The 54,856-nt window shown below is 69.4% G+C and carries 57 protein-coding genes and 1 tRNA gene (2 of these 58 cut by a window edge); 19 read left to right on the top strand and 39 right to left on the bottom strand.

The window, feature by feature from the left end; genetic code table 11:
• Positions 1–925, top strand: the final stretch of a protein-coding gene (locus FHT38_RS14490) for a radical SAM protein (protein ID WP_183492189.1). It extends 998 nt beyond the left edge of the window; 925 of the gene's 1,923 nt are visible here — the last part of the coding sequence; its start codon lies beyond the left edge, outside the window; its stop codon occupies positions 923–925.
• 24 nt (positions 926–949) lie between these two features.
• Here the strand turns inward: FHT38_RS14490 and FHT38_RS14495 are convergent, their stop codons facing one another.
• The 3 genes from FHT38_RS14495 to FHT38_RS14505 all read right to left on the bottom strand — a co-directional run bounded on the left by FHT38_RS14495 (position 950) and on the right by FHT38_RS14505 (position 3,667).
• Positions 950–2,257 carry a cyanophycinase gene (locus FHT38_RS14495; protein ID WP_183492190.1) on the bottom strand — a complete coding sequence of 436 codons (1,308 nt, stop codon included), beginning with the start codon at positions 2,255–2,257 and terminating at the stop codon, positions 950–952.
• A gap of 125 nt (positions 2,258–2,382) precedes the next feature.
• The gene (locus tag FHT38_RS14500) at positions 2,383–2,622 is read right to left on the bottom strand and encodes a hypothetical protein (protein WP_091732360.1); all 240 of its coding nucleotides are present in this window, start codon (positions 2,620–2,622) and stop codon (positions 2,383–2,385) included.
• A gap of 13 nt (positions 2,623–2,635) precedes the next feature.
• Positions 2,636–3,667, bottom strand: coding sequence for a hypothetical protein (locus FHT38_RS14505; protein WP_183492191.1), 1,032 nt, complete (start codon positions 3,665–3,667; stop codon positions 2,636–2,638).
• 272 nt (positions 3,668–3,939) lie between these two features.
• Between FHT38_RS14505 and FHT38_RS14510 the strand changes: the two genes are divergently transcribed.
• The gene (locus FHT38_RS14510) at positions 3,940–5,325 is read left to right on the top strand and encodes a hypothetical protein (protein ID WP_183492192.1); all 1,386 of its coding nucleotides are present in this window, start codon (positions 3,940–3,942) and stop codon (positions 5,323–5,325) included.
• Positions 5,326–5,361: 36 nt separating this feature from the next.
• On the opposite strand, the gene FHT38_RS14515 is transcribed toward FHT38_RS14510, so the two are convergent.
• The 3 genes from FHT38_RS14515 to FHT38_RS14525 all read right to left on the bottom strand — a co-directional run bounded on the left by FHT38_RS14515 (position 5,362) and on the right by FHT38_RS14525 (position 7,327).
• Entirely contained in the window at positions 5,362–6,012 is a 651-nt protein-coding gene (locus FHT38_RS14515) for a YceH family protein (RefSeq protein ID WP_147240199.1), read from the bottom strand.
• Positions 6,013–6,062: 50 nt separating this feature from the next.
• Positions 6,063–6,845, bottom strand: coding sequence for an SDR family oxidoreductase (locus FHT38_RS14520; protein ID WP_091732344.1), 783 nt, complete (start codon positions 6,843–6,845; stop codon positions 6,063–6,065).
• Between the two features lie 80 nt (positions 6,846–6,925).
• Positions 6,926–7,327, bottom strand: coding sequence for an OsmC family protein (locus tag FHT38_RS14525; protein WP_091732340.1), 402 nt, complete (start codon positions 7,325–7,327; stop codon positions 6,926–6,928).
• Positions 7,328–7,581: 254 nt separating this feature from the next.
• Here FHT38_RS14525 and FHT38_RS14530 point away from each other — a divergent pair, with 254 nt between their 5' ends.
• A complete protein-coding gene (locus tag FHT38_RS14530) occupies positions 7,582–9,264 on the top strand; it encodes an electron transfer flavoprotein-ubiquinone oxidoreductase (protein ID WP_183492503.1) in 1,683 nt (560 codons plus the stop codon).
• Positions 9,265–9,274: 10 nt separating this feature from the next.
• Here FHT38_RS14530 and FHT38_RS14535 read toward each other — a convergent pair whose 3' ends face one another.
• From FHT38_RS14535 to cysS, 7 genes are all read right to left on the bottom strand, one after another.
• Positions 9,275–9,940, bottom strand: a complete 666-nt coding sequence (locus tag FHT38_RS14535; protein WP_183492193.1) for an FMN-binding negative transcriptional regulator — start codon at positions 9,938–9,940, stop codon at positions 9,275–9,277.
• 90 nt (positions 9,941–10,030) lie between these two features.
• A tRNA-Ser gene (locus FHT38_RS14540) sits at positions 10,031–10,123 on the bottom strand.
• Positions 10,124–10,202: 79 nt separating this feature from the next.
• Entirely contained in the window at positions 10,203–11,474 is a 1,272-nt protein-coding gene (locus tag FHT38_RS14545) for an aspartate kinase (protein WP_183480728.1), read from the bottom strand.
• Positions 11,475–11,561: 87 nt separating this feature from the next.
• Positions 11,562–13,037 (bottom strand): tRNA lysidine(34) synthetase TilS, encoded by a 1,476-nt coding sequence (gene tilS / locus FHT38_RS14550; RefSeq protein WP_183492194.1) that lies wholly within the window; start codon positions 13,035–13,037, stop codon positions 11,562–11,564.
• On the bottom strand, positions 13,006–13,977 hold the full coding sequence (locus FHT38_RS14555; protein ID WP_091732330.1) for an acetyl-CoA carboxylase carboxyltransferase subunit alpha: 972 nt from the start codon (positions 13,975–13,977) through the stop codon (positions 13,006–13,008). The genes tilS and FHT38_RS14555 overlap by 32 nt, the downstream gene beginning before the upstream one ends.
• A 2-nt stretch (positions 13,978–13,979) precedes the next feature.
• A complete protein-coding gene (locus FHT38_RS14560; protein WP_091732327.1) occupies positions 13,980–14,633 on the bottom strand; it encodes a DNA-3-methyladenine glycosylase in 654 nt (217 codons plus the stop codon).
• Positions 14,633–16,030 carry a cysteine--tRNA ligase gene (gene cysS, locus FHT38_RS14565; protein ID WP_183480732.1) on the bottom strand — a complete coding sequence of 466 codons (1,398 nt, stop codon included), beginning with the start codon at positions 16,028–16,030 and terminating at the stop codon, positions 14,633–14,635. Before cysS ends, FHT38_RS14560 begins: the two co-directional genes overlap by 1 nt.
• A gap of 193 nt (positions 16,031–16,223) precedes the next feature.
• Here cysS and FHT38_RS14570 point away from each other — a divergent pair, with 193 nt between their 5' ends.
• The 5 genes from FHT38_RS14570 to FHT38_RS14590 all read left to right on the top strand — a co-directional run bounded on the left by FHT38_RS14570 (position 16,224) and on the right by FHT38_RS14590 (position 19,538).
• Entirely contained in the window at positions 16,224–16,709 is a 486-nt protein-coding gene (locus FHT38_RS14570) for a tetratricopeptide repeat protein (RefSeq protein WP_183480734.1), read from the top strand.
• A 101-nt stretch (positions 16,710–16,810) separates the two neighbouring features.
• The gene (locus tag FHT38_RS14575) at positions 16,811–17,386 is read left to right on the top strand and encodes a peptidylprolyl isomerase (RefSeq protein ID WP_091732320.1); all 576 of its coding nucleotides are present in this window, start codon (positions 16,811–16,813) and stop codon (positions 17,384–17,386) included.
• Positions 17,387–17,398: 12 nt separating this feature from the next.
• Positions 17,399–17,902 (top strand): peptidylprolyl isomerase, encoded by a 504-nt coding sequence (locus FHT38_RS14580; protein WP_091732316.1) that lies wholly within the window; start codon positions 17,399–17,401, stop codon positions 17,900–17,902.
• Between the two features lie 23 nt (positions 17,903–17,925).
• A complete protein-coding gene (locus FHT38_RS14585; RefSeq protein ID WP_310737381.1) occupies positions 17,926–18,750 on the top strand; it encodes a UDP-2,3-diacylglucosamine diphosphatase in 825 nt (274 codons plus the stop codon).
• Positions 18,747–19,538: a zinc-dependent peptidase gene (locus FHT38_RS14590; protein ID WP_183492195.1), complete on the top strand. Its 792-nt coding sequence runs from the start codon at positions 18,747–18,749 to the stop codon at positions 19,536–19,538. The genes FHT38_RS14585 and FHT38_RS14590 overlap by 4 nt, the downstream gene beginning before the upstream one ends.
• 175 nt (positions 19,539–19,713) lie before the next feature.
• Here FHT38_RS14590 and clpA read toward each other — a convergent pair whose 3' ends face one another.
• Both clpA and clpS read right to left on the bottom strand, forming a co-directional pair.
• Positions 19,714–22,035, bottom strand: a complete 2,322-nt coding sequence (gene clpA, locus FHT38_RS14595) for an ATP-dependent Clp protease ATP-binding subunit ClpA (protein WP_091732310.1) — start codon at positions 22,033–22,035, stop codon at positions 19,714–19,716.
• Positions 22,032–22,400: an ATP-dependent Clp protease adapter ClpS gene (clpS, locus tag FHT38_RS14600; protein ID WP_091732307.1), complete on the bottom strand. Its 369-nt coding sequence runs from the start codon at positions 22,398–22,400 to the stop codon at positions 22,032–22,034. The genes clpA and clpS overlap by 4 nt, the downstream gene beginning before the upstream one ends.
• 178 nt (positions 22,401–22,578) lie before the next feature.
• Here clpS and FHT38_RS14605 point away from each other — a divergent pair, with 178 nt between their 5' ends.
• Positions 22,579–22,863, top strand: coding sequence for a cold-shock protein (locus FHT38_RS14605; protein ID WP_091732303.1), 285 nt, complete (start codon positions 22,579–22,581; stop codon positions 22,861–22,863).
• Between the two features lie 168 nt (positions 22,864–23,031).
• Here FHT38_RS14605 and icd read toward each other — a convergent pair whose 3' ends face one another.
• The 3 genes from icd to hemN all read right to left on the bottom strand — a co-directional run bounded on the left by icd (position 23,032) and on the right by hemN (position 26,595).
• Positions 23,032–24,285 carry an NADP-dependent isocitrate dehydrogenase gene (icd, locus tag FHT38_RS14610; protein WP_091732300.1) on the bottom strand — a complete coding sequence of 418 codons (1,254 nt, stop codon included), beginning with the start codon at positions 24,283–24,285 and terminating at the stop codon, positions 23,032–23,034.
• 107 nt (positions 24,286–24,392) lie between these two features.
• Positions 24,393–25,112: a sulfite exporter TauE/SafE family protein gene (locus FHT38_RS14615; protein WP_255488691.1), complete on the bottom strand. Its 720-nt coding sequence runs from the start codon at positions 25,110–25,112 to the stop codon at positions 24,393–24,395.
• Positions 25,113–25,131: 19 nt separating this feature from the next.
• The gene (hemN, locus tag FHT38_RS14620) at positions 25,132–26,595 is read right to left on the bottom strand and encodes an oxygen-independent coproporphyrinogen III oxidase (protein WP_183492196.1); all 1,464 of its coding nucleotides are present in this window, start codon (positions 26,593–26,595) and stop codon (positions 25,132–25,134) included.
• A 108-nt stretch (positions 26,596–26,703) separates the two neighbouring features.
• Between hemN and FHT38_RS14625 the strand changes: the two genes are divergently transcribed.
• Positions 26,704–27,453, top strand: coding sequence for a cyclic nucleotide-binding domain-containing protein (locus tag FHT38_RS14625; protein ID WP_183492506.1), 750 nt, complete (start codon positions 26,704–26,706; stop codon positions 27,451–27,453).
• Positions 27,454–27,478: 25 nt separating this feature from the next.
• On the opposite strand, the gene FHT38_RS14630 is transcribed toward FHT38_RS14625, so the two are convergent.
• The 8 genes from FHT38_RS14630 to FHT38_RS14665 all read right to left on the bottom strand — a co-directional run bounded on the left by FHT38_RS14630 (position 27,479) and on the right by FHT38_RS14665 (position 35,042).
• Positions 27,479–27,751 carry a hypothetical protein gene (locus tag FHT38_RS14630; protein WP_091732289.1) on the bottom strand — a complete coding sequence of 91 codons (273 nt, stop codon included), beginning with the start codon at positions 27,749–27,751 and terminating at the stop codon, positions 27,479–27,481.
• Positions 27,752–27,806: 55 nt separating this feature from the next.
• The gene (gene ccoG, locus FHT38_RS14635) at positions 27,807–29,234 is read right to left on the bottom strand and encodes a cytochrome c oxidase accessory protein CcoG (protein ID WP_255488692.1); all 1,428 of its coding nucleotides are present in this window, start codon (positions 29,232–29,234) and stop codon (positions 27,807–27,809) included.
• On the bottom strand, positions 29,221–30,123 hold the full coding sequence (gene ccoP / locus FHT38_RS14640; protein WP_183492198.1) for a cytochrome-c oxidase, cbb3-type subunit III: 903 nt from the start codon (positions 30,121–30,123) through the stop codon (positions 29,221–29,223). The genes ccoG and ccoP overlap by 14 nt, the downstream gene beginning before the upstream one ends.
• The gene (locus FHT38_RS14645) at positions 30,116–30,292 is read right to left on the bottom strand and encodes a cbb3-type cytochrome c oxidase subunit 3 (RefSeq protein WP_091732277.1); all 177 of its coding nucleotides are present in this window, start codon (positions 30,290–30,292) and stop codon (positions 30,116–30,118) included. The genes ccoP and FHT38_RS14645 overlap by 8 nt, the downstream gene beginning before the upstream one ends.
• 13 nt (positions 30,293–30,305) lie before the next feature.
• Entirely contained in the window at positions 30,306–30,932 is a 627-nt protein-coding gene (gene ccoO / locus FHT38_RS14650; RefSeq protein ID WP_091732274.1) for a cytochrome-c oxidase, cbb3-type subunit II, read from the bottom strand.
• Positions 30,933–30,957: 25 nt separating this feature from the next.
• The gene (gene ccoN / locus FHT38_RS14655) at positions 30,958–32,418 is read right to left on the bottom strand and encodes a cytochrome-c oxidase, cbb3-type subunit I (protein ID WP_183492199.1); all 1,461 of its coding nucleotides are present in this window, start codon (positions 32,416–32,418) and stop codon (positions 30,958–30,960) included.
• Positions 32,419–32,494: 76 nt separating this feature from the next.
• Positions 32,495–32,641, bottom strand: a complete 147-nt coding sequence (ccoS, locus tag FHT38_RS14660; RefSeq protein ID WP_091732264.1) for a cbb3-type cytochrome oxidase assembly protein CcoS — start codon at positions 32,639–32,641, stop codon at positions 32,495–32,497.
• 40 nt (positions 32,642–32,681) lie between these two features.
• Positions 32,682–35,042 carry a cation-translocating P-type ATPase gene (locus FHT38_RS14665; RefSeq protein WP_183492200.1) on the bottom strand — a complete coding sequence of 787 codons (2,361 nt, stop codon included), beginning with the start codon at positions 35,040–35,042 and terminating at the stop codon, positions 32,682–32,684.
• Between the two features lie 35 nt (positions 35,043–35,077).
• On the opposite strand from FHT38_RS14665, the gene FHT38_RS14670 reads away from it, so the two are divergent.
• A complete protein-coding gene (locus FHT38_RS14670) occupies positions 35,078–35,554 on the top strand; it encodes a DUF192 domain-containing protein (protein ID WP_183492201.1) in 477 nt (158 codons plus the stop codon).
• A gap of 102 nt (positions 35,555–35,656) precedes the next feature.
• Here the strand turns inward: FHT38_RS14670 and FHT38_RS14675 are convergent, their stop codons facing one another.
• The 3 genes from FHT38_RS14675 to FHT38_RS25090 all read right to left on the bottom strand — a co-directional run bounded on the left by FHT38_RS14675 (position 35,657) and on the right by FHT38_RS25090 (position 37,854).
• The gene (locus FHT38_RS14675) at positions 35,657–36,241 is read right to left on the bottom strand and encodes a superoxide dismutase (RefSeq protein WP_091732254.1); all 585 of its coding nucleotides are present in this window, start codon (positions 36,239–36,241) and stop codon (positions 35,657–35,659) included.
• 115 nt (positions 36,242–36,356) lie between these two features.
• The gene (gene xseA / locus FHT38_RS14680) at positions 36,357–37,721 is read right to left on the bottom strand and encodes an exodeoxyribonuclease VII large subunit (protein WP_183492202.1); all 1,365 of its coding nucleotides are present in this window, start codon (positions 37,719–37,721) and stop codon (positions 36,357–36,359) included.
• Complete coding sequence (locus tag FHT38_RS25090) at positions 37,714–37,854, bottom strand: hypothetical protein (protein ID WP_221213992.1); 141 nt, start codon at positions 37,852–37,854, stop codon at positions 37,714–37,716. Before FHT38_RS25090 ends, xseA begins: the two co-directional genes overlap by 8 nt.
• A 195-nt stretch (positions 37,855–38,049) precedes the next feature.
• Here FHT38_RS25090 and FHT38_RS14685 point away from each other — a divergent pair, with 195 nt between their 5' ends.
• From FHT38_RS14685 to FHT38_RS14715, 7 genes are all read left to right on the top strand, one after another.
• A complete protein-coding gene (locus FHT38_RS14685) occupies positions 38,050–38,751 on the top strand; it encodes a MotA/TolQ/ExbB proton channel family protein (RefSeq protein WP_091732246.1) in 702 nt (233 codons plus the stop codon).
• Positions 38,748–39,161, top strand: coding sequence for a biopolymer transporter ExbD (locus tag FHT38_RS14690; protein WP_091732241.1), 414 nt, complete (start codon positions 38,748–38,750; stop codon positions 39,159–39,161). The genes FHT38_RS14685 and FHT38_RS14690 overlap by 4 nt, the downstream gene beginning before the upstream one ends.
• Positions 39,162–39,195: 34 nt before the next feature.
• Positions 39,196–40,251 carry a tetraacyldisaccharide 4'-kinase gene (lpxK, locus tag FHT38_RS14695; protein WP_183492203.1) on the top strand — a complete coding sequence of 352 codons (1,056 nt, stop codon included), beginning with the start codon at positions 39,196–39,198 and terminating at the stop codon, positions 40,249–40,251.
• A complete protein-coding gene (locus tag FHT38_RS14700) occupies positions 40,232–40,435 on the top strand; it encodes a Trm112 family protein (RefSeq protein WP_091732234.1) in 204 nt (67 codons plus the stop codon). The genes lpxK and FHT38_RS14700 overlap by 20 nt, the downstream gene beginning before the upstream one ends.
• Positions 40,432–41,190 carry a 3-deoxy-manno-octulosonate cytidylyltransferase gene (gene kdsB, locus FHT38_RS14705; RefSeq protein ID WP_183480759.1) on the top strand — a complete coding sequence of 253 codons (759 nt, stop codon included), beginning with the start codon at positions 40,432–40,434 and terminating at the stop codon, positions 41,188–41,190. Before FHT38_RS14700 ends, kdsB begins: the two co-directional genes overlap by 4 nt.
• A gap of 148 nt (positions 41,191–41,338) precedes the next feature.
• Positions 41,339–41,992: an adenylate kinase gene (gene adk / locus FHT38_RS14710; protein ID WP_091732226.1), complete on the top strand. Its 654-nt coding sequence runs from the start codon at positions 41,339–41,341 to the stop codon at positions 41,990–41,992.
• Between the two features lie 162 nt (positions 41,993–42,154).
• Positions 42,155–42,913: a 3-hydroxyacyl-CoA dehydrogenase gene (locus tag FHT38_RS14715; protein ID WP_091732222.1), complete on the top strand. Its 759-nt coding sequence runs from the start codon at positions 42,155–42,157 to the stop codon at positions 42,911–42,913.
• A 45-nt stretch (positions 42,914–42,958) separates the two neighbouring features.
• On the opposite strand, the gene FHT38_RS14720 is transcribed toward FHT38_RS14715, so the two are convergent.
• The 6 genes from FHT38_RS14720 to FHT38_RS14745 form a co-directional block, all read right to left on the bottom strand.
• Positions 42,959–44,302 (bottom strand): patatin-like phospholipase family protein, encoded by a 1,344-nt coding sequence (locus FHT38_RS14720; RefSeq protein ID WP_221213776.1) that lies wholly within the window; start codon positions 44,300–44,302, stop codon positions 42,959–42,961.
• A gap of 201 nt (positions 44,303–44,503) precedes the next feature.
• Positions 44,504–44,923: a succinate dehydrogenase, cytochrome b556 subunit gene (sdhC, locus tag FHT38_RS14725; protein ID WP_183492204.1), complete on the bottom strand. Its 420-nt coding sequence runs from the start codon at positions 44,921–44,923 to the stop codon at positions 44,504–44,506.
• An 87-nt stretch (positions 44,924–45,010) separates the two neighbouring features.
• A complete protein-coding gene (locus tag FHT38_RS14730; protein ID WP_091732215.1) occupies positions 45,011–45,634 on the bottom strand; it encodes a TetR/AcrR family transcriptional regulator in 624 nt (207 codons plus the stop codon).
• Between the two features lie 79 nt (positions 45,635–45,713).
• Positions 45,714–47,150, bottom strand: a complete 1,437-nt coding sequence (gene adeC, locus FHT38_RS14735; protein WP_183492205.1) for an AdeC/AdeK/OprM family multidrug efflux complex outer membrane factor — start codon at positions 47,148–47,150, stop codon at positions 45,714–45,716.
• 1 nt (position 47,151) lies between these two features.
• A complete protein-coding gene (locus FHT38_RS14740; protein WP_183492206.1) occupies positions 47,152–50,325 on the bottom strand; it encodes an efflux RND transporter permease subunit in 3,174 nt (1,057 codons plus the stop codon).
• A 19-nt stretch (positions 50,326–50,344) separates the two neighbouring features.
• Positions 50,345–51,535, bottom strand: coding sequence for an efflux RND transporter periplasmic adaptor subunit (locus FHT38_RS14745; protein WP_404935728.1), 1,191 nt, complete (start codon positions 51,533–51,535; stop codon positions 50,345–50,347).
• Between the two features lie 141 nt (positions 51,536–51,676).
• Here FHT38_RS14745 and FHT38_RS14750 point away from each other — a divergent pair, with 141 nt between their 5' ends.
• Entirely contained in the window at positions 51,677–52,330 is a 654-nt protein-coding gene (locus FHT38_RS14750) for a TetR/AcrR family transcriptional regulator (protein WP_091732200.1), read from the top strand.
• Positions 52,331–52,435: 105 nt separating this feature from the next.
• Here the strand turns inward: FHT38_RS14750 and FHT38_RS14755 are convergent, their stop codons facing one another.
• The 4 genes from FHT38_RS14755 to FHT38_RS14770 form a co-directional block, all read right to left on the bottom strand.
• A complete protein-coding gene (locus tag FHT38_RS14755) occupies positions 52,436–53,686 on the bottom strand; it encodes a hypothetical protein (RefSeq protein ID WP_091732195.1) in 1,251 nt (416 codons plus the stop codon).
• 84 nt (positions 53,687–53,770) lie between these two features.
• Positions 53,771–54,202 (bottom strand): biopolymer transporter ExbD, encoded by a 432-nt coding sequence (locus FHT38_RS14760; protein ID WP_175538449.1) that lies wholly within the window; start codon positions 54,200–54,202, stop codon positions 53,771–53,773.
• 12 nt (positions 54,203–54,214) lie between these two features.
• Positions 54,215–54,643 (bottom strand): biopolymer transporter ExbD, encoded by a 429-nt coding sequence (locus tag FHT38_RS14765; protein WP_091732187.1) that lies wholly within the window; start codon positions 54,641–54,643, stop codon positions 54,215–54,217.
• A gap of 25 nt (positions 54,644–54,668) precedes the next feature.
• A protein-coding gene (locus tag FHT38_RS14770; protein WP_091732184.1) for a MotA/TolQ/ExbB proton channel family protein crosses the window boundary here: on the bottom strand, positions 54,669–54,856 show its 3' portion. Its footprint extends 664 nt past the window's final position; only the last 188 of its 852 coding nucleotides appear in the window; the start codon falls outside the window, past its right edge — the gene reads right to left on this strand; it ends in the stop codon at positions 54,669–54,671.

Consider the following 54,856-nt stretch of genomic DNA (forward strand, 5'->3'; position numbering starts at 1 on the left):
GGACGTGGGCACGCCGACCTGGGACGGCCTGCCGCTGCACGACTACCTGTCGCTGCTGGACATGCTCAACCCGATGAACCGGCTGTGGAGCGACGGCCGCTGGAACAAGCTGACCATCGCGCATGGCTGCTACTGGAAGAAGTGCAGCTTCTGCGACATCACGCTGGACTACATCTCCCGCTACGAGGCGGCCTCGGCCAAGACGCTGGTGGACCGCATCGAGGCGATCGTGGCGGAGACCGGCCAGACCGGCTTCCACTTCGTCGACGAGGCCGCGCCGCCCAAGGTGCTCAAGGCGCTGGCGCAGGAGCTCATCGCGCGCCAGGTGTCCATCAGCTGGTGGGGCAACGTGCGCTTCGAGAAGACCTTCACCCCCGAGCTCTGCCAGCTGCTCGCCGACAGCGGCTGCATCGCGATCAGCGGCGGGCTGGAGGTGGCCTCGGACCGGCTGCTGCAGCTGATGCAGAAGGGCGTGTCGGTCGAGCAGGTGGCGCGGGTGACGCGCGCCTTCACCGAGTCCGGCATCCTCGTGCACGCCTACCTGATGTACGGCTTCCCGACGCAGACGGTGCAGGACACCGTCGATGCGCTCGAGTACGTGCGCCAGCTCTTCGAGAACGGCTGTATCCAGAGCGGCTTCTTCCACCGCTTCGCCTGCACCGTGCATTCGCCGGTGGGCCAGGACCCGGCCGCATTCGGCGTGCGGCTGCTGCCGCTGCCGCCCTCCCCGTTCGCGAAGAACGACGTCGGCTTCGTCGATCCCACCGGCACCGACCACGACGCGATGGGCGACGCGCTGAAGAAGGCGCTCTACAACTTCATGCACGGCCTCGGGCTGGAGCAGGACGTGCGGCGCTGGTTCAGCGTGCGCGTGCCCAAGCCCAAGGTGCCGAAGCACTTCATCGCGCAGGCGCTGGGCACCTGACCGGCCGCCGCGATCGCCGCCGCGCTAGCGCAGGCCCGTGGGCGCGACCAGCGTCGCGCCGGGCAGCGTCGAGGCCGGCGCCGCCGCGTTGGGATCGGGCAGGCGCACCGGGCGGACGTCCAGCCGGACGTCGAGCAGCGTGACGTCGTGCGCGTTGCCGTCGGCATCGATCCAGCCCTGCGTGTCCGCGCCGCGATAGAGCCGGAAGACGAAGCCGGTGCGGTCGCGCGGCTCGGTGGCGCCGGGCCGGATGCGCGCCGCCATCGCGCGCACCTCGTTGGCCGGCGACTGCAGCAGCTCGCTCATCGCCTGCACGATGCGGTTGTCGCCGAGGATGTCCGGCTGGAAGGTATCGACCGGGCCGCGCGACGGCATCGGCTGCCCCAGCGCCGACGCGCGGATCGGCACCGGTGCGCCGGCGGCGGTCTTGCGGGCTGCCGGGCTGGTGACGCCGCTGCGCAGGTCGTGGCGGTCGCCGTTGTCGAGGTAGCTGAGCCGCGCGCCGCGGAGGTTGAACATGCCCAGCGTCGGATCACTGCGCGCGTCGCGCAGGTCCACCAGCAGCGCGCCGCGTCCCCCGATGACGTCGATGCGGTCGCCGCGCACGACGGCGGCGCTGTTCTCCTCCACGCCCAGCCCGAAGCGGTAGCCCTTGGCCATCATCAGCGGCAGCATGCGGCCGATGCGACCGCGCTTGAGGAAGTGCTGGTCGACGAAAAGCTCGTCGCCGACGAAGCCCAGGCCGCGGTCGATCTCCTGGCCCTCGCGCAGCGTACCGCGCATCACCTCCATGACGTTGAGCGCGTCGCGGAACATCACGCGGCTCATGATCGCCGCGCCGGCGCTGGTGCCGGCCACGACGCCGCCACGGCGGTAGACCTCCCAGATCGCGTCGAGCATCTCGGTGCGGCGGCCGCCGGGCTGCAGCGTGTCGACGATGAAGCCCTGCGCACCGCCGGAGAAGAACACGGCATTGGAGGCGCGGATCTTGCCGATCAGGGCCGGGTCGTTGAGGTTGCGCTGCAGGTCGACGCCCTCGAGCCGCGGCGCGACGGGGATGTGCTCGGCCTGCGCGCCATGGCGCTTGAGCGCGTCGATGATCAGGCGGGCCGAGAGTTCCGGATTGGCCGCGGCGGTGGCGAGCACGGCGAAGCGCGCCTGGCCGGGGCCGCCGGCCTCGTCGACGATGCGCTGCCAGACGGCGTCGTTGTCCATGCGCAGCGCGCCGCCGATGACGATGGCGGTCTGGGCCGGGGCGGCACCGGCGCCGAGCAGCGCCGCCAGGGCGAACAGCGCGCGCAGCCGGATCGAGATCAGGCGGAAGGCATCCATGCCGCCCATCTTCCATATCGCTCGCCGGATGGGAAGCAGGCTGGACCTTCAACCTGGGGGGACGCGGGGATGTTTCACGGACGCGTCAGGTGGCGGCCGCCGCGATTCGCGCGGGACGCCGCGCGTCAGCGGGCGGCGTCGCGCCGGGCCGCGCGTGACCGGCGCGCCTTGCGCAGGCGGTAGATCAGCAGCGGCACGAACACCGCCAGGCCGATGACGAGCAGCGGCATGGCGCCGCCGCCCTGGCCAGGCTGCCGGAGTTCCCGCAGCAGGCCCATCAACTGGCCGAAGCCGCGCGTGATCAGCCAGAGGAAGAAGAGCGTGACCAGCGCCGAGAGCACGAGGCCGAAGAGGGTGCGTTTCATGGAACCCGCGATGCTACGCGCTCCCGGCGGCGCCGGCGGTGGGCGGCGTCGCGTCGGTCGGAGCGCCAAGCCGCACGTCGCGCAGGATCAGCGTGCCGAGCGAGAGGTCGATGGCCAGGCCGTCGTCGCGCACCTGGACGCGCAGCCGCAGCCGCGCACTGCCGCGGCCGGCGCGCAGTTCGCGCTCCCCGATCCGGAGCCGCAGGTCCGCCAGGGCGACATCGTCGAGCGACAGGCTCAGGCCGCGGCCCACGGCGGCGCTGTCCAGCAGCGCGGTGTTGCGGCCTTCGGCGCGGCCGACCAGGCGGAGCTGCAAAGGCCCCAGGTCGATCACGCCGTCGCCCGGACGCAGCTCGCCGCGCATCGCGGTGCGGGCGAACAGGGCGCGCGCCTGGGCGGTGAAACCACCGCCGGCGCGTGGTCCGGTCCGCGCCATCTGCGCCAGCATCGCCTCCAGGAAGGGCCGCAGCGAGAGCTGCCCGCGGTCGGTGGTCCAGTGGCCCAGCAGCGCACTGCGCTGCTCGTAGCGGACGCCGGCCTGGGCCGGCGTCGCGAATTGCAGCAGATACGTCCGCCCGCCGGGCGCATCGACGTACAGCCCCATCCGGCTGATGCCCATGCGGGAGTCCGGACCGATGTGCTCGACGCTGGCCTGGTTGAAGTCGACCTCGCCGGCGGAGACCGGCACCGTGACGCGGGCGTCGAACAGCAAGGCGGCATCGGTGATCACCGCATGCACCGCGCCGTCCAGGTGCTCGAGGGGCTCCAGCCGCCAGCGTTCCGCGCGCCCGGCCGACGCCACCGCCTGCTGCACCTCGGCCGGCGCCTCGGGAAGCGGCAGGTGGGCCTGGAGGCTCAGCGTCGACAGCTCGAGCTCCGCGGCGGTGCCGCTGGGCAGGCTGCCGTCACCCGGCCACGCCAGGACGGCATCGCGGAGCCGGAGCCGCGCGATGTCGACGCTCCCTCCGGGCCATTCCAGCCGGGCGGGACCGAATTCGGCGGACGGGAGCCGCCAGGGCATCGGCGTGGAGGGACGGTCCTGCATGGGGTCGATGCGTGGGGGTCGATGGGTCGGCGCGCGCCCGCGCCACATCGACCCACGGAGCAAGGCTGATGCCCGGGCCTGCGCGGGTCGGCGATTCCCAGCCCAGGCGTGCAAATGCACCGCCCCGCACCGTCTTGTTGCGCGCGTGTGAACTTCCACGCCACACCGTCACGGATTCCTCACGTGGCCCCTTCCTATACTCGCCGCCCACAACACCGCGGAGGCCGTGGCCTCGGACCTCCGCCTGCGCATTGCTTTCGAGGGAGGATCCCATGGTCTCGACGAGACACCAGAACGCCGCCATCCTGGCGGCCGTTGCCATCCTGGTCGCCGCTTGCGGCGGTGGCGGCGGCGAGGCCGGCACCCCACTGACCGGCACCAACAACCCGCCGACGGCCGGCACGCCCAGTACACCGAGTACGCCCAGCACGCCGACCGGCGGGACCGCCACCGCGCCCACGTTTCAGACGCAGCCGGCCAATGCCAGCGTGCTGACCGACGCCACCGCCAGCTTCACGGTGACCGCATCCGGCAGCGACCTCGTCTACCAATGGAAGCGCAACGGCGCCGACATCGCCGGCGCGACCTCCACGAGCTACACGACGCCGCCGGCCACCTACGCCAACCACGGCGACCGCTACACGGTGGTGGTGTCCAACAAGGGCGGCAGCGTCACCAGCAACGCCGCGCAGCTGACGCTCAAGCTCAGCGCCAACCAGCAGGCCTTCGAAAGCACCATCCTCAGCCCGCAGCCGGGCAACTTCAACCTGCTGTGGTCGCTGCGGCTCAGCGGCCCGCAGGTGAAGGGCTCAAGCTTCCTGATCTCCGATTTCGGCCAGCTCGCGCTGTCGCCGCTGACGAACGGCCCGCAGACCTATCGCCAGAGCGATCCGACCTCGCTCGCCGCCAACCTCACGCTGCTCACGCCGGCGGACACGCGGGTGCTCAAGGACGGCGCCGTGCGGGTGGTGCCGTCCACCGGCGGCGCCCAGCGCGCGAGTTATGTCGGCAGCGACGTGCGCATGGACATCCTGGCCAGCGACAACACGACGGTGGCGTACTCGACGATCCGCAGCGAGTACCAGGCCGTGGCGCTGACCGGCGCACTGGGCAGCGCGCCGGACGAGTTCAAGCACTTCTACAACGCGGTGTTCGCCAACTCCGGCGTGCTCGACAGCACCGCCACCTTCGCCGCCGGCGCCGGCTACCTGAAGTACACGCAGAAGGCCGCTGGCGACCGCTACGACGTCTTCGACTGCCGCGGCATCACGGCCGGGCCGGCCGTGTCCTCCTGCGTCGACGGCAGCACGCTGACGGACGTGTTGAGCGCGGGCTTCACCTCCAACAGCGATGGCCGCACCTACCACCTGGCCGACGGCGAGATCCGGACCGTCGGCGGCGTGCCGATCTGGGTCGCGTCGTCGCCGCGTCCGCAGTCGAGCACGCTGAGCGCGACGGTCCAGTACCGCATCTACTTCGAACTGGGTGGCAACGTCTACACCGGCTCGATGATCAAGGACGGCACGCTGCTGGGCGCCGGCTCGTGGGTGTCGAACCCCGCGGGCGCCACGCTCGTCGACCAGTTGACCTTCCTCACGTACCAGGTCCGCCTCAACCAGGCCGCGCGCGACAGCCTGAAGGCCGCGGTGAAGATCTGACGAAGGATCCGGCGCGCGGGCCGGACTAGGCCGGCCTCAGCCGAGGCCGAGCTCGGTCTGGATGCGCGCCACCGCCGCCTTGAGCTGCTCGACCTCGGCGCGCAGCGCGGCGAGTTCCTCGTCGCGCGCGCCGCCGGACGACCACGATGACGACGACGCGCCCGACGATGCAACGCCGCCCACCGGGATCTCCGGCGCTCCGCTGAGCAGGTGGGCCCAGCGCGCCTCGCGCGCGCCGGGGGCCTTGGGCAGCTTCAGCGCCAGCGCCGGCTCGCGCGTCGCAAGCTCCTCCAGGAAACCCTCCACCGACGAGACGTCGGCGAAGCGGTGCAGCCGCTCGCAGTTGATCCGCAGCTCCGCCGAGGTCTGCGGCCCGCGCAGCATCAGCACCGCCAGCAGCGCCTCGGCCTGGCCCGGGATGCCGTACACCCGCTTCATGTTGTGCTCGAAGCGCGCCACGCGGCTGCCGCTCACGCTGTTCACCAGGCTCATCGCCTTGAGCTCGTCCAGGGCCGCGGCCACGTCGGACTCGCCCGCGTTCATCACCGGATCGCGCGCCGTCTTCTGGTTCACGCCCAGCGTCAGGCTGTTCAGCGACATCGGATAGCTGTCCGGTACCGTGGACGCCTTCTCCACCAGCACCGCCAGCACGCGCGCCTCGAGCGCGCTCAGTTCTCTCACCGCCATCGGCTCGCTTCTTTCAGTTCTCTCGGTCTTGTCGGTCCGGCCCGTCCGGCTCAGACGCCGAAGCCGTCGTCGGCCTGGATGATCGCGCCATTGATGAAGCGACTCTCCTTGGCGCACAGCATCAGCAGCGTCGTGTCCAGGTCTTGCGGCGTGCCCACGCGCTTGCGGGGCAGCAGCTCCACCAGCTTGCGGCCCTGCTCGGTCTGCCAATGGTGGTGGTTGATCTCGGTGTCGATGTAGCCGGGGCAGATCGCGTTGACGTTGATGTCGAACTTGCCCCACTCCAGCGCCATCGCGCGCGTCATGTGCACCACCGCCGCCTTGCTCATCGCATACACGCCGATCTGCGACAGCACCCGCAGGCCCGCCATCGACGCGATGTTGACGATGCGGCCGCCGGTGTAGGTGCCCGGCGCGGCGCCGCGCGCGCGGGCCAGCATCCGCTTGCCGACCTCCTGCGCGACGAAGAACGCGCCGCGCACGTTGGTGTCCATCACGAAGTCGTAGTCCTCCGGCGTCACGTCCACCAGCTTCTGGGTCGTGCTCACGCCGGAGTTGTTGATCAGGATGTCGAGCGTGCCGACCTCGGTCTCCGCGCGGGCGACCGCGGCCTTGATGCTGTCGATGTCGGTGACGTCCAGCTGCACCACGTGCGCGTCGCCGCCGCCGGCCTCGATCTCGGCGCGCAGCGCCTTGAGCCGCTCCACGCGCCGCGCCGCCAGCACCACGCAGGCGCCCGACTTGGCCAAGGTTCTCGCGAACTGCGCGCCCAAGCCGCTGGACGCGCCCGTGACGAGGGCCACGCGGCCCTCCAGATCGATGCTGTAGCTCATGGCAAGGTCTCTCGCAAAACTTCTCGTGTGACCGGACAAGGTGCCGGGCACGATAGCACGCGGGCCGCGCCGCGCCGACCTCAGCCCGCCATCACGGTCTGGATCTCGGTCGTCACCTGCGTCATCAGCTTGTGGACCGGGCACTTCTCGGCGACGGCGAGCAGCTGCTGGCGCTGCTCGTCCGTCAGGTCGCCGACGAAGGTGAGCGTGGCCTTGAGCTTGTACAGCCCCTGCCGCTCCTGGGAGCCGTCGCGCTCGACCTCCACCAGCACGTCCTCCAGCGGCAGGCCCTTGCGCTGCGCATACCAGAGCACCGTCAGCGCCTTGCAGGTGCCCAGCGCCGAGTCGTAGAGCTCATGCGGGTCCGGGCCGGCGTCCTCGCCGCCGCCGGACACCGGCTGGTCGGCGGTGAACTGGTGGTCGCGGATGCGCACCGTCTGCCGCATCGGGCCGGTCCTGTCGCGTTGGATGTGGATGGTCATGAGGTCCTCTGCTCACCATGGAGGCAGGCATGGTACGGCGCCCGCCTCGCGCGCAGCACCCCCATTCGGGTCGGCGCGACCGGACATCGCGCTGTCGACGTCCCTCTCTAGTTCACAAAAAGCACGACCGTTCTTTTTTTTGATCGCGCGGCTAGAATGCGCCGCAACCCGCCCCAGCCAGACCGCGAGCCGGCCCCCGCCCGCCGACCGCGCGGTCGCGGCCAGGCCTCTTACTAGAACGAGCAAGGATGACCATGACCTCCGAAGAACTTGTTGCCCAGTACGGTCCCCGCGACAGCATGGACTACGACGTGGTGGTCGTCGGCGGTGGTCCCGCGGGCCTGGCCACGGCGATCCGGCTCAAGCAGATCGCGGCCGAAAAGGGCCAGGAGATCTCGGTCGTCGTGCTGGAGAAGGGCTCGGAGGCCGGCGCCCACATCCTGTCGGGCGCGGTCATGGACCCCAAGGCCCTCACCGAGCTGTTCCCCAACTGGAAGGAACTGGGCGCCCCGCTGAACCAGCCCGTCACCGGCGACCAGGTGCTGTTCCTGAGCGAGTCCGGCCACACCGACACGCCGCAGTTCCTGATCCCGGGCTGCTTCCACAACGGGGGCAACTACGTCATCTCGCTGGGCAACGTCACCAAGTGGCTGGCGCAGCAGGCCGAGGCGCTGGGCGTGGAGATCTTCGCCGGCTTCGCCGCCGCCGAGGTCGTCTACGACGAGCAGGGTCGCGTCAAGGGCGTGGCCACCGGCAACGTCGGCCTGGGCAAGGACGGCGAGCCGCATGAGGGCTTCCAGCTCGGCATGGAGCTGCACGGCAAGTACACGATCTTCGCGGAGGGTGCGCGCGGCCACCTGGGCAAGCAGCTGATCGCGAAGTTCCAGCTCGACGCCGGCAAGGATCCGCAGACCTACGGCATCGGCATCAAGGAGCTGTGGGAAGTGCCGGCCGACAAGGCGCAGCCGGGCCTGGTGGTGCACACCGCCGGCTGGCCGATGGACAGCGAGACCTACGGCGGCGGCTTCCTGTACCACCTCGAGGGCAACAAGGTGACGCTGGGCTTCGTGGTCGGACTCGACTACAAGAATCCGTGGCTGTCGCCCTTCGAGGAAATGCAGCGCTGGAAGACGCACCCCGCGATCCGCAAGCACATCGAAGGCGGCAAGCGCCTGGGTTATGGCGCGCGCGCGATCACCGCGGGCGGCCTGCTGAGCCTGCCCAAGCAGGTCTTCCCCGGCGGCGCGCTGGTGGGCGACGACGCCGGCTACCTGAACGCCGCGCGCATCAAGGGCAGCCATGCCGCGATCAAGTCCGGGATGATGTGCGCCGACGCGATCGCCGAGGCGATCGCCGCGGGCCGTCAACTCGACGAGCTCAGCGCCTACCCCGCCGCCTTCGAGCGCAGCTGGCTGCGCGAGGAACTCGATCAATCGCGCAACTTCAAGACCTGGTTCAAGAAGGGCAACACCGTCGGCACGCTGATGACCGGCATCGAGCAGTGGCTGCTGCCCAAGATCGGCATCAAGAGCCCGCCGTGGACGCTGCATCGCGACAAGCCTGATCACGCCTACCTGCGCCCGGCGTCGGAGATGCCGAAGATCGAGTATCCGAAGCCCGACGGCAAGCTGACCTTCGACCGGCTGTCGTCGGTGTTCGTGTCCAACACGAACCATGAGGAGAACCAGCCGGCGCACCTGACGCTGAAGAACGACAGCGTGCCGGTGGACGTCAACCTGGCGAAGTACGCCGGCCCGGAAAGCCGCTACTGCCCGGCCGGTGTGTACGAGTTCGTCGGCGACGCCGGCGCGCAGCGCCTGCAGATCAACGCGCAGAACTGCGTGCACTGCAAGACCTGCGACATCAAGGACCCGACGCAGAACATCGTCTGGGTCACGCCGGAAGGTGGCGGCGGTCCGAACTACGTGAGCATGTGAGCGCAGGCGATCAGCGCGGCGCGAGCTCGCGCACCCAGCGCGCCAGCATCTGCTCCTCGAGCGAGCCATGGTGCTCCTGGTGCGCGAGGATCCGCGCCCGTTCGTCGGCGGTGCGGTTCTGGCTGAGCTTGGCCTTCATCGTCCAGCGCTCGACCGGGATGCGGAAACCCACGATCGCGCCCAGCAGCTTGCGCTGGAAGTCCGCCGGCAGACCGCGCCATTGCGCGGCGTAATCGGGCTCCTGCGTCGCGATCAGGCGCTTGAGCAGCGCATCCTTGCCGGCCTCGTCGTCGATGACCTGCACGCCGCCATGGACCTGCAGGGTCAGGTAGTTCCAGGTCGGCACCGACAGCGGCGTGTCGTAGTGGCTGGGCGAGATGTACGCGCCAGGCCCGTTGAACTGCACCAGCACCTCGCCGATCTCGCCGGACATCAGCGCCGCCACATGCGGGTTCGCGCGCGCGAGGTGGCCCTCGAGCCACCAGCCCTCGCCGGTCGACGCCTGGCCCGTCGCGCTGCTCGACGCCTCGCTCGGCGCGCCCCAGATCATCGGCACCGGTGTCGCCGACAGGCCGTGCGTGGGATCGATCAGCATCAGCGTGGCCAACGGATGCTCCTGGATCATCAACCGCGCGTGCGAGAGATCCGGCAGGTCGAAATGCTTGGGCGTGTACATGCGACCCACTGTAGGCCACATCGGGCCAAGCATGCCGGCCCTGAATGCGAAAACCCCCGCAACTTGCGCTGCGGGGGTTTCACATCTGGTTGGCGGAGACGGAGGGATTCGAACCCTCGATGCAGGTTTTGCCCGCATACTCCCTTAGCAGGGGAGCACCTTCGGCCACTCGGTCACGTCTCCAACCGGAGAAGCAGCGACTATAGCATGGCTTTCCAGGCCCTCAACCGAAACTCCGGTTGAATCGCCGTGCGACCGGCGCTCAGGCCTCGATTTCCTGGTCCAGATCGAACGCGCGATGCAGCGCGCGCACGGCCAGTTCCATGTACTTCTCGTCGATGACGACGGAGGTCTTGATCTCGCTGGTCGTGATCATCTGGATGTTGATGCCCTCTTCCGACAGCGAGCGGAACATCTTCGACGCCACGCCCACATGCGAGCGCATGCCGATGCCGACGATGGACACCTTGCAGATGCGCTGGTCGCCGATCACCTTGGCGGCCTGCACCGCCGGGCCGACGGTCTTCTCCAGCAGCTCCATCGCGCGCTGGTAGTCGTTGCGGTGCACGGTGAAGGAGAAGTCGGTCTTCCCGTCCTGCGACACGTTCTGGATGATGACGTCGACATCGATGTTGGCGTCGGCCACCGGGCCCAGGATCTGGAACGCGATGCCGGGCTTGTCCGGCACGCCCAGCAGCGTCACCTTGGCCTCGTCGCGGTTGAATGCAATGCCGGAGACGACGGCTTGTTCCATTTGTTCGTCCTCTTCAAAAGTGATCAGGGTGCCGGACTTGGCTTCCTCGTTGATGTCGATGTCCCACGGCGTGAAGCTGCTCAGCACGCGCATCGGCACGCGGTACTTGCCGGCGAATTCCACCGAGCGGATCTGCAGCACCTTGGAGCCGAGCGACGCCATCTCCAGCATCTCCTCGAAGCTGATGGTGCTCATGCGCCGGGCTTCCGGCACGACGCGCGGATCGGTGGTGTAGACGCCGTCGACGTCGGTGTAGATCAGGCATTCGTCGGCCTTGATCGCCGCGGCGATCGCCACCGCCGACGTGTCGGAGCCGCCGCGACCCAGCGTCGTGATGTTGCGGTCCTCGTCCACGCCCTGGAAGCCGGTGATCACGACGACCTTGCCGGCATCCAGGTCGGCCTTGACCTTCGCGTCGTCGATGCTTTCGATGCGGGCCTTGGTGTACGAGTTGTCGGTCGACACGCCGACCTGCCAGCCGGTGTAGCTGACCGCGTCCATGCCCTCGGCCTGCAGCGCGATGGCCAGCAGGCCCACCGAGACCTGCTCGCCGGTGGAGGCGATCATGTCGAGTTCGCGCATCAGCGACGGCGAAGAACTGCCGGGCGACAGTTCCTTGGCCAGGCCGAGCAGGCGGTTGGTCTCGCCGCTCATCGCCGAGGGGACCACCACCATCTGGTGGCCGGCCCGCGCCCATTTGGCGACGCGCTTGGCGACATTGCGGATACGGTCGGTCGACCCCATCGAGGTGCCGCCGTACTTGTGAACGATCAATGCCATGGGAGTGTCAGAGACTGCTGGTGGGACGCCCTGGCGGCGTCCGCGTTAGCGCGGGAAGGAGGTGCACCGCGACCACAGCGGGCGATTCTAAGACGCGCCCTTGCCCGCAACGTCGCTGCCCATGCGTGATCCGCATGCATCCGGCACCCATCGCAGCGTCATTTGTGCTTCTCCGGCGTCCGAACGCCAGCGCGCATCCAGGCCCAGGCCGGGCACGAAGAGCAGGCGTCCGTCGACGTAGACCAGGGGCCCTTCCCTCTGGACAGCGGGGATTCCCGCGCTCTGCCAGCATTTCTTCAGCGCCCGCGCGAGGCCCTTGGGATGCGACTGGAACTGCTCGCCGCCTTCGCGCCGGCGCAACTCGACATTGCTGAGCGCAGAAAGCGCGACGCCCCCCGTGGTCACGGGTTCGACATCGAATGCACCACCCCACGACGGGATCGGGTGGTGGCCGGCGCGCGCGAGGTCGAGGCGCTCGCGCGGCGCGGAGGGACTCATGGCGATGCCCAGTCCGATGAGCGACGCCGGCAACGCCTCCGCGCGCGCGAGAGGCGGCGTCTTCGAGCGGGCCTGCACGAAGAAGCGGCCGCGATAGAGGTGCAGTTCAGCATCGCCCATCGAGCTCGGAGCGCCCAGCGGCCATCGCGCCACCGTGGCAGCGGGCGCTTCGTCGAGGAGCCGTCGGATCAGCGTGGCCGGTGCCGCCCGTCCGGTGACGCGATGCAGCCAGGCCCGCAGCGCGTTGGTCGCGCGCGCCGGGCTGAGGGACGTCAGCATCGCCTGCGCGAGGCCGCTCGCATCGGCCCATCGCGCGAGATCATCCTCGGCCACCTCGCGCTGGAGTTCAACCGCTTCCTGCGCCCATCCAGCCGCGCGCACCAATGCGGTTTCCGCGCCCGCGCCCTGCGCCATCAGCGCCGGCCAGAGGGTCTGGCGCAGCCGGTTGCGCGCGAAGCGTGGATCGTCATTGCTGTTGTCGTCGACGAAGCGCAGCTGGTGCTCGTGGACATAAGCCTCGATCGCTTCCCGCGGATGGTCCAGCCAGGGGCGAGCCCAGCAGACACCGTCGCGCCACTGCGCGCGCGGCATCGAGGACAGGCCCGCGACACCGGCGCCCCGCAGGGCCTGCAACAGGAAGGTCTCGGCCTGGTCGCGGCGGTGGTGCGCCAGCAGCAGCAAGTCGGCGCCGGCGGCCAGAGCCAGGCGTTGCAGCGCCTCATAGCGGCCGGCACGGGCCCACGCCTCGGTGCTGTCGCCAGACGCCGGCGCGTCCGTCAGGCGTTCATGAACGAACTCCACCGGCAGCCCTTGCGCGGCCCACTCGGTCACCTGCTCGCGCAGCTGCGCGAGCCACGCGTCCGCGTGGGCGCTCAAGCCGTGATGGATGTGCAGCGCCACCACCCGGGCACCGAATGAACGGGCCGCGCTGGCGGTGGCATGGAGGAGCGCCGTCGAGTCGCGGCCGCCGCTGCAGGCGACCGCGATCACGCGGCGTGGTGCCGGATCGCCGAGGGTGGCGGATTCGGCGGGATCAGCGGCTCTTGGTGTCGCTGAATCGACCATAGGCCTGCAGGCGCTCGTAGCGGCGCTCCAGCAGATCCTTGGTCTTCAGGTCGGAGACCTGGCGCAGCGCATCACCAAGGGCGCGCTTCAGGTTCGAAGCCATCTGCTTCGGATCGCGGTGCGCGCCGCCGACCGGCTCGTTGACGATCTTGTCGATCAGGCCCAGGGCCTTGAGGCGATGCGCGGTGATGCCCAGGGCCTCGGCGGCCTCGGACGCGCGCGCGGCGGTCTTCCAGAGGATGGACGCGCAGCCTTCGGGCGAGATCACCGAGTAGGCGGAGAACTGCAGCATCAGCACCTGGTCGGCCACGCCGATGGCCAGCGCGCCGCCGGAGCCGCCCTCGCCGATCACCGTCGCGACGATGGGCACTTCCAGCTGGGCCATCTCGAAGATGTTGCGACCGATCGCCTCGGACTGCCCGCGTTCCTCGGCACCGATGCCGGGGTATGCGCCCATCGTGTCGATGAAGGTGAAGACCGGCAGGCCGAACTTCTCGGCCAGCTTCATCAGGCGCAGCGCCTTGCGATAGCCCTCCGGGCGCGGCATGCCGAAGTTGCGCAGCGTGCGCTCCTTGGCGTCGGCGCCGCGCTGGTGGCCGATGACCATGCAGGCCTGGCCATTGAAGCGTGCCAGGCCGCCGACGATCGCGGCGTCATCCGCGAAATGGCGGTCGCCGTGCAGCTCCTGGAATTCGGTGAAGACTTCGGCGCAGTAGTCCAGCGTCTGCGGACGTTGCGGATGGCGAGCCACTTGATAGACCTGCCACGGCAGGACATTCGCGTAGATGTCCTTCGTCAGCTGGTGGCTCTTCTTGCCCAGGCGGTCGATCTCCTCGGAGATGTCCACCGCGGACTCGCTCTGCACGTAGCGGAGTTCGTCGATCTTGGTTTCGAGCTCGGCGATGGGCTGCTCGAATTCGAGGAAGTGTTTCTTGCTCATTCTCAGTAATCCACGGGTAGCGGATCGAGGCTCCGCCAAATGTACCATGTGGCCACCGAGCGATACGGGGCCCAACCTTCGCCCAGTTCACGGGCCTCGGCCCGCGACACCGGCTCGTCACTGAAGTAGTGCTGGCTGATGCCTTTCAGCAATCCCAGGTCGTCCAGCGGCAGCACGTTCGGGCGCATCAGGTGGAAGATCAGGAACATCTCGGCCGTCCAGCGGCCGATGCCGCGGATCGCGACCAGTTCCTCGATGATGGCTTCGTCCTCCATCTGCGCCCATTGGCGCACATGGACCTGGCCCGACTCGAAATGCTGCGCCAGGTCGCTGAGGTACTCGACCTTGCGCACCGACAGGCCGACCTCGCGCAGCGCCGCCTTCTCCAGGCCCAGCACCTCGGTCGGCTTGATGCGGTTGGACGGCCCCGAGGTCAGCTCGGCGAACTTGTCCCACACGCTCTGCGCGGCCTTCACCGAAATCTGCTGACCGACGATCGAACGCGCCAGCGTGGTGAACGCGTCGCCGCGGCTCTGCAGCCGCGCTTCGCCGAATTGCGGGATCAGCTTCTTCATCACCCGGTCGCGCTTGACCAGGTGTCTGCAGGCCTCGTCCCAGTAGTCCGGGGTCACCCCGGCGGTCGCCACACGCGCCATCAGGCCTGCTCTCCCACCTTCGACGCGCGAACCCAGGTCGTGCCGGTGGCGGAATCCTTCAGCTCGATGCCCTGATCGAGCAGCGCCTTGCGGATGCGGTCGGCCTCGGCGAAGTCACGGCCCGCCTTGGCCGCGGCGCGCGCGGCGATCTGCGCCTCGATCGCGCCTTCGTCCAGACCGGCGCCGGCCTGCAGGAAGGCCTTGGGCGACTGCTGCAGCACGCCCAGCACGCCACCGAGCGCCTTGAGCAGCCCGGCATCCTGCACGGAGCGGTCGCGATTGACCTGGTTGGCCAACTCGAACAGCACGGCCAGCGCGCCCGGCGTGTTGAAGTCGTCGTCCATCGCGGCCTTGAAGGCGGCGGCCGGGCCCTGCGCCCAGTCGATGGCCACCTCCGCCGGCGTCACCGCGTCCAGCGCGGTGTAGAGCCGACGCAGCGCGGTGCGCGCGTCGTCCAGGCTGACGTCGCTGAAGTTGAACGGGCTGCGATATTGGGTGCGCAGCATGAAGAAGCGGATCGACTCGCCGTCGAACTTCTCCAGCACTTCCTGGATGGTGAAGAAGTTGCCCAGGCTCTTGGACATCTTCTCGCCGTCGATGTTCAGGAAGCCGTTGTGCATCCAGAGGTTGACGAAGGGATGGCCGAAGGCGCCCTCGCTCTGCGCGATCTCGTTCTCATGGTGCGGGAACTGCAGGTCCATGCCGCCGCCGTGGATGTCGAAGCGCTCGCCCAGCAGCGCGCAGCTCATCGCCGAGCACTCGATGTGCCAGCCGGGACGGCCTTCGCCCCAGGGGCTGGCCCACTTGGCCTCGGCCGGCTCGTCGGGCTTGGCCGACTTCCAGAGCACGAAGTCCAGCGGGTCGCGCTTGCCGTCGTCGACCGCGACGCGCTCGCCGGCGCGCAGCTGGTCCGGCGACTTGCCGCTGAGCTTGCCGTAGCCCTCGAACTTGCGCACCGCGTAGTTCACGTCGCCGCCGTCGGCGTGGTAGGCCAGGCCCTTGGCCTCGAGCTTGCCGATGATGTCCAGCATCTGCGGGACGTAGTCGGTGGCGCGCGGCTCGTGCGTCGGCGTGGCGATGCCCAGCGCCGCGAAGTCGCGGTGCATGGCCGCGATCATCTCGTCGGTCAGCTGGCGGATCGTGATGCCGCGCTCCAGCGCGCGGCGGATGATCTTGTCCTCGATGTCGGTGATGTTGCGCACGAAGGTGACGTCGTAGCCGCTGGCGGACAGCCAGCGATAGACGACGTCGAAGGCGAGGTTCATCCGCGCATGCCCCATGTGGCACAGGTCGTAGACGGTGATACCGCAGACGTACAGGCGGACCTTGCCCGGCTCGATCGGTTGGAAGGGCTGCAGCTGGCGGGTCAGCGTGTTGTAGATGCGCAAGGAAGACATACGTATGTCGCGCCGGGCCAGCGACGGGTCGCTGGGCGTCGGCGCATTCGACGGTGCGGTGCGGGTGGGGCGGAGGGCCGGCCGGGGGACGAGCGGGAGACGAAAGCTCGCTCTAGAATGCCCGGCAGTATAGCGGCCCGACTTTATGCCAAGACTCCCCGCCCTGTTCCGAGCCTGCTGCGTCGCCCTGGCGATGACCGGCGCGACCCTGACGCACGCCGCCGTGCTCGACGAGGCCCAGGCCCAGTGGGCCGCCGGCAAACGCGAGCAGGCCATCCAGACCGCCGAAGCCGGCCTCAAGACCACGCCCGACGACCCCCGCCTGCGCTTCGCGCTCGGCACCATGCTGCTGGAGACCCAGCAACTCGAGCGGGCCCGCGTGGTCTTCACCCGGCTGACCGAGGACTTCCCCGACCTCGCCGATCCCTACAACAACCTGGCCGTCATCCATGCGGCGCGCGGTGAATACGAGGCGGCGCGCCAGGCGCTGACCCGCGCGCTGGACCTGCAGCCGGACCATGCGCAGGCGCAGGAGAACATGGGCGACGTGCTCATGCGCCTGGCCCAGCAATCGTATGAACGCGCGCTCAAGCAGGCGCTGGGCGACGACACCGCGCTGAAGGTCAAGCTGCAGCGCGTCACCGCGTTCAACAACGCCAAGGGCGCCCAGCAGCGATGATCAGCGAGGGCGCGCCGACCGCGCGCCACGGCCCGCAAACCGCCGTACAGCGCCGCCCATCACCGCCCGCCCCTTCCGCCACCCCCACCGACACGAGGACCATGAGGACATCCCCACTCCTGCTCGCCGCCGGCGCCGCCGTGCTGAGCCTGGCGGCATCGCTCGCCCAGGCGCAGGTCGTCAAGCTGAACACCAGCGTCGGCGACATCAAGATCACGCTGGACGCCGAGAAGGCGCCCAAGACCGTCGCCAATTTCCTCGCCTACGTGAAGGCCGGCCATTACAACGGCGTGATCTTCCATCGCGTCATCGGCGACTTCATGATCCAGACCGGCGGCTACACGCCCGACCTGAAGCAGCGCCCGACCAAGGCGCCGATTCCGCTGGAGGCCGGCAACGGCCTGATGAACATCCGCGGCAGCGTCGCGATGGCGCGGACCAACGATCCGAACTCCGCGACCTCGCAGTTCTTCATCAACGTCGTCGACAACCCGGCCCTGGACCCCGGCTTCGCCGCCGACGGCCGCGGCTATGCGGTCTTCGGCTACGTGTCCGAGGGCATGGAGGTCGTCGACAAGATCCGGGCCGTGCCGACCGCGCCATCGCCCAAGAATCCGGCGTTCCAGAACCTGCCCGGCACGCCCATCCTCATCCACAAGGCCACCGTCGAGAAATAAGGAGTCACCGACATGAGCAAGAAAGTCGAACTGCACACCAACCAGGGTCTGATCACCCTCGAGCTGGATGACGCCAAGGCCCCCAAGACCGTCGAGAACTTCCTGGCCTACGTGGCCAAGGGCCATTACGACGGCACCATCTTCCATCGCGTCATCAAGGGCTTCATGGCCCAGGGCGGCGGCTTCGAGGAAGGCATGAAGCAGAAGCCCACCGACGCCCCGATCCAGAACGAGGCCAACAACGGCCTGAAGAACGACAAGTACACCGTGGCGATGGCGCGCACCAATGCGCCGCACTCGGCCAGCGCGCAGTTCTTCATCAACACCGTCGACAACGACTTCCTGAACTTCAAGAGCGAAAGCCCGTCGGGCTGGGGCTACGCGGTGTTCGGCAAGGTCGTCGGCGGCCAGGACGTCGTGGACAAGATCGAGAAGGTCAAGACCAGCCGTTCAGGCTTCCACGACGACGTGCCGGTCGACGCGGTCATCATCGAGCGCGCCGTCGCGGTCGAGTGAGTCGCGGTTCCGCCGCCCGCCCCGTGTCGCCCGCGCCCCGACTGCCGTCGCCCCTGGCGACGCTGCGGGCCGGGCCCGGCTGGCGGCGGATCGACCTGATCTCCGACCTGCACCTGTCGCCGGACATGCCGGCGACGCTGGCGCGACTGCGCGCCCACCTGTCGGCCACGCCCGCGGATGCGATCTTCCTGCTGGGCGACATCTTCGAGGCCTGGATCGGCGACGACGCGCGCTGGCAGGCCGGCACCTTCGAGCAATTCGCGCTCGAACTGCTGCGCGGGGTCTCCGCGCGCAAACCCCTCTTCTTCATGCACGGCAACCGGGACTTCGCGCTCGGCGAGCCGATGGCCGAGGACGCCGGCATGCGGCTGCTGCCGGACCCGGCGCGGCTGGAAGCCTTCGGACGCGGCTGGCTGCTGAGCCATGGCGATCAGCTCTGCCTGGGCGACGTCGGCTACCTGCGCGCCCGCGCGGTGGTGCGGCGCCCCGGGGTGCTGGCGGCGCTGCGCGCGATGCCGCTCTTCGCGCGACGCGCTCTGGCGCGACATCTGCGTGCGAAGAGCCGCATGCACCAGAGCGATCCCTCGACCTGGGCGGATGTCGACGACGACGCGGCCCGGGCCTGGCTGCGCGATGCCGGTTGCGACACGCTGATCCACGGCCACACGCATCGCCCGGCGCTCCACGACCTCGGCGATGGCCTCGCACGCGCGGTGCTGTCCGATTGGGACTACGACCACGGCCCCGGCCGCGGGGATGTGCTGGTGATGGACGCCCGGGGCCTGCATCGCATCGCGCCGTTGCACGCGGCCGCGCCGGACCCGCATGCAGGAGGCGGCTCGCCGTGATCGGCGACCTGCTCCAGCGCTGGCGCGCACGCCGCGAGCGCCAGCTGCTTGACCAGTACGCGATTCCCGACGAGCTCTGGACGCTGACGCTGTCGCAATACCCGTTCATCGCCCGGCGCTCCGAGGCGGACCGGACCGAGCTGCGCCGGCTCTGCTCGCTGTTCCTGGCGTCCAAGGAGTTCCACGGCGCCGGCGGCTTCGAGGTCACCGACGAGGTGGCCGTCGCCGTCGCCGCGCAGGCCTGCCTGCCGGTGCTGAAGCTGGGACTGTCCTGGTACGACGGCTTCGTCGGCATCGTCATGCACGAGGGCGAAGTGGTCGCCGCCCGCGAGACGATGGACGAGGACGGCGTGGTGCACGCGTACGACGAAACCCTGGCCGGCGAGGCGATGGAAGGCGGCCCGCTGATGCTCGCCTGGAGCGAGATCGCGCCCGAGGCGACCGAGCGCGTGGAAGGCCACGACTCGGTCTACAACGTCGTCATCCATGAGTTCGCGCATGTGCTCGACATGCGCGATGGAGAGCCCGACGGCGCGCCGCCCATCGACGACCCTGCCCTGCGGCAGCAATGGGGCGCGACGATGGAAGCCGAATGGCACTGGTTCTGCGACCAGGTCGATGCGGGGCATGCAACGCTCATCGATCCCTACGGCGCCGAGGCGCCCGAGGAATTCTTCGCCGTCGCCGTCGAGGCCTTCTTCGTCGCGCCGCGTGAGCTGCTCGCCGAGCAGCCGCGGCTGTATCGGCTCCTCGTCGGCTTCTTCAGGCAGGACCCGGCACGCGATTGAGCACCATCAAGGGAACCCGGGCCCCGTCTCCTCCGTCTCCCTCCTTTGGCGGCCGCCACGGCCGCCAAATTCCCTCCTTAAGCTGCGGAGACGGGGCCCGGGTTCCCTTGATGCGATACACCGAGCAGGCATGAAAAAGCCCGCGTGAGCGGGCTTTCGGTGGAGGGGGCGGGCGTCAGTCGGCCGTCGCCGGCTCCGCCTTGGGCTTGTTGTCCTTCTTGTTGGGCGTGATGTCGAGCTGGACCTCGCCCTTGTCGTCCACGTCCACGCTCAGGCGACCACCGTCGACCAGGCGACCGAACAGCAGCTCGTCCGCCAGCGCGCGCCGGATGGTGTCCTGGATCAGGCGCTGCATCGGACGTGCGCCCATCTGCGGATCGAAGCCCTTGGCCGCCAGGTGCTTGCGCAGCGCGTCGCTGAAGGTGACCTCGACCTTCTTCTCGGCCAGTTGGCTCTCGAGCTGCAGCAGGAACTTGTCCACCACGCGCAGGATGATGTCCTCGTTCAGCGCGCCGAAGTTGACGATGGCGTCCAGGCGGTTGCGGAACTCCGGCGTGAACAGCCGCTTGATGTCGGCCATCTCGTCGCCCTGCTCGCGCTTGGTCGTGAAGCCGATCGTCGACTTGGTCATCGCCTCCGCGCCCGCGTTCGTGGTCATGATGATGATCACGTTGCGGAAGTCGGCCTTGCGCCCGTTGTTGTCGGTCAGCGTGCCATGGTCCATCACCTGCAGCAGCACGTTGAAGACGTCCGGATGCGCCTTCTCGATTTCGTCGAGCAGCAGCACCGCGTGCGGCTTCTTGGTGATCGCCTCGGTCAGCAGGCCGCCCTGGTCGAAGCCGACATAACCCGGAGGCGCGCCGATCAGGCGGCTGACGGCGTGGCGCTCCATGTACTCGGACATGTCGAAGCGGATCAGCTCGATGCCCAGGATGTAGGCGAGCTGCTTGGCAACCTCGGTCTTGCCCACGCCCGTCGGACCGCTGAACAGGAAGGAGCCGATCGGCTTGTCCGGCTTGCCCAGGCCCGAGCGCGCCATCTTGATGGCCGCGGACAGCGCATCGATGGACGGATCCTGGCCGAAGACCACGCTCTTCAGGTCGCGGTCCAGGCTCTTGAGCTTGCCGCGGTCGTCCGACGACACCGAGGCCGGCGGAATGCGCGCGATCTTGGCGACGATGTCCTCGACCTCGGCGCGGGTGATGGTCTTCTTCTGCTTGCTCTTGGGCAGCACGCGCTGCGCGGCGCCAGCCTCGTCGATGACGTCGATCGCCTTGTCGGGCAGGTGACGGTCATTGATGTACTTGGCCGACAGCTCCGCCGCGGCCTGCAGCGCACCCAGCGCGTACTTGACGCTGTGGTGCTCCTCGAAGCGCGACTTCAGGCCCTTGAGGATCTCGACGGTCTGGTCCACGGTCGGCTCGACCACGTCGATCTTCTGGAAGCGCCGCGACAGTGCCGCGTCCTTCTCGAAGATGCCGCGGTACTCGCTGAAGGTGGTCGCGCCGATGCACTTGAGCTGGCCCGAGGACAGCGCCGGCTTGAGCAGGTTGCTCGCGTCCAGCGTGCCGCCCGAGGCCGCGCCGGCGCCGATCAGCGTGTGGATCTCGTCGATGAACAGGATCGCGCCGGGCTGGTCCTTGAGCTGCTTGATCACCGCCTTGAGGCGCTGCTCGAAGTCGCCGCGGTACTTGGTGCCCGCCAGCAACGCGCCCATGTCCAGCGAATAGACCACCGCCTCGGCCAGCACGTCGGGCACCTGCCCCTCGGTGATGCGCCAGGCCAGGCCTTCGGCGATCGCGGTCTTGCCCACGCCGGCTTCGCCCACCAGCAGCGGGTTGTTCTTGCGGCGGCGGCACAGCACCTGCACCACGCGCTCGACCTCGAGCTCGCGGCCGATCAACGGATCGATCTTGCCGTCGCGGGCGTGCTGGTTGAGGTTCTGGGTGAACTGCTCGAGCGGGCTGCCCTTGCCGCCGCCCTGGCCCTGGCCCTCGCCTTCCTCGCGTTCGGACTCGGCGCCATTGCCTTCCGGGCCCTTCGGGGGCTCGGGCGGCTCGCTCTTCTTGATGCCGTGGGCGATGAAGTTGACGACGTCCAGGCGGGTGACGCCCTGCTGGTGCAGGTAGTAGACCGCGTGGGAGTCCTTCTCGCCGAAGATCGCGACCAGCACGTTGGCACCGGTCACTTCCTTCTTGCCGTTGCCGGTGGACTGCACATGCATGATCGCGCGCTGGATCACGCGCTGGAATCCCAGCGTGGGCTGCGTGTCGACCTCGTCCGTGCCACCGACGGTGGGGGTGTTTTCCTTGATGAACTGCGCAAGCGACTTGCGCAGGTCCTCGATATTCGCTGCGCAGGCGCGCAGCACCTCGGCCGCGGACGGGTTGTCCAGCAGCGCCATCAGCAGGTGTTCCACGGTGATGAACTCGTGGCGCTGCTGGCGTGCCTCGACAAACGCCATGTGCAGGCTGACTTCAAGCTCTTGCGCAATCATGCGGCCTCCATAATGCACTGCAGGGGGTGACCGGCGCGCCGTGCGGCCGCCGACACCATTTCGACCTTGGTGGCCGCCACGTCCTTGGTGAATACACCGCAGACGCCGCGGCCTTCGTGATGGATCTTCAACATGATCTGGGTGGCCGTATCCAGGTCATGGCGGAAATACTCCTGCAAGACCATCACCACAAACTCCATCGGCGTGAAGTCGTCATTGAGCATCAGCACCTGATACAGGCGCGGAGGCTCCGTCTTCTGAGCGACACGCTCCAGCGTGGTGGAATTCCCACCCTCCTCCGTGCCCGGCGGCGGCGCGCCGCCAGGGGGACCCGCCGGGGGGAACTGTTGAGCAAACAAAGGCATGAGCCGATTCTATAAACAGCGGGAGCACCCTACATGGGGACGGGCCAACGCCCGTCAATGCCCCGAGTTTGTCACCTTCGCGGCGCCACACCCCGGGGAGTTCCTCAATTGACACTGGCTTGACACGGATTTGAGAATCCGCCCCGGTGCGAAAAAGACACCGGGATGGAGAAGAACGATGGCAACAGGCACGGTCAAGTGGTTCAACGATGCCAAGGGGTTTGGCTTTATTGAACCCGAACAAGGCGGAGGGGACGTTTTCGCCCATTTCTCGGCCATTCAGATGGACGGCTTCCGGACGCTGAAGCAGGGCTCCAAGGTGAGCTATGAATTGGTCCAGGGCCCCAAGGGCCAGCTGGCCCAGAACATCCGCCCGCTGGACGGCGGCGATGCGATGGAGGCGCCCCTGGGCATCCCGCTGATGGCGGACAACCTGGCCGGGCAACAGCAGGCCGCGGCGTGACCCGCCTGCGCTGATCCACCGCCCACAGCAAGGCCCGCGCGAGCGGGCCTTCTGCATTGGGATAACCGCCGGCCGCCGCCGGGCCGCCGTTCGCCGATTCCCAAAAAAGAAAACCCCGGCGGGTCAGGCCGGGGTCGCGGGTCGGGACCGGCTCACGCCGGCCTGGACTCACATGTTGTCAATCATGACCTGGCCGAAACCGGAGCACGACACTTGCGTCGCGCCGTCCAGCAGGCGGGCGAAGTCGTACGTGACCTTCTTCGACAGGATCGACTTCTCGATCGACGAGATGATCAGGTCGGCCGCTTCGGTCCAGCCCATGTGGCGCAGCATCATTTCAGCCGACAGGATCTCGGAACCGGGGTTCACGTAGTCCTTGCCCGCGTACTTCGGCGCGGTGCCGTGGGTCGCTTCGAACATGGCGACGGAGTCGCTCAGGTTCGCGCCCGGGGCGATGCCGATGCCGCCGACCTGGGCAGCCAGCGCGTCGGAGATGTAGTCGCCGTTCAGGTTCAGCGTCGCGACGACCGAGTACTCGGCCGGGCGCAGCAGGATCTGCTGCAGGAACGCGTCGGCGATGCTGTCCTTGACCACGATGTCCTTGCCGGTCTTCGGGTTCTTGAACTTGCACCACGGGCCGCCGTCGATCAGCTCGGCGCCGAATTCCTTTTGGGCCAGGGCGTAAGCCCAGTCACGGAAGCCACCTTCGGTGAACTTCATGATGTTGCCCTTGTGCACGATCGTGACGCTGGGCTTGTCGTTGTCGATCGCGTACTGGATGGCCTTGCGGACCAGGCGCTCCGTGCCTTCCTTCGACACCGGCTTGACGCCGATGCCCGAGGTTTCCGGAAAGCGGATCTTCTTGACGCCGAATTCCTCCTGCAGGAACTTGATCAGCTTCTTGGCCTTGTCGCTCTGGGCTTCGAACTCGATGCCGGCGTAGATGTCTTCCGAGTTCTCGCGGAAGATGACCATGTCGGTCTTCTCGGGCTCCTTGACCGGCGAGGGCACGCCCTTGAACCAGCGCACCGGGCGCAGGCAGACGTACAGGTCCAGTTCCTGGCGCAGCGCCACGTTCAGCGAGCGAATGCCGCCGCCCACGGGCGTCGTCAGCGGGCCCTTGATCGAGACGACGTAGTCCTTCAGGACCTGCAGCGTCTCCTCCGGCAGCCACACGTCGGGGCCGTAGACCTTCGTCGACTTCTCGCCGGCGTAGATCTCCATCCAGTGGATCTTCTTGGCGCCGCCGTAGGCCTTCGCCACAGCCGCGTCCACCACCTTGATCATCACCGGGGTGATGTCGAAGCCGGTGCCGTCGCCCTCGATGTAAGGAATGATCGGGTTGTTCGGAACGTTGAGCGAGAAGTCGGCATTGACCGTGATCTTCTGGCCGCCCTCGGGCACCTTGATGTGCTGGTACATGGAGTCGTCTCCGCGAATCGCGTGGGTGGGTGGGACAAACGGAAGCGCCGATTCTATGACAGCGAAACTTTCAATCGGCTGATGCCCCGGCCGGGGTCCTGGAGGCTTCACCCGCAGTACGCGCGGATCTGCGCCCACAGGCCGTGACCGAGCGCCCACAGGGCGCCGGCGGCGAGCATGACGCCGGAGAACCGGGTCGCGATTCGCACACCCGACCCGCCACTGGCGACACCCCGCTCGGCGCCGCCCAGGCGCGCCAGCAGCCAGGGGCCGGCGACCAGGCCCGGCGAGGAGCCAAGCGCGAAGGCCGCCATCACCGCCGCGCCCTGCCAGGGGCCGTCGGCCAGGGCGGCCACCGTCAGCGCCGATTGCAGGAGCCCGCAAGGCCAAGCCAGCCACGCCACGCCGGCCAGGCCCGCGCTGGCCGTCCGCGCGGGCGTGAACGCGACGCCGCCACCGGTCAACGCGCCGGCGGGGACGCTCAAGCGCGCTGGCGTTCGTCCTGTCCAGCGCCACACCGCCCACCCCGGCAGCTCCGCCCGCCAGGCGAGGAGCAGGCCGAACATCAGCGCGGCGAGCTGGACCACGAGCCACAGCGGGCGCAGCGCGCCGGAAGCGATCTCCCAGCGCAGCAGTCCGCCCACGCTGGCCGCGGCGACGGCCCCGCCCGCCGCGTAGCCCAGGAGCCGGCCGCCATGGAAGGCGGCGACACCGGCGCGCCGCCCACCAGAGACCACCGCGCATGGCGCGACGCACATGGCCGCGCAATGGACGCAGCCCACGATTCCCATGAGAAAGGCGGAGCCCGCCAGCGCCAGTGTCAGCATCCCGGCCTCTGGCGGCGCCTCAGAGGATGCGGGAGAAGCGCACCGGCGCCTCGGCCGCGGCGACGGATGCTTGCTCGCCAGCCATCGCCATCGGGGGCGTGTCGCGATCCACCGCCTTCAGGTAGCGGTCGAACACCATCGCCACCGCCCGGACGAAGAACCAGCCCATCGGCGTGACCTGCACGCCGCGCGCATTGACCGTCACCAGGCCGTCCGCCGCGAACTGTCGCAGGCGCTCGAGCTCCGGCGCGAAGTAATCCGCGACGACGATCCCGTGCGAGCGCTCGATCGGATCGAACTCGAGCCGGCCCTGGCACATCAGCGCCATGATCGCGTCGCGCCGCACCAGGTCGTCCTGGTCGAGCGTCAGCCCGCGCTCGACGGGCAGGCGTCCCTCGCGAAGGGCGGCGTAGTACTCGGGCAGCGTCTTGACGTTCTGCGCGAAGGAGGCACCGACCTTGGAGATCGCCGACACGCCCAGCGCCACCAAGTCGCAGTCCGGCTGGGTGCTGTAGCCCTGGAAGTTGCGATGCAGGCGCCCTTCCCGCTTGGCGACGGCGAGCGGATCGTCCGCCAGCGCGAAGTGGTCCATGCCGATGTAGCTGTAGCCACGGGCGATGAACCCGGCAATGGCGCCGGCCAGCATCCGCAGCTTGTCCGGGGCCGGCGGCAGCGCGGCGGTGTCGATGCGGCGCTGCGGCTTGAAGCGGTGCGGCAGGTGGGCGTACCCGTAGAGCGCGATGCGGTCGGGCCGCAAGGCGGCGACCTGGTCGATCGTCCGCGCGAAGGAGGTGGGCGTCTGGCGCGGCAGGCCGTGGATCAGGTCGACGTTGATCGAGCGGAAGCCCAGGTCGCGCGCGGCGCCCATCAGCGCCGTGACACTCTCCAGGCTCTGCTCGCGATGCACGGCCCGCTGCACGTCGGGATCGAAGTCCTGCACGCCGAAGCTCAGCCGGTTGAACCCCAGCGTGCGCAGGTGGCGCAGCCGCCCGACGTCGATCGTCCGCGGATCGACCTCGATGGAGATCTCGGCATCGGCCGCGAGGCGGAAGTGGCGATGCAGCAAGGCCATCAGCATCGACAGCTCGCGGTCGGTCAGGAAGGTCGGCGTGCCACCGCCGAAATGCAGCTGCGACACCAGCGCGCGCGCGCCGAGCCGCCGGTGTACCAGCGCCATCTCCGCCTCCAGCGCGTCGACATAGACCGCCGCGCGCTCGTGGTGGCGGGTGACCACCTTGTTGCAGGCGCAGTAGTAGCAGACCGACTCGCAGAACGGGATGTGGACATAGACCGACAGCGGCTGCGCCGCCGCGGGGCCGAACGCGCGCAGCGCCAGCGTCTCTCCATGACGTTCGGCATCGAGGCCTGCATGAAAGCGGTCAGCCGTCGGATAGGAGGTGTAACGCGGTCCGGCGATGTCGAACCGGCGCAGCAGATCGGCATCGGGGATGCTGCGGTCCCACGGGGTCGGATCAGGGTTCATGGGCGGCGATCCTCACCCTTTGCTGCCAAATCGTCATTGATTGATGTCATTGCCGGCGCCGGGGCCCCGACAAAGAATCCGCCGCTTCCTCGCATGCCTGACCGCCTCATGTCGAGCCGCATCCGACTTTCCCTGCCCCCCTCCGCGCCGCACGACCTCTTCAAGATCAGCTGCTCGACTTGCGCACTGCGCCAGATCTGCCTGCCGACCGGCCTGCCCGCCGCGGAGGTGCTGCAGCTCGAACGCATGGTGAGCGATCGGCGCGCGGTCGCGCGCGGAGCGGTGCTGTTCAAGACCGGCGACGTCTTCGAGGCGATCTACATCGTCCGCACCGGCTTCTTCAAGACCTCGGCGTCGGCGCAGGACGGCCGCGATCAGGTCACCGGCTTCCACATGGCCGGCGAGCTGCTGGGCCTGGACGGCATCTATGACGGCGCGCACGCGAGCCAGGCGGTCGCGCTGGAGGACTCGCAGGTGTGCGTCGTTCCCTACGGTCGGCTGGAGGACCTCACCCGCGAGTTCGACCGCCTGCAGCGCCAGTTCCATCGGCTGATGAGCCGGGAACTCGTGCGGGACCAGGCCATGATGGTGCTGCTCGGCTCGATGCGGGCGGAACAGCGCGTCGCCGCGTTCCTGATCAACCTGATGCGTCGGCTGCGCGCACGCGGCTTCTCGTCCTCCAGCGTCGTGCTGCGCATGACGCGCGACGAGATCGGCAGCCATCTGGGGCTCACGCTGGAGACGGTCAGCCGCACTTTCTCGCGCATGCAGGAGGACGGTGTGCTGGAGGTGCGGGCGCGCGAGTTGCGGGTCCTCAAGCCGCGCCGGCTGCTGCAACTGGTCCGCCGCGCCGTGTAGGCACGAGCCCGGACGCCGGGATCGATCAGGGGGTCTGCCCGCCCGTCGCCGCGTGGTTGCGCGCCTTCATCGCAGGGGCCATCGCGGCGTCAGCGCCTGCTTCCGCCGCCACACCGCTCCGATCGACGCCGTCCGACGACGGAACGACCGGGTCGGGATGCGTCAGCGCGAGCACCAGGGTGGCCACACCCGCCACCACGACCATGCCGGGCCCGCCGACCACCAGCCACATCATCGGATGCCGCCACCAGGGACCGCTGCCCGGCGTGTCCAGGTCGTTGATTCGTGTCGTCGTCATGGAAGCTCCCGCTGAAGGCCGGGGCGCCGACGAGGCGCCGGATCGGATGCCGCGCTCATCGCGGCACCATGAAAGTGGATTTCTCGAACAGTTCGCGTGCATCGCCGGCCCCCGACGGGCCGCCCGCCTCCACCCGGCGGATCGAGAACCGCATCGGATGCACGCCCGGTCCCAGCCGCCGCGCCTGCTCCGCGGGCAAACGCAGCGAGACGGTGACCCAGCGCGCCTCGGCGGGCGCCAGCGTCAATCGCCCGGTCGGTGCGGCGACCCGCAGGCCGGGGATGCCCTCGACGTCCAGCACGAACACCTGCGTCGATTCGGCGGCGTTCATCAATTGCAGGCGATAGACGTTCTCCACGACCCCGTCCTCGACCTCCCGCGCCAACGCGGCGCGATCGCGCACCACATCCACCTTGAAGGGCATCCGCACCGCCAGGCTCCAGACCAGCGCCGCCGACACGGCCAGCAGGATCCCGCCGTAGATCAGCACGCGGGGCCGCAACACACGTCGCCATTGGCGCGCGGCGCCCCAACGATGCTGCATGCCGTTCTGGGTCGCGTATCGGATCAGGCCGCGCGGATAGCCGAACTTGTCCATCACGTCGTTGCAGACGTCGATGCAGGCGGCGCATCCGATGCACTCGTGCTGCAGGCCCTTGCGGATGTCGATGCCGGTGGGGCACACGTGGACGCACTGCTGGCAATCGACACAGGCGCCGAGTCCGATCGTCGACAGGTCCGCCTTCTTCGAGCGCGGGCCGCGCGGATCGCCGCGCACGGCGTCGTAGCTGATGATCAGCGTGTCCCGATCCAGCATCGCGCTCTGGAAGCGGGCATAGGGACACATGTACTTGCAGACCTGTTCCCGCAGGTAGCCCGCATTGCCATAGGTCGCCAATCCATAGAACAGGATCCAGAAGACTTCCCATCCGCCGAGCGCCGCCTGCATGGCGTTCTCGCCCAGCACGCGGATCGGTTCGAAGTAGCCGACGAAGGTGAAACCGGTCCAGAGCGACACGGCCAGCCACGCGGCGTGTTTCGCCGTCTTTCGCCCCAGCTTGCCAAACGACCAGACCGCCTTGTCGAGACGGATGCGCGCCGCGCGGTCGCCCTCGGTGTGCCGCTCGATCCACAGGAAGATCTCGGTGTAGACCGTCTGGGGGCAGGCGTAGCCGCACCACAGCCGGCCCGCCACCGCGGTGAAGAAGAACAGCCCGAAGGCCGACACGACCAGCAAGGCGGTCAGGTAGATGAAGTCCTGCGGGTACAGGATCAGGTCGAAGATCAGGAAGCGCCGCGCGTCCAGATCGAACAGGACGGCCTGGCGACCGTTCCAGCTCAGCCAGGGCAGCCCATAGAACAGCAGCTGCGTCGCCCACACCAGCGCCCAGCGCCAGAAGGCAAACCACCCATGCACCGCGCGGGGATAGACCTTCGCCTCGGAGGCATACAGCGAGATCGTCTTGAGCTCAGGGGCGCTCATGGGACAGCCCCCAGACATAGGCCGCCAGCACGCGGATCTGCTCGGGGCTGAGCCGGGAGCCGTGCTCCGGCATGTGGCTGTGCTTGCCGTTGTTGATCATCGCGACGATCGCGGGCTCGCCCCAACCGTGCAGCCAGACCTTGTCGGTGAGGTTGGGAGCGCCCAGCGCCTGATTGCCGCGGCCGTCCATGCCGTGGCAGGCGGCGCAGGCGGTGAATCTGGATTTGCCCAGCGCAGCCGCCACCGAGTTGTGCGGACTGCCTGACAGGCTCAGCACGTAATGCGCCAGGTTGCGCACATCCTCGCCGTTGCCGACCGCCGCCGCCATCGGTGGCATCGTGCCTTCCCGGCCACGCGTGATCGTCTCGATGAGGGTCTCGCCGCTGCCGCCATACAGCCAGTCGTTGTCGGTCAGGTTCGGGAAGCCTTTGGACCCCTTGGCGTCGGAGCCATGGCAGGTGGCGCAGTTGTTGGCGAACAGGCGTTCGCCGATGCCCATCGCCTGCGGATCCCTGGCCACGGTTTCCACCGGCAGCCCGTCGAACCTGGCGTAGATCGTCCGCATGGCCTCGCGGGCCTTGGCCTGCTCGGCCTCGAATTGGCCGGTGCTCGACCAGCCCAGCCGACCGGCGTAGCCGCCCAGACCCGGATACAGCGCCAGATAGAGCACCGAAAAGACCACCGTCAGCACGAACAGCACCATCCACCAGCGAGGCAGCGGGTTGTTGAGCTCCCGGATGTCCTCGTCCCAGACATGGCCGGTGGAGTTGTCGGCGGCCATCACCTTGCGGCGGCTGGCGATGATCAGCAGGGCCAGGCACAGGGCCAGGCCCAGCACGGTGGCGGCGGCCACGAACAGCGACCAGCCGTTCGAAACGAAATCACTCATGACGACCTCCTTGGAGCGCCACGTCCTCGTCCGACAGGACGAGCGCCCCCTGGTCTTCGAATCGTTCCCGGTTGCGGCGGGCATAGGCCCAGCCCACGATGCCGGCGAACACCAGCAGCGACAGCACGGTCACCGCGGAGCGCAGCACATTCACATCGATGTCAGGCATGACGGCGCTCCGATCAGGGCTTCAGCGCGGTGCCCAGCACCTGCAGGTAGGCGACGACGGCATCCATTTCGGTCTTGCCCTGGACTTCGGCGCCGGCCTGGGCGATCTGCTCGTCCGTGTAGGGCACCCCGACAGTCCGCAGCGCGCGCATCTTGGGCGCGAGGTCCTTCGGATCGAGCGCCGCGCCCGACAACCAGGCGTAGGCCGGCATGTTGGACTCGGGCACCAGGTCCCGCGGATTGGTCAGGTGCAGGCGGTGCCACTCGTCGCTGTACTTGCCGCCGACCCGGGCCAGGTCGGGGCCGGTGCGCTTGCTGCCCCACTGGAAGGGGTGGTCGTAGACGAACTCGCCGGCGACCGAGTAATGCCCGTAGCGCAGCGTCTCGGCGCGCAGCGGGCGGATCATCTGGGAGTGGCAGTTGTAGCAACCCTCGCGGATGTAGACATCGCGGCCGGCGAGCTGCAGCGGCGAATACGGCTTCAGATGCTCGACGGCCTGCGTGGTCGAGCGCTGGAAGAACAGCGGGACGATCTCGACGATGCCGCCGACGATCACCGTCAGCAGCACCAGCACGATCATCAGGAAGTTGCTGGTCTCGATGCGCTCGTGACCGGTGGCGGGGGCATGGGCGTTGGCCATGACGTGCTCCTTGGGGTCCGGGCGTTCAGGCGGCGGCCGCGAACGCGGCGCCGGGAATGGGATGGCGGGCCGGGCGGCCGACTCGGACCGTCATCACGACGTTCCAGGCCATCAGGCACATCCCGCTCAGGTACAGCAGGCCGCCCAGCAGCCGCACCACGTAGAACGGGTAGGTCGCCTTGACGCTCTCGGCGAAGGTCCAGGTCAGCGTGCCGTCCGGATTCACCGCGCGCCACATCAGGCCCTGCATGACGCCGGCGATCCACATCGCGGCGATGTAGAGCACGATGCCCAGCGTGGCGATCCAGAAGTGCAGTTCGATGGCGCGCTTGGAATACATCTCCACGCGGCCGTACATGCGGGGGATGAGGTGGTACAGCGCCCCCATCGAGATGAAGCCCACCCAGCCCAGCGCGCCGCTGTGCACGTGGCCGACGGTCCAGTCGGTGTAGTGGGAGAGCGCGTTGACGGTCTTGATCGACATCATCGGCCCCTCGAAGGTCGACATGCCGTAGAACGACAGCGCCACGATCAGGAACTTCAGGATCGGGTCGTCGCGCAGCTTGTGCCACGCGCCGCTGAGCGTCATGACCCCGTTGATCATCCCGCCCCAGCTCGGCGCCAGCAGCACCAGCGAGAACAGCATGCCGACGCTCTGCGCCCAGTCCGGCAGCGCGGTGTAGTGCAGGTGGTGGGGGCCCGCCCACATGTAGGTGAAGATCAGCGCCCAGAAGTGGACGATCGACAGCCGGTAGCTGTAGACCGGCCGGTTCGCCTGCTTGGGGATGTAGTAGTACATCAGGCCGAGGAAGCCGGCCGTCAGGAAGAAGCCGACCGCGTTGTGGCCGTACCACCACTGCACCATGGCGTCCTGGACGCCGGCATAGGCGGAGTAGCTCTTGGTCAGCGAGACCGGGATCTCGGCGCTGTTGACGATGTGCAGCAGCGCCACCGCGATGATGAAGGCGCCGAAGAACCAGTTGGCCACGTAGATGTGGCGCACGCGACGAACGCCGATCGTGCCGAAGAAGACGATCGCGTAGGCGACCCAGACCACGGCGATCAGGAGGTCGATGGGCCATTCGAGTTCGGCGTATTCCTTGCCGGTGGTCAGGCCCAGCGGCAGGGTGATCGCGGCGAGCACGATGACGACCTGCCAGCCCCAGAAGGTGAACCACGCCAAGGCGGGGGCGAACAGCTTCACATGGCTGGTGCGCTGGACGACGTGGAAGGCGGTGGCCATCAGCACGCAGCCGCCGAAGGCGAAGATCACCGCGTTGGTGTGCAGCGGCCGGAGCCGGCCGTAGCTGAGCCAGGGAATGCCGAAGTTCAACTCCGGCCAGGCGAGCTGCGCGGCGATGACCACGCCGACCAGCATTCCCACCACGCCCCACAGCACCGCCGCCAGCGCGAAGGCGCGGACCACGCCGTCCTCGTAGCTGGGCGCGCCTGAGCGTGCTCCCGTTGACTCTGATTTGCTTGCCATGCTGGCTCCTCGAGGCGCTCTTCGCGCGATTGGCGGCGATTGTTCGGCGCCTGGTTCGCCAGCGTGTTGATGACGGTCAAGCTCCGGCGTCGTCCTCGAGGATTCGTTGACCTTCCCGGTCCAGCGACTCGAGCTGTCCGTCCTGCACGGCCCAGCCGAACACCATCAGCACCAGCAGGACCAGCACGACCGAGAACGGGATCAGCAGGTAGAGGATGTCCATGTGCGGGTTCCGGAACGATGTCGAGGCGTCGGGGGCGGCCTCACCGACGGAAGGTCGTGTCGCGTCCGAGGCGTGCGGCGTTGGCCACCACCAGCAGCGAACTCGTCGCCATGCCCAGGCCCGCTGCCCACGGCGGCAGCCAGCCCACCAGCGCCATCGGCACGCACGCCGCGTTGTAGAGCGCCGACCAGGCCAGGTTCTGGCGGGCCACCTGGCGCGTTCGCCGGGCCAGACCGAGCGCGGTGGTGATCGCGCCGAGCCGGTCCGACACCAGCAGCGCGTCGGCGCGCGACTTGGCGAGGTCGGCGCCCTGCCCCATCGCCACCGAGACCTGCGCACGCGCGAGCACCGGCGCGTCGTTGATGCCATCGCCGATCATCAGCACGCGATGGCCGCAGGCCTGCAAGGCGGCCACATGGGCCAGCTTGTCTTCGGGACTCGCGCCGCCGCGCCATCGCACCGGGCCGACCTGGTCCGCGATCGCGGCCACGCGCTCGGGTGCATCGCCGGACAGCAGATGTACCTCCAGCCCGCGCTCGCGCCAGGCGCTCACCGCCGGCCGCGCATCGTCGCGCAGCGCCTCGTCGAACTGCCAGGCGGCCCGGGCGATGCCGTCACAGGCGAGCACGACCTGCGCATCGGCCACGCCGGTTCGCCGCTCCTGCGGCTCGAAGTGCGTCAGCGCCCAGCGCGGCGCGCCGAGCCGCCATCGCCGCCCATCGTCGGCCAGCGCTTCCAGGCCACGACCGCTGAACTCTTCGATCACCCACTGCTTTGCCGACGGCGACGCGGGCGGAGCGTCGAGGTCGGATTCCAACGCTCGCGCGAGCGAGCGCGCCAGCGGATGGTGCGACGCGCCGGCCAGCGCGAGCGCCGCCGACCGCGCGTCGGCGTCGAGCGCGTCGGGCCATTGGCGTCTTGGCCGCGGCGATGGATCGGTCAGCGTGCCGGTCTTGTCGAGGACGACGACGTCGATGTCGGCCAGCGTCTCGATCGCCTCGAGCCGCGACAGCAACAGCCCGCGTCGCGCCAAGGTGCCGGCGGCGGCCAGCCAGACCGCCGGCGCCGCCAGCGACAGCGCGCAGGGACAGGTCACGATCAGCACGGACACCGCCACGGCCACCGCCCGCGAGGGATCGATCAGCTGCCACGCGAGCGCCGCCAAGCCGGCCAGTACGAGCACCGCCGCCAGGAACCATCCCGCCACGCGGTCGGCCATGCGCAGCGTCGCCGGGCGGTCCTGGAAGGCCTGCGTCATCAGCTGGCGGATGCCGGCCAGCCGGGTCTGCTCGCCCACCTGCCGCACGCGCAGCATCAGCACGCCCTGGAGGTTCAAGCTGCCGGCGAGCACCTCGTCGCCGGGCACCTTCGCGACCGGTCTGGACTCGCCGGTGAGCAGCGACTCGTCCACCGCGCCAGCCCCGGCATCCACCGTGGCATCGGCGGGAATGCGCTGCCCGGCTGACACGCGCACGAGGTCTCCCGGCGCCAGCTGCGCCACGGGCACCGTTTCGACGCTGCCGTCCGGCTTCTGGCGCTCGACCCGCTCCGGCAGTTCGCCGGCCGCCTGCTCGAGCGCTTGCGCAGCGCGGTGCCGCGCGCGGAGTTCCAGGTATCGCGCGCCCAGCAGGAAGGCCACGAACATGGTGATCGAGTCGAAGTAGACCTCGCGCCCGAAGAGCCCGCCCGGATCGAGCGTCGCGCCGCTGCCAGCGACGAAGGCGACCGCCAATCCCAGGGCCACGGGCACGTCCATGCCGATGCGGCGCTGGCGCAGCTGCGAGGCCGCGGCCTGGAAGAACGGGCCCGCCGCCAGCAGCATGACCGGCAGCGTCAACACCCATTGGCCCCAGCGCAGCAGGGCCGCCTGGTCCGGCGCCATCTCGCCGGGCGCGGCCACGTAGGACGGCCATGCCAGCATCATCACCTGCATCATCAGGAAGCTCGCCACGAACAGCCGCCAGACGGCCTGTCGGTGCTCGCGCCGGCGCAGTTCGCGCGCGGGCCCGGCGAGGTCAGGGGCGAGGTCGTAGCCGGCGGCCCTCAGCGATTGCCGCAGCTCCTCGAACGGGACGTCCGCCGGCGACCAGTCCAGCAACAAGGTCTGGGTGGAGGCGTTCACCTGCGCCGTGTGAACCCCGCGGCGCGACTGCAGCGTGGTTTCGATCAGCCCGGCGCAGGCGGCGCAATGCATGCCCGAGAGCCGCAAGCGCGTGCGCGCGATGCGCTCGCCGCCCGTTGCCGCGTGCCATTGCGTGACGGGGCGCAGCGCTTCGTCGAGCCCATCGGGCGCCGAGGACGCCGCCGGCGTCAGCGGCGCGTCGCGGCGGGGGCGATTGGCGGGCCGGATGTCGGCGCCCCGGGCGCCGGCATCGGCCGAGGCGGCGGGGGCGGGCAACATGGCCGCGATAATCCGCCCATCCTCGAGGTCTCGCCATGCTCAATATCAAACGCGCCGCATCGTCCGCCGCCCTGTCGACCGCCCTGTTGATCACCGCGCTGTCGGCCGCCGCGCCCGCCCTGGCCCAGCAGATCCCGCAGACCGGCCTGCCGGTCGTCGAGCTCGGCGCGGGCATGCACCTGATCCATGCCGAGGTCGCCCGCACCGACGAGCAGCGCGCCATCGGCCTGATGGCCCGCAAGGAGATGGCGCCCAACGCCGGCATGATCTTCGTGTTCGAACAGCCCGCGCAGCAATGCTTCTGGATGCGCAACACGCTGATCCCGCTGTCGGCCGCGTTCGTCGCCGACGACGGCACCATCGTCAACATCGTCGAGATGCAGCCGTTGTCCGACGCCTCGCACTGCTCCGCCAAGCCGGTGCGTTACGTGCTGGAAATGAACAAGGGCTGGTTCGACAAGCGCGGCCTGAAGGCCGGCTCCAAGCTGCGCGGCGGCCCCTGGCCCAAGTGAAGCGAAGCCGCGAGGTCGCGGCGCCGCCTGAAACGACAACGGCCCGGGAGCGATCCCGGGCCGTTGGTCCATCCGGCGCCCGCTCGCGCAGGCGCCGCGGCTTCAGTTGCCGAAGTTGGCTTGCGCGAAGTCCCAGTTGACCAGGCTCTTCAGGAAGGTCTCGACGAACTTCGGACGCGCGTTGCGGTAGTCGATGTAGTAGGCGTGTTCCCACACGTCGATGGTCAGCAGCGCGGTGTCGGCGGTGGTCAGCGGCGTGCCGGCGGCGCCCGTGTTGACGATGTCGACGCTGCCGTCGGCCTTCTTCACCAGCCAGGTCCAGCCGGAACCGAAGTTGCCGACGGCGCTCTTCTGGAAGGCTTCCTTGAAGGCATCGACGCTGCCCCACTTGGCATTGATCGCGTCAAGCAGCTTGCCGGTCGGCGCGCCGCCGCCGTTGGGCTTCATGCAGGACCAGAAGAAGGTGTGGTTCCAGATCTGGGCGGCGTTGTTGTAGATCGGACCGCTCGAGGTCTTGACGATCTCTTCCAGCGTCTTGCTTTCGAACTCGGTGCCCTTCTGCAGGTTGTTCAGGTTGTCCACGTAGGCCTTGTGATGCTTGCCGTGGTGGTACTCGAAGGTCTCGGCGCTGATGTGCGGCTCCAGCGCCTTCTTGTCGTACGGCAGCTCGGGCAGGACGTGTTCCATGAGGGACTCCTAATCGGTTGGTGGTGGGACGGATGTCGCGGGCGATTGTAGGCAGCGAAATCATGCCCCTGCCGGGAGCACGCGTACCCCGCCGCCCCGGGGCGCAGGCCGCCCCTCAGCGCTCCCGGCGGGCGATGCGCCCGACCCGCAGGTCGGCCTCGCCGTCGGCCAGCACGGCGCGCAAGTCCTGGCCCTCGTGGAGCTGGTCCACCGAACCGAGCGCCCGGCCCTGGCCGTCGTCCAGCCAGGCATAACCGCGCGCCAGCACCTGGCGCGGGTCGAGCGCCTGAAGGCGCGCCGCCAGCCCCTCCAGCCGCTGGGCGCCGCGCTGCGCCTGTTGCGGCAGCGCGCGGTCCAGCCGCTGCGCCAGGTGCCGCAGCCGCTGCTGTTCCAGGGCGGCGGCGCGGGGCGCGACCTGGGCCAGGCGCTGCGCGAAGTGGCGCAGGCGCTGGGTCTCCATCGACACGGTGCGCGGCGCGACCTGCCCCAGCCGCTGCGACAGCAGATCGAGCCGCCGGCGCTGTCGCGCCAGCGCGTCGCCCGGCCGCGCCAGCCGCAGCGCGAGCCGGTCCAGCCGCTGCGCCGCCGCGTCCAGGCGTTGCTCGACACGGCGCCGCAGCTGCCGCTCCAGCGCATCCAGGCTGTCCAGGCATTGCTGGCGTGCCACGGTCGCCAGCTCCGCGGCGGCGGTCGGCGTCGGCGCCCGCAGGTCGGCCGCCAGGTCGGCGAGGGTGATGTCGGTCTCGTGCCCGACGCCGCAGATCACCGGCAGCGCCGATTCGCCCACCGCCTGCACGACGCGCTCGTCGTTGAAGGCCCAGAGGTCCTCGAGCGAACCGCCACCGCGCACGAGCAGCAGCACCTCGGCGTCGGCACGGGCGTTCGCCGCGGCCAGCGCGCGAACGATGGCCGGCGGGGCCTCGCTGCCCTGCACCAGCGTCGGGTAGATGAACACCCGCGCATGCGGCGCGCGCCGGCGCAGCGCCGTGAGCACGTCATGCAGGGCCGCGCCGCCGGTCGAGGTGATCACGCCGATCCGGCGCGCGTAGGGCGGCGGGCGGCGCTTGCGGTCGGGATCGAACCAGCCCTGCGCCTCCAGCCGCGCCTTCAGGCGCAGGAACTGCTCGTACAGCGCGCCCTCGCCGGAGCGCCGCATCGCCTCGACGATGAATTGCAGTTCGCCGCGCGGCCCGTAGAGGTCGAGCCGGCCTCTCAGCTCGACGGTCATGCCGTCGCGCGGCGCGAAGTCGACCATCGAGGCGGCGCGCCGGAACATCGCGCAGCGCAGCATCGCCGGTTGGCCGTCGGCATCCTTCAGGCTGAAGTAGCAGTGGCCGCTGGCCGCGCGGGTGAAACCCGACAGCTCGCCTTGCACCGTCACGACGGGGAATCTGGCCTGCAATGCGTCGGAAAGGGCCGTCAACAGGGCCGCGACCCCCCAGACCATCCGTGGCGATGCGGGTTGTGGGGCGTCAATCATGCGCAAACCCAGCAATGGCGCGGGTCGGGAACTCCACAGCCGCGCCAATGCTGGCTCCGCAGGCCATATTGCCCGTCATGCCCGCGTCACATATCGATAAGCGCTTGTTTTTCAAAAGCTTTTTCCTGCTCATTTTTGAAGCAGGCTAATCCTTGCCGTTTGCTGACGGGCCCTGGCGCGGTTCCGCGACCAGTTGCCCACAAAGTTATCCACAGGTTCGGTGGATGTTTGTAAGGGCTTGTGATGAGGGGCCGCGGTGGTCGAAGCGCGGGCGGCGTGGCGCCATAATGCGCCGCCGGGCCGGAGATGCCCGAACGGAGGGAAAGCCTTGTTTTCGATCATACAAGCCGCCGGTTGGCCGATCTGGCCGCTGCTGCTGTGTTCCGTGGTGGCCCTGGCGCTGATCATCGAGCGCGTCGTGAGCCTGCGCGCCGCCCGGGTGGCGCCGCCCAGCCTGATCGAGGAAGTGCTGGGCGTGACCCAGCTGCAGATCCCGAGCGGCGAGGTCGTGGGCAAGCTGGCCGAGAACTCGCTGCTGGGCCAGGTGCTGGCCGCCGGGCTGCGCGCCTCGCAGGCCGACCCGCGCGCCGGCGAAGCCCGCCTGCGCCAGGTCTTCGAGCTGGCCGGCCGCCACGCGATCCACCAGATGGAGCGCTACCTCAACACGCTGGGCACCATCGCCGCGGCCGCCCCGCTGCTGGGACTGCTCGGCACGGTGGTGGGCATGATCGAGATCTTCGGCAGCCAGAGCCCCACCGGCAACAACCCCGGCCTGCTGGCGCACGGCATCTCGATCGCGCTCTACAACACCGCGTTCGGCCTGATCGTGGCGATCCCGTCGCTGATGTTCTACCGCTACTTCCGCGGCCGCATCGAGGCCTACGTGGTGGACATGGAACAGGCCAGCGAGCGCCTGCTGACGCACCTGGTGAACCGCGCGATGCCCGCCGGCGCCCATGCGGCCAACACCGGTCCGGTGACCGTGCCGCCGCCGGTCGCCACGCCCGCGCCAGGCAAGGCCAAGGCATGAAGTTCCGCCGTCGCCAGAGCGAGGAACCGGAGATCAACCTGATCCCGTTCATCGACGTGCTGCTGGTCGTGCTGATCTTCCTGATGCTGTCGACCACGTATTCCAAGTTCACCGAGCTGCAGCTGACGCTGCCGACGGCGGACGCCCAGCAGCTGAAGGACCGGCCGGCCGAGATCATCGTGGCCATCTCGGCGGACGGCCGCTACGCGATCGACCGCAACGCGGTCGAAGGTCGCAGCGTCGACCTGCTGACCGCCGCGCTGCTGCAGGCGGCGCAAGGCAAGCAGGAACCGGTGGTCATCGTCTCCGCCGACGCGGCGACGCCGCACCAGGCGGTGGTCAACGCGATGGACGCGGCGCGTCGCGCCAACCTGACGCGACTGACCTTCGCCGCCAACAAGCCGCAATGACCGCCGTGGGCGCCGCGGTCGGCCGGGCCCGCGCATGACCCGGCCGGCACTTGAAGACCGGCTGCAGCGCGCCTGGCGCGACGACGACCGCCTGGCCCACCTGCTCCGCCCGCTGGCCGCGCTGCACGGCGCGGTGATCCGGCTGCGGGTGCTGCTCTACCGGCTCGGCCTCAAGCGCAGCGAGCCGCTGCCGGTGCCGGTCATCGTCGTCGGCAACTGGGTGGTCGGCGGCGCCGGCAAGACCCCCACCACCCTCGCGCTGCTGGACACGCTCCAGCGCCTGAACCTGCGCGCCGGCGTCATCTCGCGCGGCTACGGCCGCGCCGACGAGGTGCAGGTCCGCGTCATCGCCGACGGCGACCGCGCCGAGGACGTCGGCGACGAACCCCTGCTGATCAAGCTGCGCGCCGGCGTGCCGGTGGCCGTCGGCCGCGACCGCATCGCGGCGGCGCGCGCGCTGCTCCAGGCCAACCCCGACATCCAGCTGCTGGTCTCCGACGACGGCCTGCAGCACTGGCGGCTGCCGCGGCAGCTGAGCCTCCTCGTCTTCGACGAGCGCGGCCTGGGCAACGGCCGGCTGCTCCCGGCGGGGCCGCTGCGCCAGTCACGCGCCCTGCCGCCGCCGCCGGGCTCCTGCGCCGACACCCTGGTGCTCTACAGCACCGGCCGCCCCAGCACCGCCCTGCCCGGCTACGTCGGCACCCGGCAACTGGCGGGCGCGGTCGCGCTGGCGGACTGGTGGCGCGGCGAGCCGGCCCGGCTCGAGCGCCTGCACGCGCTGCGCGGCAAGCCGCTGCTGGCGGCCGCGGGCCTGGCGCGGCCGCAGCGCTTTTTCGACATGCTCGGCGAGCAGGGCCTGAACTTCCGCGCGCTGGCCCTGCCCGATCATGCCGCGCTGGACCCGCTGCCCTGGGCGCGCACCGACGAGGTCGTCATCACCGAGAAGGATGCCGTCAAGCTGCGCCCCGAGGCGCTGCAGGGCTGCCGCATCTGGGTGGTGGCGCTAGACTTCCGCCCCGAACCCGCTTTTGAAGAGGCGCTGCAGCGCGAGTTGCGGCGGCTGCTCCCCCATGGACCATCGACTGATTGAGATGCTGGTGTGCCCCGTCTGCAAGGGCCCGCTGGAAGACCGCCGCAACGCCGCGGCGACCGGCCTGCCGGACCGCGAACTGGTCTGCCCCGCCGACCGCCTGGCCTTCCCGATCCGCGACGGCATCCCGGTGATGCTGGCCAACGAGGCCCGCTCCACCGACGCCGAAGGCGACCCGGCGTGAGCACGCCCTTCCACATCGTCATTCCGGCCCGCCTGGCCTCGACGCGGTTGCCGAACAAGCCGCTGGCGGACATCGCCGGCGCGCCGATGATCGTGCAGGTCGCGCGCCGGGCCGCGCTGGCCGGCGCGGCCCAGGTCGTGGTGGCCACGGACGCGGCCGAGGTGCGCCAGGCCTGCGAGGCCCACGGCATCCGCGCGCTGATGACCCGGGCCGACCACGCCAGCGGCAGCGACCGCCTGGCCGAGGCCTGCGAGCTGCTGGCCCTGCCGGACGACGCGCTGGTGGTGAACGTCCAGGGCGACGAGCCGCTGATCGCGCCGGCGATGATCCGCGCCTGCGCCGAGCTGCTGGCCGCGCGGCCGCAGTGCGCGATGGCGACGGTCGCGCACGCGATCGACGACGACGCCGAGTTCGCGAATCCGAACGTGGTGAAGCTGGTGACCGACGCGCAAGGCCTGGCGCTGTATTTCTCCCGCGCGCCCATCCCCTGGTGGCGGGACGCGCCAGGCGGCGGCGCCCGCATCAAGCCGGGGGCGGTCCTGCGCCACGTCGGCCTGTATGCCTATCGCGCCGGTTTCCTGCGCCGCTTCCCGACGCTGGCCGTCTCGCCGCTGGAGCAGATCGAGGCCCTCGAGCAACTGCGCGTGCTGTGGCACGGCGAGCGCATCGCGGTGCATGTCAGCGACGAGCGGCCCGGTCCCGGCGTGGACACGCCCGAGGACCTGGAACGCGTCAGACAGTTGATGGCCAGCTGAATCGCGGCCCTGGCCCGACCGGGTGACGGCCCCTGTCATTCGACGGTCGCGTCAGTGGGGCGTAGGCAGGCCCGTGCTATCCTCGCCCGCAGTTTTCGAGGGCGCGTCGACCCGTGCGGCGCGCCCTCTCCCCATATCGAGGAGACCCATGCGACTGATTCTTCTGGGCGCCCCTGGCGCCGGTAAAGGCACCCAGGCGGCTTTCATCTGCCAAAAGTTCGGTATCCCGCAGATCTCCACCGGAGACATGCTGCGCGCCGCCGTCAAGGCGGGCACCGAGCTCGGCGTCGCGGCCAAGAAGGTGATGGACGCCGGCGGCCTCGTCAGCGACGACATCATCATCGGCCTGGTCAAGGAACGCATCGCGCAGCCGGACTGCGCCAAGGGGTTCCTGTTCGACGGCTTCCCCCGCACCATCCCGCAGGCCGACGCGATGAAGGCCGCCGGCGTGAAGCTGGATTTCGTGCTCGAGATCGACGTCCCTGACGCCGCCATCATCGAGCGCATGAGCGGCCGCCGCGTGCACGTCGGCTCGGGTCGCACCTATCACACCAAGTTCAACCCGCCCAAGGTCGCCGGCAAGGACGATGTCACCGGCGAGGACCTGATCCAGCGCGACGACGACAAGGAAGAGACCGTCAAGAAGCGGCTCGAGGTGTACCAGGCGCAGACCCGCCCGCTGGTGGACTACTACTCGACCTGGGCCGCCAGCGGTGACGCGCAGGCGCCGCAGTACCGCCGCATCGAAGGCATCGGCACAGTCGACGAGATCACCGGCCGCGCCCTCGCCGCGCTGGGCTGAGACCCGACGATCCGCGACGCGCGCGTCGCGACAGCAACGATGGCGGCCCACGAGGTCGCCATTTTTCCGCCGACAATTGACGTTTACGTCAACGGCAACTGGCCACCGCGCGGACGCCTCGCCGCCGCCCGGACACAGGAACCCCCTGGAAGGAGACATCCCATGGACATCGCGAACAAGGTCTTCATCGTCACCGGCGGCGCGTCGGGACTCGGCGAGGGCACGGCCCGCATGCTGGCGCGCGAAGGCGCGACCGTCGTCATCGCCGACCTGCAGGTCGAGCGGGGCGAAGCCCTGGCCAAGGAGCTGGGCGGCACCTTCATCAAGTGCGACGTCAGCCAGGAGGCCGACGCGGAGGCGGCAGTGGCCGTGGCGGTCTCGCTGGGCAAGCTGATGGGCCTGGTGAACTGCGCAGGCATTGCACCTGCGGCCAAGACCGTCGGCAAGGATGGCGCGCATCCGCTGGCCACCTTCTCGAAGGTGATCACCGTCAACCTCATCGGCAGCTTCAACATGATCCGCGTGGCCGCCGAGGCGATGAGCCGGAACGAACCCGAGCCCACCGGCGAGCGCGGCGTTCTGATCTCGACCGCCTCGGTCGCCGCCTATGACGGCCAGATGGGCCAGGCGGCCTATGCGGCCTCCAAGGGCGGCGTCGTCGGCATGACGCTGCCGATCGCGCGTGACCTGGCCCGCAACGGCATCCGCAACATGACGATCGCCCCCGGCATCTTCGGCACGCCGATGCTGTTCGGCATGCCGCAGGAGGTGCAGGACGCGCTGGCCGCGAGCGTGCCCTTCCCGTCCCGCCTGGGCCGCCCGGAGGACTACGCCAAGCTGGTCCACCAGATCGTCACCAACGACATGCTCAACGGCGAGGTGATCCGCCTGGACGGCGCGATCCGGATGGCGCCGAAGTGAGCATCGAGGGGCGCGCCGGGCGGACGCTGCGGCGTCCGCCGCGCCTCACTTCAGCCGGTCCAGGCTCTCCCTCAAGCGGATGAACGCGGGGGCCGAACGCAGCGCCTCGGCGCCCGCCTTCTGCAGCTCCTGCACGTCGCGGCCCTCGATGGTGAAGGCCGTCGGCACGCGAAGCAGGCTGTGGCGGATCTTGTCGTCCGGCACGTCATGCAGGCTCACGCTGACGATGTGGAGCTCGGCGTCCGCCGCGAACGGACTCCCCGGCGTGCCGCGCGTGCGCATCAGTTCCGCCTGCCAGCGACGGTGGTCGTCGTTGAGCATGGCCAGCGTCACCTGCGTCTCGCGCGCGCCGGCGCCGAAGACCAGGGTCTCGATGACCTGCCCCGTCGACGGCACCTGGTCGCTGGCGTCGATGCGCTCGGCCAGGTCGCGCTCCGAGTTCACGGTGATCAGGACCATCCGGTGGATCGAGCCGGGCGGCGCGTCCGGGAAGGACGAGGCGATCGAGCCGCCGGCCAGCAGCCGGTCCAGCATCAGCCGCGCGCCGGTGTTGTCCGAGACCCCGCCGTCCACGAGGTGAATGTAGGGACGCTCCTTGGCGTCGCGGTAGCTTTGCGCGCTCAGCGCCAGCAGCCGGGTGCGGTAGTCGTCGGACGTCGCCGGGCCGCGCGGCGCCGCCGCCGGGGGGGCACATTCGCCGGCGTGGTTCTTCAAGGTCATCGGCGACAGCAGGATGGGCACCGCCGACGAGGCCGCGACCGCGAACGACAGCGGCGTGCGGTCCAGGTCCGAGCAGATCAGGCCGAACTGCTCGGGCGTGAAATCGAAGGGGGCGCCGGTGGTGAGGTCGGTGGCGGTCACCATCAGGTCCGGCGCATGGGGGCGTGACTTCAGGTCGCCGAAGGTCCGGCCGCGATAGAGCTCGTCGAGCCGCTGCGCCAGGATGTGGCTGCGGCCGTACCACGGCGAGGTCAGGTGATACAGGCGCGTCGGCGCGAAGGCCTGGCGGATCAGGCCGGCCTCGAAGGGCACCATCAGGAAGTCGGGCTCGAAGCGCGTCAGCGTCTCGTCGCCGAAGGCCGCGAAGTGCGCGGCCAGGATGCTGCCGCCGGACACCCCGCTGACCAGCGCGACCTGGTCCAGCAACGTCGTGGGTTGGCCCTCGAGACTGAACGGCGTGGCCTTCATCTCGCGCAGCACGCCCAGGCCGAACGCGGCCGCCCGCGCGCCCCCACCGGACAGCGTGACGGCGGCCACGACCGCCGGCGGCGTGCGGCGCGGGGCGACCGGCGCCGCGGCGGGTGCGCCATCCGCGCCCGCCGCGAGGCCGCCATTGATCCAGGGCCGATAGGTCGAGCAACCGGCCAGCGTCGCCGCCAGCACCAGCATTCCGAGACGTCTTCCAATTCCCACGCACATCACCTTCAAGGGCTGACTCCCCGCCGCGATGACGGCCGGGGACCAGCCGCCGACCGCATCGGGCGCGGAGCATCTCATATTCCGTCCAAGCGCAAGCGAGGCAGCTCCTGGCGGTGGAAGCGCGACCTCACAGCAAGCGGACCCCAGCGGCCTGCCGCGCCCATCGAATGCTCACAGGAGCGCGAAGGCCTTGGCGCCCACCGCCACCGTCAGCGTCAGGCTCGAGATCAGCACCCACCGCGCGGAACGCGATGCCCGGTGCTTCTCCACCGCGCGGTGACTCATGTCGAGCAGCACGAACCGGAGTCCGGCGGCCAGGTGGTGCAGGAAGGCCCACAGCAGGACCAGCGACAGCAGCTTCATGAGCCAGCCCGGCAGGCCGCCCCAACCGGTCGAGAACACCGCCGTCAGCCGTTCGTAGGAGCCCGCGGAGGCGAGCGCGGCCTCGAGGGTCGCGATGACCAGCGGCAGCGCCAGGACCAGGAGCAGGCCGCTGACGCGATGCAGCAGCGACACCCAGGCGGTGGACGGGAACCTGGCCATGTAGGCCGGCAGTTGCGCAAGCCCGACGTTCCTGTGTGCCGGACGCATTTCTTTTTTCATCGGTGACAAGTCCTCGCGAATCAAGTGGGACGGTTGTGATCGGGCCCCGTCGCGGCGACCCCGGCGACGCAGCCCTCACACCGGCTGGAGCCGCTCCTGCGCCGGCCCGGCGCCGACCAGCCGGCGCAGCGCCTGCGCCAGCGCATGCTCGCCAGCGATGTCCCTGGGCATGAAGGCCATGAACTCGATGAGCGAGCCCATCACCATCGCGTGCGCGAGCTGCACCCGGTGCCGCCGCGCCACGCGACCGAGCACGTCGCGCCGGGCCACGCAATGCCGCGCCAGGAACCAGGTGACCGCGACCCGCACCCGAGCCATCCGCGCCCGCGCCGCAGCCTCCGACGCGTTGAACAGCAGCGTCACGCAGAGCCCGCGCAGGCGCTCCTGGGTCACGCAGGCCATCACCGCCCGTGCCAGCGTCGTGCAAGGATCCTCCCAGGCCTGCTGCCGCAGTTGCTCCAGCGGCAGCGTCGTCGCCGCGAGCGACTCCTCCACCAGGCGCTCCTTCGACCGGAAGTGCCAGTACACCGCGCCCCGCGACACCCCCGACGCCGCGCACACCTCCTCCAGCGTCATGTTGCGGATGCCGCGCTCCTGCAGCACGCGGATCGCCGTCGACAGCAGCATCGACCGCCGCGACGGCCGGCCGCGCGGCGCGGGCGCCGGGCCCGCTGGTTTCATGTCGCCTTCCTGGTCCATGGATGCCCTCCTGGTGCTCAACACTGCCCCTCGCGACCGCCACCGCGACCGCAACCACGGCCGCGGCCGCGACCGGCGCTCAGCCGTTCCAGCCACCGCCCAGCGCCTTGTAGAGCGTCACCCCGTTTGTGAGCCGCGAGAGCCGCATGCCGATCAGCGTCTGCTGCGCGCCATACCAGGAGCGCTGCGCGTCCAGCACGTCCAGGTAGCTATCGACGCCACGCGCGAAGCGGGCATCGGACAGCTTCAGCGCATCGCCGCTCGCCTCGACCAGCGACTGCTGCGCCTGCAGCTGACCGCTCAGCGCCTCGCGCTGCGCCAGCGCGTCCGCCACCTCGCGGAAGGCGGACTGGATCGCCTGCTCGTACTGCGCCACGGCGATGTCGCGCCCGGCGATGGCGCTGTCGAGCGAGGCCCGGTTGCTGCCGCCATCGAAGATCGGCAGGCTGATCTGCGGCAGGAAGGTCCAGGACCCCGAACCGCCCTTGAACAGGCCCGACAGGTCCGCGCTGCCGCTGCCCGCCGAGGCCGTCAGGCTGATGCGCGGATAGAAGGCCGCGCGCGCCGCGCCGATGTTGGCCGTGGCGGCCTTGAGCTTGTGCTCCGACTGCAGCAGATCGGGCCGGCGCAGCATCAGCTCGGACGGCAGTCCGGCCGGCAGCTCGGGGAGCGCATTGAGCGAGTCGCCGAGAGCGCCCGGCGCCAGTTCGGCCGGCACCGGCGCGCCCAGCAGCAGCGCCAGCGCATTGCGGTCCTGCGCGATCTGGCCGGTGTAGCGCGCCACGTCCACGCGCGCGCTGTCGACGCTGGTCTGCACCTGCCGCAGCGTCAGCGCCGAGGCGCTGCCCAGCTCGAAGCTGCGCTGGGTCAGCGTGTAGGTGTCGGACTGGCTGCGCAGCGTCTCGCGCGCCAGCGCCAGGCGCTCCAGGTCCGCGGCCCAGGTCAGGTAGGCCGTGGCCACCTCGGCCACCAGCGAAATCTGGGTGCTGCGCCTCGCCTCCTCGGTGGAGAGGTATTGCTCCAGCGCCTGCGCGCTCAGGTTACGCACGCGGCCGAACAGGTCCAGCTCATAGGCGCTGACGCCCAGCGTCGCGCTGTACTGGTGGCTGGTCAGCGCTTCGCCAGTCGCCGAGAGGCTGGCCGGCGTGCGGGTCGCGGTGCCGCTGCCGTTGGCGCTCAGCGTCGGCAAGGTGGCCGCGTCCTGGATCCGGTACTGCGCGCGGGCCTGCGCGATGTTGAGCACCGCCACGCGCAGGTCGCGGTTGTTGTCGAGCGCCAGCTCGATCAGGCCCCGCAGCTTCGCGTCGGCGAAGAAGGTCCGCCAGCCGACGTCCGCGTTCGCGGCGCCGTTCGATCCAGCGTCCGCCGGGGCGTCCGGGTAGTGCTCGGGCACCGGCGCGGCGGGACGCTCGTAGCGCGGCGCTAGGTTGACGCAGCCGCTCAGCAGCAGGGCCGCCGCCAGCGCCGTCAGGCCGGGCCAGGTCGGCGAAGGGACCAGGGAGATCAATCGGGTCATGTCAGTGGCCCTCGTTCAACAGGGGGGAGGCATCGGCGGCGGGGGCCCCGGCGGACTCGGCCGCCGCGGGCTTGTTACGTCCGAACAGTCCCTGCACGACGACGAAGAACAGCGGCACGAAGAAGATCGCCAGCACCGTGCCGGACACCATGCCGCCGACGACGGCCGTGCCGAGCGCGTTCTGCGCGCCGGCGCCGGCGCCCTTGCTGACCATCAGCGGCAGCACGCCCAGGATGAAGGCCAGCGAGGTCATCAGGATCGGCCGCAGGCGCATGCGCGCCGCGGCGATCGCGGCCTCGAGGGTGGACATGCCCTTCGCATGCAGCTCCTTCGCGAACTCGACGATCAGGATCGCGTTCTTCGAGGCCAGGCCCACCGTGGTCAGCAGGCCCACCTGGAAGTAGACGTCGTTCATCTTCCAGGTCAGCACCGCGCCGACCAGCGTGCCCAGCACGCCCAGCGGCACCACCAGCACCACCGAGAACGGGATGGACCAGCTCTCGTACAGCGCCGCCAGGCACAGGAACACCACCAGGATGGACACCGCGTACAGCAGGCCCGCCTGGCCGCCGGCCTCGCGCTCCTGGCGCGAGACGCCGGTCCACTCGTAGCCGATGCCCGGCGGCAGCGCGGCCGCGTGGCGCTCCACCAGGTCCAGCGCCTGGCCGCTGGACAGCGCGCCCGGCAGCGCCATGCCCAGGATCTCCACCGACGGCACGCCGTTGTAACGCTCCAGGCGCGGGGAGCCCAGGGTCCAGCTGGCGGTGGCGAAGGCGCTGAAGGGCACCATGGTCCCGGCGGCATTGCGGACGAACCAATGGTCGATGTCGCCCGGCAGCATCCGGAACGGCGCATCCGACTGCAGGAAGACCTTCTTCACCCGGCCACGATCGATGAAGTCGTTGACGTAGTTGCTGCCCCAGGCGGTCGAGAAGGTCGCGTTCACGTCGCTCATCGACAGGCCCAGCGCGCCGACCTTGTGCTCGTCGATGTCGAGCCGGAAGTCGGGCGTGTCCTCCATGCCGTTGGGCCGCACGGCGACCAGGCCCGGCTCCTTCATCAGTGCGCCCAGCAGCTGGTTGCGGGCCTGCATCAGCGCGGCATGGCCGAGGTTGGCGCGGTCTTGCAGCATCAGGTCGAAGCCGCTTGCATTGCCCAGCTCCGACACCGCGGGCGGCACGATCGCGAAGACCGTCGCGTTGCGGATCTTCGACAGCGTCTCCATCGCCCGTCCGGCCACCGCCGCGGCCTTCAGCTCCGGCCGGACGCGGTCGCCCCAGGGCTTGAGCTTCACGAAGGCGAAGCCGGCGTTCTGGCCGCTGCCCGCGAAGCTGAAGCCCGCCACGGAGAAGATGGCGTCCACCGCGTCCTTCTGCTCGACCAGGAAGTGATGGTCGACCTGCTGGAGCACCTCCTGCGTCCTGGCCTGCGTGGCGCCGGGCGGCAGTTGCACCAGCGTGAACAGCGTGCCCTGATCCTCTTCCGGCAGGAAGCCGGCGGGGATCTTGCTGAAGACAAATCCGACCACCGCCACCAGCACCGCGTAGCCGGCCATGTAGCGCCAGCCGCGGCCCAGCATGTGCTGCACGATGCCCTGGTAGCGGCGGTTGCCACGGTCGAAGGCGCGGTTGAACGCGCCGAAGAAGCCGGTCGTCGCCAGCGCATGGCCCTTGGCCACCGGCTTGAGCAGCGTCGCGCACAGCGCCGGCGTCAGGATCATCGCCACCAGCACCGACAGTGTCATCGCCGACACGATGGTCACGGTGAACTGGCGGTAGATCACGCCGGTCGAGCCGCCGAAGAAGGCCATCGGCACGAAGACCGCCGCCAGCACCAGCGCCACGCCGACCAGCGCGCCGGTGATCTGTCCCATCGACTTGCGCGTCGCCTCCAGCGGCGACAGGCCTTCCTCGCTCATCACGCGCTCGACGTTCTCGACGACGACGATCGCGTCGTCGACCAGCAGGCCGATGGCCAGCACCATCGCCAGCATCGTCAGCGTGTTGAGCGAGTAGCCGAACACCGCCAGCACGCCGAAGGTGCCCATCAGCACCACCGGCACCGCGATCGTCGGGATCAGCGTGGCGCGGAAGTTCTGCAGGAACAGGTACATCACCAGGAAGACCAGCACCACGGCCTCGATCAGCGTCTTGATCACCTCCTCGATGGAGATGCGCACGAACGGCGTCGTGTCGTAGGGCTTGATCACCTTGACGCCGGGCGGGAAGAACTTGCTGAGCTCGTCGAGCTTCGCATCGATGCCCTTGACCGTGTCGAGCGCGTTCGCGCCGGTCGCCAGCTTGATCGCCAGGCCCGCCGCCGGCTTGCCGTTGAAGTGCGCGACCGTGGCGTAGCTCTCGCTGCCCAGCTCGACGCGCGCCACGTCGCGCAGCCGCACCGCCGAGCCGTCCGCCTGCGTGCGCAGCAGGATGGCCTCGAACTCCTCGGCCGTCTTCAGCCGCGTCTGCGCGGTGATGGTGGCGTTGAGCTGCTGGCTCGGCACCGCCGGCAGGCCGCCGAGCTGGCCGGCCGAGACCTGCGCGTTCTGCGCCTGCACCGCGGCCTTCACATCCAGCGGCGTCAGCTTGAAGCTGTTGAGCTTGCCCGGGTCCAGCCAGATGCGCATCGCATATTGCGAGCCGAACAGCGTCGTGTCACCCACGCCTTCCACGCGGCTGATCGGGTCCTGCACGTTGGCCGCGACGTAGTCCGACAGGTCGGACCCGTTGAGCCGGCCGTCCTCCGAGATGAAGGCCAGCACATTCAGGAAGTTGTTGGCCGACTTGGCGACCTGCACGCCCTGCTGCTGGACCTCCTGCGGCAGCAGCGGGGTCGCCAGCGCCAGCTTGTTCTGGACCTGCACCTGCGCGGTGTCGGGATTGGTGCCCGTCTCGAAGGTCAGCGTGATGGTCACGCTGCCGGTCGATTCGCTGGTCGAGGCGATGTAAGAGAGCCGGTCCAGCCCCTTCATCTTCTGCTCGATGACCTGCGTGACGGTGTCCTCCAGGGTTTTGGAGGAGGCGCCGGGATAGTTCGCCGTGATGGCGATGGCGGGCGGGGCGATGGTGGGGTATTGCGCGATCGGCAGGGTCAGCACCGCGACGGTGCCGGCCAGCATCGTGATGATGGCCAGGACCCAGGCGAAGATCGGACGGTCGATGAAGAAGCGAGCCATGAGGGTCTCCGTCCGATGCTCAATGCGCGGTCGCGGCGCTGGCCGCGGCGGTCTTCACGGCGACGGGCACGGACGGCGCGGCCGCCGCCTTGACCTCGACCGGCTGTCCCGGCCGCGCCTTCTGCTGGCCCTCGACGACGAGCCGGTCGCCCGCCTTCAGGCCACTGCCGACCAGCCACTGGTCGCCGATGGCCCGCTCCGTCGTCAGCGCGCGCTGCGCGAGCTTGCCGTCGCCGTCCACGACGAAGGCCACCGGCTTGCCGGTGCTGTCGCGACTGACCGCCGGTTGCGGCACCAGCACGGCCTGGTCGATCACGCCCTCCTCGATCACCGCCTTCGCATACATGCCGGGCAGCAGGTCGCCGCGCGGATTCGGGAACTCGGCCCGCAGCGTCACGGCGCTGGTGTTCTGGTCCACCGTCACCTCGGAGAACTGCAGCTTGCCGGCCTGCGGATAGACGCTGCCGTCCTCGAGCACCAGCCGCACGGCGGCCGTGCCGCTCTTGAGCCGGCCGTTCTCCAGCGAGCGCTTGAGCGCCAGCAGCGTGCCGCTGGATTGCGTCACGTCGACGTAGATGGGATCGAGCTGCTGCACCGTCGCCATCGCGGCGGCCTGGTTGGCGGTGACCAGCGCGCCCGGCGTCACCGTGGAGCGACCGATGCGCCCGCTGATCGGCGCGGTGATGCGGGTGTAGGCCAGGTTGATGCGCTGCGTCTGCAGCGTGGCGCGCGCGGCGCCGACGTCGGCCTCGGCCTGCAGCAGGCTGGCGGCGGCATCGTCGGCCTCCTGCTGGCTCACGGCCTTGATCGCGGACAGCTCGTGGTAGCGGCCGGCCTTCAGCCGCGCCGACACCAGCGTCGCCTCGGCCTTGGCGAGCGTGGCCTGCGCGTTGTCGACGCTGGCGCGATAGGTCGCCGGATCGATCTGGTACAGCAGTTCGCCGGCCTTGACCTCGCTGCCCTCCTTGAAGCGGCGCTCCTGCACCAGCCCGCCGACCTGCGGTCGCACCTCGGCGACGAGCGCCGCCGTGACCCGACCCGGCAACTCGGTCGTCAGCGCCAGGCGCTGCGGCTTCACAGTCGTGACAGCGACCTGCGGCGTGCCGTTGCCGCCCATGTTGGGCGGATGCGGCGGCTCGCCGCAGGCAGCGAGGGCCAGTGCCGCGACAGCGGCCAGCAGCGCCGTGGGCAGGAAGGGATCGTGGCGGATGCTCATGGCGGACCTCCGGGTCGAGCAGTCTTGGTCATTTCTAAAACGTACCGAACGGTTCGGTATTGGCGCGGATTATTGGATTGACAGTTCCCGGGTGTCAAGAAAAAATGGACCGATTGGTACGGTTAAGGAGATGTCGTGAAAGTCCGCACTGAAGCGCGCCGCGAGGCCATCCTCGAAGTGGCCTCGCAGGTCTTCCTGGAGTTCGGCTACGAGCGCGCGTCGATGGCCGAGATCGTCAAGCGCATCGGCGGATCGAAGTCGACGATCTATGGCTACTTCGCGTCGAAGGAGGAGCTGTTCCTCGCGGTGACCGAGGCGGCCGGCGACCGGCACATGGCCACGGCGCTGGCGGAGATCGCGGAGTACCGCGGCGGCGACCTCGAGGCCAGGCTCACCCGCTTCGCCGAGAAGCTGACGGCGTTCCTGACCAGCGACGAATCGGTGTCGGCGCACCGCATGGTGCTGGGCGCGGCCGGCCATTCGGACATCGGCCGCATGTTCTACGAGGTCGGCCCGCAGCGGGGCATGGCGGTCATGACGGAGATGTTCCGGCAAGCGGTGGAACTGGGCGAGCTGCGCCGCGAGGACCCGGGGCTCCTGGCCCAGTACTTCGGCGCGCTGGTCAACGCGGAGCACTACCACCGGTGGTTCCACCGCGATCTTCCGCCGCCGAGCCGGCTCCAGATCAAGCGGGCCGCGCGACGCGCGGTGGACGTCTTCCTCAGGGCCTACGCCCCCGCCGGCGCGCCCCCCGCCCCGTCCGCCCGGAAGGAAGCGCGATCGTCCTGATCACTCCAGACGGGCGAGCGCCCATGAAAAAAAGCGCCGACGTTGCCGTCGGCGCTTCTTGGCGTTTGACCGGCGCCGCGAGGGGCGCCGGGCAGTCTGTCGCGATCAGTGCTTCGCGCTGCGCGCGTACACCGACCACAGGCCGGCCAGGTCGGCCGAGCCGTCGGTGCCCTTGACGGTGCGCCAGGTCGCTTGCGCCTTGGCCTTGTCGCCGGCCAGGAACTGCGCCAGGCCCAGGTAGAGCTTGGCATCGTCCGGACGCTTCAGGTTGCCCTTGGCGATGCCTTCCTCCATCAGCTTGATGCCGGCGGCGGCCTGGCCGCGCTGCACCTGCGCGAAACCGACCTTCACCAGCTCGTCGCCTTCACGGGCGCCGCGGGCGGCCGTCTCGGCGGCGGCGGCGCCGGCCTTGGCTTCGGCGATCCGCTTGTCCAGCAGGTCGGCCAGTCGCTTCGGACGGCCGTTGTCGTCGGTCGGCTTCAGGACGCCGGCGGCGAAGCCCTTGTCCAGCACCTTCTTGCCTTCGTCCGGATAACCCGCCGCGCCCGCCAGCTGCGCCAGCTCCATGTAGTCGTTGGCGCCCTGCATGTTGTCGGTCACCAGGCGCAGGCGCAGCACGTCGACCTGGTAGCGGCCGGCGGCGAAGCCCTTCTTGCTCTGCAGCGTGCCCAGCGACTGCGCCCACAGCTTCTGCGTCGGGTAGTAGTTCAGCAGCTTCTGGATCAGCGCCGACTCGGTGGCGCCGTCGCCCTTCTTGTTGGCGGCCCACAGCGCGGTGTTGAGCTTGTCCTGCGACGGCGTGCGACCGGCCTTCTCGTCGGCGGCGATCTCGGCCAGCGTGTCCTTCAGCACCGTCGTCACGTCACCGGAACGCAGCTGCGCGGCGCTCTGGATCTGCTTCATCGTCGGGCTGTTGCCCCCGGCGGCGTTGTACTTGTTGACCCACTCCAGCGCCTTGGCGCCATTGCCCGCGCGGAGGTAGGTGCCGGCGATGGCTTCCATCGTCAGCAGCTTGTTGGCCGCGGGCATCTTGCCGGCGGCGCTCAGCGCGTCATAGGCCTTGGCCATGCCGTCGGCATCGCCCAGGCGCGAGGCGGCGGACAGGCGCAGGCCTTCCAGCGTCGCGTTCTCGTCGGCGTTGCGGCCGGGAACGGCCTCGGCCTCGCGGATCTTGGCCATCGCTTCCTGCGCCTTGCCCGCCTTGAGCAGGTCGGACGCAGCCTTGAGCGCGCCGCCGACTTGCGGGCGCACCTGCGCGGCGGCCTGGGACAGGACGCTCAGGCTGCCTTCGGGCGTCGTGCCCAGCACCAGCGCGGCGGCGCCCACGGCGGCGGTTGCCAGCAGTTTGAGTTTCATTCGCTTGCTCTCCTACGAAGAAAAACGCGCCACCCTCGCGGGCAGCGCGTTCTGGTCAGACACCAATCAGACAGGCATCCGGTCTCAGTTCAGGAACTGCTCGTTCCCGACCATCGCCATCTTCTTGACGCCCAGGCGCTGCGCCGACGCCATCACGTTGGCGACATAACCGTACTCGGCCAGCTTGTTCGGCTTGATGTGCACTTCCGGTTGGTCCGGAATCGCCGCGATCTCGGCCATCTTGGCCTCGAGCGCCGCGTGGTTCGGCACGGCCGCGCCATCCCAGAACACGGTGCCGTCGAAGTCGATCGCCACTTCGTGGACGATCGGCTCGGTCGGCGGCGTCTGGTTGTTGGGCGGCGGCATGTCCAGGTTGACCGAATGCAGCTGGATCGGGATGGTGATGATCAGCATCACCAGCAGCACCAGCATCACGTCGATCAGCGGCGTCGTGTTGACGTCCAGCATGGTTTCGGGATCGTCACCACCACCGGAGCTTCCGACATTCATACCCATTCTTCAGCTCCTTCAGCCACCACGAGCCGGCGGCTCGGTGACGAACTTGATGGACATGATGCCCGCGCGCTGGCACGCGACCATCACCTTGCCCACGTTCTCGTAGCGCGATTTCTCGTCGCCACGGATGTGGACTTCCGGCTGAGGATTCAGAACCGCCACCTTCTTCAGGCGCGCCACCAGCGTTTCCGTATCCGGAATCGGCTGCACGCCCCAGTAGATGTCGCCATCCTTGGTCACCGCGATTTCAATGTTTTCCGGCTTGGTGACGCGGACGACGTTCGTCTCCTTCGGCAGGGTCACCCCCACCGATTGCGTCACCACCGGCACGGTGATCAGGAAGATGATCAGGAGCACCAGCATCACGTCCACCAGGGGCGTGGTGTTGATGGTCGAGACCACCTCGTCGTCGCCACCGGACGAACCTACGTTCATCCCCATATTGCGTCTCCGGGACTGCTGTGGATTAGCGGCCGGCGACCTTGCGGCTGCCCATCAGGACGCCGTGCAGGTCAGCAGCGAAGGCACGGACCTGGCCCATGACCGACTTGTTGCGGTTGACCAGCCAGTTGTAGCCCAGCACGGCCGGAACGGCCACGCCCAGACCGATGGCGGTCATGATCAGCGCGGCGCCCACGGGGCCGGCGACCTTGT

Source organism: Mitsuaria sp. BK041, assembly GCF_014193085.1.
GTDB lineage: Bacteria > Pseudomonadota > Gammaproteobacteria > Burkholderiales > Burkholderiaceae_C > Roseateles.

Coding starts and splice junctions, on each gene's coding strand:
- FHT38_RS14495 (WP_183492190.1), bottom strand. CDS start 2,257: ATGGATGCCTTCCGCCTGATCTCGATCCGGCTGCGCGCGCTGTTCGCC.
- FHT38_RS14500 (WP_091732360.1), bottom strand. CDS start 2,622: ATGAAACGCACCCTCTTCGGCCTCGTGCTCTCGGCGCTGGTCACGCTC.
- FHT38_RS14505 (WP_183492191.1), bottom strand. CDS start 3,667: ATGCAGGACCGTCCCTCCACGCCGATGCCCTGGCGGCTCCCGTCCGCC.
- FHT38_RS14510 (WP_183492192.1), top strand. CDS start 3,940: ATGGTCTCGACGAGACACCAGAACGCCGCCATCCTGGCGGCCGTTGCC.
- FHT38_RS14515 (WP_147240199.1), bottom strand. CDS start 6,012: ATGGCGGTGAGAGAACTGAGCGCGCTCGAGGCGCGCGTGCTGGCGGTG.
- FHT38_RS14520 (WP_091732344.1), bottom strand. CDS start 6,845: ATGAGCTACAGCATCGATCTGGAGGGCCGCGTGGCCCTCGTCACGGGC.
- FHT38_RS14525 (WP_091732340.1), bottom strand. CDS start 7,327: ATGACCATCCACATCCAACGCGACAGGACCGGCCCGATGCGGCAGACG.
- FHT38_RS14530 (WP_183492503.1), top strand. CDS start 7,582: ATGACCTCCGAAGAACTTGTTGCCCAGTACGGTCCCCGCGACAGCATG.
- FHT38_RS14535 (WP_183492193.1), bottom strand. CDS start 9,940: ATGTACACGCCCAAGCATTTCGACCTGCCGGATCTCTCGCACGCGCGG.
- FHT38_RS14545 (WP_183480728.1), bottom strand. CDS start 11,474: ATGGCATTGATCGTTCACAAGTACGGCGGCACCTCGATGGGGTCGACC.
- tilS (WP_183492194.1), bottom strand. CDS start 13,037: ATGGTCGATTCAGCGACACCAAGAGCCGCTGATCCCGCCGAATCCGCC.
- FHT38_RS14555 (WP_091732330.1), bottom strand. CDS start 13,977: ATGAGCAAGAAACACTTCCTCGAATTCGAGCAGCCCATCGCCGAGCTC.
- FHT38_RS14560 (WP_091732327.1), bottom strand. CDS start 14,633: ATGGCGCGTGTGGCGACCGCCGGGGTGACCCCGGACTACTGGGACGAG.
- cysS (WP_183480732.1), bottom strand. CDS start 16,030: ATGTCTTCCTTGCGCATCTACAACACGCTGACCCGCCAGCTGCAGCCC.
- FHT38_RS14570 (WP_183480734.1), top strand. CDS start 16,224: ATGACCGGCGCGACCCTGACGCACGCCGCCGTGCTCGACGAGGCCCAG.
- FHT38_RS14575 (WP_091732320.1), top strand. CDS start 16,811: ATGAGGACATCCCCACTCCTGCTCGCCGCCGGCGCCGCCGTGCTGAGC.
- FHT38_RS14580 (WP_091732316.1), top strand. CDS start 17,399: ATGAGCAAGAAAGTCGAACTGCACACCAACCAGGGTCTGATCACCCTC.
- clpA (WP_091732310.1), bottom strand. CDS start 22,035: ATGATTGCGCAAGAGCTTGAAGTCAGCCTGCACATGGCGTTTGTCGAG.
- clpS (WP_091732307.1), bottom strand. CDS start 22,400: ATGCCTTTGTTTGCTCAACAGTTCCCCCCGGCGGGTCCCCCTGGCGGC.
- FHT38_RS14605 (WP_091732303.1), top strand. CDS start 22,579: ATGGCAACAGGCACGGTCAAGTGGTTCAACGATGCCAAGGGGTTTGGC.
- icd (WP_091732300.1), bottom strand. CDS start 24,285: ATGTACCAGCACATCAAGGTGCCCGAGGGCGGCCAGAAGATCACGGTC.
- FHT38_RS14615 (WP_255488691.1), bottom strand. CDS start 25,112: ATGCTGACACTGGCGCTGGCGGGCTCCGCCTTTCTCATGGGAATCGTG.
- hemN (WP_183492196.1), bottom strand. CDS start 26,595: ATGAACCCTGATCCGACCCCGTGGGACCGCAGCATCCCCGATGCCGAT.
- FHT38_RS14625 (WP_183492506.1), top strand. CDS start 26,704: ATGTCGAGCCGCATCCGACTTTCCCTGCCCCCCTCCGCGCCGCACGAC.
- FHT38_RS14630 (WP_091732289.1), bottom strand. CDS start 27,751: ATGACGACGACACGAATCAACGACCTGGACACGCCGGGCAGCGGTCCC.
- ccoG (WP_255488692.1), bottom strand. CDS start 29,234: ATGAGCGCCCCTGAGCTCAAGACGATCTCGCTGTATGCCTCCGAGGCG.
- ccoP (WP_183492198.1), bottom strand. CDS start 30,123: ATGAGTGATTTCGTTTCGAACGGCTGGTCGCTGTTCGTGGCCGCCGCC.
- FHT38_RS14645 (WP_091732277.1), bottom strand. CDS start 30,292: ATGCCTGACATCGATGTGAATGTGCTGCGCTCCGCGGTGACCGTGCTG.
- ccoO (WP_091732274.1), bottom strand. CDS start 30,932: ATGGCCAACGCCCATGCCCCCGCCACCGGTCACGAGCGCATCGAGACC.
- ccoN (WP_183492199.1), bottom strand. CDS start 32,418: ATGGCAAGCAAATCAGAGTCAACGGGAGCACGCTCAGGCGCGCCCAGC.
- ccoS (WP_091732264.1), bottom strand. CDS start 32,641: ATGGACATCCTCTACCTGCTGATCCCGTTCTCGGTCGTGCTGGTCCTG.
- FHT38_RS14665 (WP_183492200.1), bottom strand. CDS start 35,042: ATGTTGCCCGCCCCCGCCGCCTCGGCCGATGCCGGCGCCCGGGGCGCC.
- FHT38_RS14670 (WP_183492201.1), top strand. CDS start 35,078: ATGCTCAATATCAAACGCGCCGCATCGTCCGCCGCCCTGTCGACCGCC.
- FHT38_RS14675 (WP_091732254.1), bottom strand. CDS start 36,241: ATGGAACACGTCCTGCCCGAGCTGCCGTACGACAAGAAGGCGCTGGAG.
- xseA (WP_183492202.1), bottom strand. CDS start 37,721: ATGATTGACGCCCCACAACCCGCATCGCCACGGATGGTCTGGGGGGTC.
- FHT38_RS25090 (WP_221213992.1), bottom strand. CDS start 37,854: ATGAGCAGGAAAAAGCTTTTGAAAAACAAGCGCTTATCGATATGTGAC.
- FHT38_RS14690 (WP_091732241.1), top strand. CDS start 38,748: ATGAAGTTCCGCCGTCGCCAGAGCGAGGAACCGGAGATCAACCTGATC.
- lpxK (WP_183492203.1), top strand. CDS start 39,196: ATGACCCGGCCGGCACTTGAAGACCGGCTGCAGCGCGCCTGGCGCGAC.
- FHT38_RS14700 (WP_091732234.1), top strand. CDS start 40,232: ATGGACCATCGACTGATTGAGATGCTGGTGTGCCCCGTCTGCAAGGGC.
- adk (WP_091732226.1), top strand. CDS start 41,339: ATGCGACTGATTCTTCTGGGCGCCCCTGGCGCCGGTAAAGGCACCCAG.
- FHT38_RS14715 (WP_091732222.1), top strand. CDS start 42,155: ATGGACATCGCGAACAAGGTCTTCATCGTCACCGGCGGCGCGTCGGGA.
- FHT38_RS14720 (WP_221213776.1), bottom strand. CDS start 44,302: ATGCTGGTGCTGGCGGCGACGCTGGCCGGTTGCTCGACCTATCGGCCC.
- sdhC (WP_183492204.1), bottom strand. CDS start 44,923: ATGCGTCCGGCACACAGGAACGTCGGGCTTGCGCAACTGCCGGCCTAC.
- FHT38_RS14730 (WP_091732215.1), bottom strand. CDS start 45,634: ATGGACCAGGAAGGCGACATGAAACCAGCGGGCCCGGCGCCCGCGCCG.
- adeC (WP_183492205.1), bottom strand. CDS start 47,150: ATGACCCGATTGATCTCCCTGGTCCCTTCGCCGACCTGGCCCGGCCTG.
- FHT38_RS14740 (WP_183492206.1), bottom strand. CDS start 50,325: ATGGCTCGCTTCTTCATCGACCGTCCGATCTTCGCCTGGGTCCTGGCC.
- FHT38_RS14755 (WP_091732195.1), bottom strand. CDS start 53,686: ATGAAACTCAAACTGCTGGCAACCGCCGCCGTGGGCGCCGCCGCGCTG.
- FHT38_RS14760 (WP_175538449.1), bottom strand. CDS start 54,202: ATGGGTATGAATGTCGGAAGCTCCGGTGGTGGTGACGATCCCGAAACC.
- FHT38_RS14765 (WP_091732187.1), bottom strand. CDS start 54,643: ATGGGGATGAACGTAGGTTCGTCCGGTGGCGACGACGAGGTGGTCTCG.